This window comes from bacterium (assembly GCA_026414725.1).
Classification (GTDB): domain Bacteria; phylum Ratteibacteria; class UBA8468; order B48-G9; family JAFGKM01; genus JAAYXZ01.
The window spans coordinates 120,581-178,251 of the sequence record JAOAIL010000002.1 but is presented as its reverse complement, the minus strand read 5'-3'; the positions used below and the strand labels follow the sequence as shown (position 1 = coordinate 178,251).

General features: G+C 32.5%; 57 protein-coding genes and 2 tRNA genes (1 of these 59 cut by a window edge). 15 read left to right on the top strand and 44 right to left on the bottom strand.

Features of this window, described 5'->3' with window-relative positions:
- The 7 genes in view from plsX to hisI are tightly spaced (at most 14 nt apart) and all read right to left on the bottom strand, a layout consistent with a single transcriptional unit that may run on beyond the window.
- Nucleotides 1-958 carry the 5' portion of a phosphate acyltransferase PlsX gene (gene plsX / locus N3D17_02090; protein ID MCX8082178.1) on the bottom strand. Its footprint begins 59 nt before the window's first position, so 958 of the gene's 1,017 nt are visible here — the first part of the coding sequence; it begins with the start codon at nucleotides 956-958; its stop codon lies off the left edge, out of view.
- Between the two features lie 5 nt (nucleotides 959-963).
- Nucleotides 964-1,164 (bottom strand): 50S ribosomal protein L32, encoded by a 201-nt coding sequence (gene rpmF, locus N3D17_02085; GenBank protein MCX8082177.1) that lies wholly within the window; start codon nucleotides 1,162-1,164, stop codon nucleotides 964-966.
- Between the two features lie 14 nt (nucleotides 1,165-1,178).
- Nucleotides 1,179-1,664 carry a pantetheine-phosphate adenylyltransferase gene (gene coaD / locus N3D17_02080; GenBank protein MCX8082176.1) on the bottom strand — a complete coding sequence of 162 codons (486 nt, stop codon included), beginning with the start codon at nucleotides 1,662-1,664 and terminating at the stop codon, nucleotides 1,179-1,181.
- A complete protein-coding gene (rsmD, locus tag N3D17_02075; GenBank protein ID MCX8082175.1) occupies nucleotides 1,661-2,236 on the bottom strand; it encodes a 16S rRNA (guanine(966)-N(2))-methyltransferase RsmD in 576 nt (191 codons plus the stop codon). Before rsmD ends, coaD begins: the two co-directional genes overlap by 4 nt.
- Nucleotides 2,233-3,126 carry a protein translocase subunit SecF gene (gene secF, locus N3D17_02070; protein MCX8082174.1) on the bottom strand — a complete coding sequence of 298 codons (894 nt, stop codon included), beginning with the start codon at nucleotides 3,124-3,126 and terminating at the stop codon, nucleotides 2,233-2,235. Before secF ends, rsmD begins: the two co-directional genes overlap by 4 nt.
- Complete coding sequence (gene secD, locus N3D17_02065; GenBank protein MCX8082173.1) at nucleotides 3,126-4,445, bottom strand: protein translocase subunit SecD; 1,320 nt, start codon at nucleotides 4,443-4,445, stop codon at nucleotides 3,126-3,128. Before secD ends, secF begins: the two co-directional genes overlap by 1 nt.
- Nucleotides 4,439-4,834 (bottom strand): phosphoribosyl-AMP cyclohydrolase, encoded by a 396-nt coding sequence (gene hisI, locus N3D17_02060; GenBank protein ID MCX8082172.1) that lies wholly within the window; start codon nucleotides 4,832-4,834, stop codon nucleotides 4,439-4,441. The genes secD and hisI overlap by 7 nt, the downstream gene beginning before the upstream one ends.
- A gap of 30 nt (nucleotides 4,835-4,864) precedes the next feature.
- Here hisI and N3D17_02055 point away from each other — a divergent pair, with 30 nt between their 5' ends.
- Nucleotides 4,865-5,152: an MGMT family protein gene (locus tag N3D17_02055; GenBank protein MCX8082171.1), complete on the top strand. Its 288-nt coding sequence runs from the start codon at nucleotides 4,865-4,867 to the stop codon at nucleotides 5,150-5,152.
- Here N3D17_02055 and panC read toward each other — a convergent pair.
- From panC to miaA, 5 genes are read right to left on the bottom strand one after another with little or no spacing between them, the layout of a single operon-like run.
- Complete coding sequence (gene panC / locus N3D17_02050; GenBank protein MCX8082170.1) at nucleotides 5,136-5,981, bottom strand: pantoate--beta-alanine ligase; 846 nt, start codon at nucleotides 5,979-5,981, stop codon at nucleotides 5,136-5,138. The genes N3D17_02055 and panC overlap by 17 nt on opposite strands.
- A complete protein-coding gene (gene folK / locus N3D17_02045; GenBank protein MCX8082169.1) occupies nucleotides 5,978-6,439 on the bottom strand; it encodes a 2-amino-4-hydroxy-6-hydroxymethyldihydropteridine diphosphokinase in 462 nt (153 codons plus the stop codon). The genes panC and folK overlap by 4 nt, the downstream gene beginning before the upstream one ends.
- 1 nt (nucleotide 6,440) lies before the next feature.
- A complete protein-coding gene (locus tag N3D17_02040) occupies nucleotides 6,441-7,469 on the bottom strand; it encodes a hypothetical protein (protein MCX8082168.1) in 1,029 nt (342 codons plus the stop codon).
- Complete coding sequence (gene purB / locus N3D17_02035; GenBank protein MCX8082167.1) at nucleotides 7,466-8,755, bottom strand: adenylosuccinate lyase; 1,290 nt, start codon at nucleotides 8,753-8,755, stop codon at nucleotides 7,466-7,468. Before purB ends, N3D17_02040 begins: the two co-directional genes overlap by 4 nt.
- A complete protein-coding gene (gene miaA, locus N3D17_02030; GenBank protein ID MCX8082166.1) occupies nucleotides 8,752-9,696 on the bottom strand; it encodes a tRNA (adenosine(37)-N6)-dimethylallyltransferase MiaA in 945 nt (314 codons plus the stop codon). Before miaA ends, purB begins: the two co-directional genes overlap by 4 nt.
- Nucleotides 9,697-9,749: 53 nt before the next feature.
- On the opposite strand from miaA, the gene N3D17_02025 reads away from it, so the two are divergent.
- The 8 genes from N3D17_02025 to yidC all read left to right on the top strand — a co-directional run bounded on the left by N3D17_02025 (nucleotide 9,750) and on the right by yidC (nucleotide 15,210).
- Nucleotides 9,750-11,093 carry a UTP--glucose-1-phosphate uridylyltransferase gene (locus N3D17_02025; GenBank protein ID MCX8082165.1) on the top strand — a complete coding sequence of 448 codons (1,344 nt, stop codon included), beginning with the start codon at nucleotides 9,750-9,752 and terminating at the stop codon, nucleotides 11,091-11,093.
- Between the two features lie 105 nt (nucleotides 11,094-11,198).
- A tRNA-Ala gene (locus N3D17_02020) sits at nucleotides 11,199-11,270 on the top strand.
- A gap of 21 nt (nucleotides 11,271-11,291) precedes the next feature.
- Nucleotides 11,292-12,224: a hypothetical protein gene (locus N3D17_02015; GenBank protein ID MCX8082164.1), complete on the top strand. Its 933-nt coding sequence runs from the start codon at nucleotides 11,292-11,294 to the stop codon at nucleotides 12,222-12,224.
- 3 nt (nucleotides 12,225-12,227) lie between these two features.
- Nucleotides 12,228-12,992, top strand: a complete 765-nt coding sequence (gene surE / locus N3D17_02010; protein MCX8082163.1) for a 5'/3'-nucleotidase SurE — start codon at nucleotides 12,228-12,230, stop codon at nucleotides 12,990-12,992.
- A gap of 41 nt (nucleotides 12,993-13,033) precedes the next feature.
- Entirely contained in the window at nucleotides 13,034-13,171 is a 138-nt protein-coding gene (rpmH, locus tag N3D17_02005) for a 50S ribosomal protein L34 (protein ID MCX8082162.1), read from the top strand.
- A complete protein-coding gene (locus N3D17_02000) occupies nucleotides 13,162-13,464 on the top strand; it encodes a ribonuclease P protein component (protein ID MCX8082161.1) in 303 nt (100 codons plus the stop codon). Before rpmH ends, N3D17_02000 begins: the two co-directional genes overlap by 10 nt.
- Nucleotides 13,449-13,667: a membrane protein insertion efficiency factor YidD gene (yidD, locus tag N3D17_01995; protein MCX8082160.1), complete on the top strand. Its 219-nt coding sequence runs from the start codon at nucleotides 13,449-13,451 to the stop codon at nucleotides 13,665-13,667. Before N3D17_02000 ends, yidD begins: the two co-directional genes overlap by 16 nt.
- Nucleotides 13,660-15,210, top strand: coding sequence for a membrane protein insertase YidC (gene yidC / locus N3D17_01990; GenBank protein ID MCX8082159.1), 1,551 nt, complete (start codon nucleotides 13,660-13,662; stop codon nucleotides 15,208-15,210). The genes yidD and yidC overlap by 8 nt, the downstream gene beginning before the upstream one ends.
- A 15-nt stretch (nucleotides 15,211-15,225) precedes the next feature.
- Here the strand turns inward: yidC and rnc are convergent, their stop codons facing one another.
- The 11 genes from rnc to N3D17_01935 form a co-directional block, all read right to left on the bottom strand.
- On the bottom strand, nucleotides 15,226-15,867 hold the full coding sequence (gene rnc, locus N3D17_01985) for a ribonuclease III (protein ID MCX8082158.1): 642 nt from the start codon (nucleotides 15,865-15,867) through the stop codon (nucleotides 15,226-15,228).
- Complete coding sequence (gene lnt / locus N3D17_01980; GenBank protein ID MCX8082157.1) at nucleotides 15,852-17,306, bottom strand: apolipoprotein N-acyltransferase; 1,455 nt, start codon at nucleotides 17,304-17,306, stop codon at nucleotides 15,852-15,854. Before lnt ends, rnc begins: the two co-directional genes overlap by 16 nt.
- Nucleotides 17,303-17,659 carry an aspartate 1-decarboxylase gene (locus tag N3D17_01975; protein MCX8082156.1) on the bottom strand — a complete coding sequence of 119 codons (357 nt, stop codon included), beginning with the start codon at nucleotides 17,657-17,659 and terminating at the stop codon, nucleotides 17,303-17,305. Before N3D17_01975 ends, lnt begins: the two co-directional genes overlap by 4 nt.
- A 43-nt stretch (nucleotides 17,660-17,702) precedes the next feature.
- The gene (locus tag N3D17_01970; protein ID MCX8082155.1) at nucleotides 17,703-19,034 is read right to left on the bottom strand and encodes a DNA photolyase family protein; all 1,332 of its coding nucleotides are present in this window, start codon (nucleotides 19,032-19,034) and stop codon (nucleotides 17,703-17,705) included.
- Entirely contained in the window at nucleotides 19,027-19,941 is a 915-nt protein-coding gene (locus tag N3D17_01965; GenBank protein MCX8082154.1) for a DUF523 and DUF1722 domain-containing protein, read from the bottom strand. The genes N3D17_01970 and N3D17_01965 overlap by 8 nt, the downstream gene beginning before the upstream one ends.
- A 98-nt stretch (nucleotides 19,942-20,039) precedes the next feature.
- Nucleotides 20,040-20,114, bottom strand: a tRNA-Asn gene (locus N3D17_01960).
- Between the two features lie 26 nt (nucleotides 20,115-20,140).
- Nucleotides 20,141-20,437 carry a zinc ribbon domain-containing protein gene (locus N3D17_01955; GenBank protein ID MCX8082153.1) on the bottom strand — a complete coding sequence of 99 codons (297 nt, stop codon included), beginning with the start codon at nucleotides 20,435-20,437 and terminating at the stop codon, nucleotides 20,141-20,143.
- A 71-nt stretch (nucleotides 20,438-20,508) separates the two neighbouring features.
- Nucleotides 20,509-21,825, bottom strand: a complete 1,317-nt coding sequence (locus N3D17_01950) for a radical SAM protein (GenBank protein MCX8082152.1) — start codon at nucleotides 21,823-21,825, stop codon at nucleotides 20,509-20,511.
- 64 nt (nucleotides 21,826-21,889) lie between these two features.
- Complete coding sequence (locus N3D17_01945; protein MCX8082151.1) at nucleotides 21,890-22,975, bottom strand: mechanosensitive ion channel family protein; 1,086 nt, start codon at nucleotides 22,973-22,975, stop codon at nucleotides 21,890-21,892.
- 149 nt (nucleotides 22,976-23,124) lie between these two features.
- Nucleotides 23,125-23,904, bottom strand: a complete 780-nt coding sequence (locus N3D17_01940; protein ID MCX8082150.1) for an alpha/beta hydrolase — start codon at nucleotides 23,902-23,904, stop codon at nucleotides 23,125-23,127.
- Entirely contained in the window at nucleotides 23,889-24,812 is a 924-nt protein-coding gene (locus tag N3D17_01935; protein MCX8082149.1) for a glycosyltransferase family 9 protein, read from the bottom strand. Before N3D17_01935 ends, N3D17_01940 begins: the two co-directional genes overlap by 16 nt.
- Nucleotides 24,813-24,860: 48 nt before the next feature.
- Here N3D17_01935 and N3D17_01930 point away from each other — a divergent pair, with 48 nt between their 5' ends.
- Nucleotides 24,861-26,534: a glutamine--tRNA ligase/YqeY domain fusion protein gene (locus N3D17_01930; protein ID MCX8082148.1), complete on the top strand. Its 1,674-nt coding sequence runs from the start codon at nucleotides 24,861-24,863 to the stop codon at nucleotides 26,532-26,534.
- Between the two features lie 23 nt (nucleotides 26,535-26,557).
- Here N3D17_01930 and mgtE read toward each other — a convergent pair whose 3' ends face one another.
- The 8 genes from mgtE to N3D17_01890 all read right to left on the bottom strand — a co-directional run bounded on the left by mgtE (nucleotide 26,558) and on the right by N3D17_01890 (nucleotide 37,513).
- A complete protein-coding gene (mgtE, locus tag N3D17_01925; GenBank protein ID MCX8082147.1) occupies nucleotides 26,558-27,916 on the bottom strand; it encodes a magnesium transporter in 1,359 nt (452 codons plus the stop codon).
- A 64-nt stretch (nucleotides 27,917-27,980) separates the two neighbouring features.
- The gene (gene era, locus N3D17_01920; GenBank protein MCX8082146.1) at nucleotides 27,981-28,871 is read right to left on the bottom strand and encodes a GTPase Era; all 891 of its coding nucleotides are present in this window, start codon (nucleotides 28,869-28,871) and stop codon (nucleotides 27,981-27,983) included.
- 42 nt (nucleotides 28,872-28,913) lie between these two features.
- The gene (locus N3D17_01915) at nucleotides 28,914-29,927 is read right to left on the bottom strand and encodes a Gfo/Idh/MocA family oxidoreductase (GenBank protein MCX8082145.1); all 1,014 of its coding nucleotides are present in this window, start codon (nucleotides 29,925-29,927) and stop codon (nucleotides 28,914-28,916) included.
- A 13-nt stretch (nucleotides 29,928-29,940) separates the two neighbouring features.
- Nucleotides 29,941-31,773, bottom strand: a complete 1,833-nt coding sequence (locus tag N3D17_01910) for a hypothetical protein (protein ID MCX8082144.1) — start codon at nucleotides 31,771-31,773, stop codon at nucleotides 29,941-29,943.
- Nucleotides 31,774-31,775: 2 nt separating this feature from the next.
- Nucleotides 31,776-34,397 (bottom strand): HEAT repeat domain-containing protein, encoded by a 2,622-nt coding sequence (locus N3D17_01905; protein MCX8082143.1) that lies wholly within the window; start codon nucleotides 34,395-34,397, stop codon nucleotides 31,776-31,778.
- Entirely contained in the window at nucleotides 34,394-35,071 is a 678-nt protein-coding gene (locus N3D17_01900) for an NAD(P)H-hydrate epimerase (protein MCX8082142.1), read from the bottom strand. The genes N3D17_01905 and N3D17_01900 overlap by 4 nt, the downstream gene beginning before the upstream one ends.
- Nucleotides 35,071-36,459, bottom strand: coding sequence for a UDP-N-acetylmuramate--L-alanine ligase (gene murC / locus N3D17_01895; protein ID MCX8082141.1), 1,389 nt, complete (start codon nucleotides 36,457-36,459; stop codon nucleotides 35,071-35,073). Before murC ends, N3D17_01900 begins: the two co-directional genes overlap by 1 nt.
- Entirely contained in the window at nucleotides 36,449-37,513 is a 1,065-nt protein-coding gene (locus N3D17_01890) for a UDP-N-acetylglucosamine--N-acetylmuramyl-(pentapeptide) pyrophosphoryl-undecaprenol N-acetylglucosamine transferase (protein MCX8082140.1), read from the bottom strand. Before N3D17_01890 ends, murC begins: the two co-directional genes overlap by 11 nt.
- Before the next feature lie 142 nt (nucleotides 37,514-37,655).
- Between N3D17_01890 and topA the strand changes: the two genes are divergently transcribed.
- From topA to N3D17_01875, 3 genes are read left to right on the top strand one after another with little or no spacing between them, the layout of a single operon-like run.
- Complete coding sequence (gene topA / locus N3D17_01885; GenBank protein MCX8082139.1) at nucleotides 37,656-39,521, top strand: type I DNA topoisomerase; 1,866 nt, start codon at nucleotides 37,656-37,658, stop codon at nucleotides 39,519-39,521.
- Nucleotides 39,484-40,347: a HisA/HisF-related TIM barrel protein gene (locus tag N3D17_01880; GenBank protein ID MCX8082138.1), complete on the top strand. Its 864-nt coding sequence runs from the start codon at nucleotides 39,484-39,486 to the stop codon at nucleotides 40,345-40,347. The genes topA and N3D17_01880 overlap by 38 nt, the downstream gene beginning before the upstream one ends.
- Nucleotides 40,340-40,924 carry a phospholipase D-like domain-containing protein gene (locus N3D17_01875; GenBank protein MCX8082137.1) on the top strand — a complete coding sequence of 195 codons (585 nt, stop codon included), beginning with the start codon at nucleotides 40,340-40,342 and terminating at the stop codon, nucleotides 40,922-40,924. Before N3D17_01880 ends, N3D17_01875 begins: the two co-directional genes overlap by 8 nt.
- Before the next feature lie 33 nt (nucleotides 40,925-40,957).
- On the opposite strand, the gene cimA is transcribed toward N3D17_01875, so the two are convergent.
- Nucleotides 40,958-42,517: a citramalate synthase gene (gene cimA / locus N3D17_01870; GenBank protein ID MCX8082136.1), complete on the bottom strand. Its 1,560-nt coding sequence runs from the start codon at nucleotides 42,515-42,517 to the stop codon at nucleotides 40,958-40,960.
- Between the two features lie 108 nt (nucleotides 42,518-42,625).
- Here cimA and N3D17_01865 point away from each other — a divergent pair, with 108 nt between their 5' ends.
- Entirely contained in the window at nucleotides 42,626-43,915 is a 1,290-nt protein-coding gene (locus N3D17_01865) for a nodulation protein NfeD (GenBank protein ID MCX8082135.1), read from the top strand.
- The gene (locus N3D17_01860; protein MCX8082134.1) at nucleotides 43,905-44,561 is read left to right on the top strand and encodes a TIGR00730 family Rossman fold protein; all 657 of its coding nucleotides are present in this window, start codon (nucleotides 43,905-43,907) and stop codon (nucleotides 44,559-44,561) included. Before N3D17_01865 ends, N3D17_01860 begins: the two co-directional genes overlap by 11 nt.
- Nucleotides 44,562-44,583: 22 nt before the next feature.
- Here N3D17_01860 and glmM read toward each other — a convergent pair whose 3' ends face one another.
- The 12 genes from glmM to N3D17_01800 all read right to left on the bottom strand — a co-directional run.
- Nucleotides 44,584-45,945, bottom strand: coding sequence for a phosphoglucosamine mutase (gene glmM, locus N3D17_01855; protein MCX8082133.1), 1,362 nt, complete (start codon nucleotides 45,943-45,945; stop codon nucleotides 44,584-44,586).
- A 26-nt stretch (nucleotides 45,946-45,971) separates the two neighbouring features.
- On the bottom strand, nucleotides 45,972-46,640 hold the full coding sequence (truB, locus tag N3D17_01850) for a tRNA pseudouridine(55) synthase TruB (GenBank protein ID MCX8082132.1): 669 nt from the start codon (nucleotides 46,638-46,640) through the stop codon (nucleotides 45,972-45,974).
- Nucleotides 46,615-47,637, bottom strand: coding sequence for a bifunctional oligoribonuclease/PAP phosphatase NrnA (locus tag N3D17_01845; protein ID MCX8082131.1), 1,023 nt, complete (start codon nucleotides 47,635-47,637; stop codon nucleotides 46,615-46,617). Before N3D17_01845 ends, truB begins: the two co-directional genes overlap by 26 nt.
- Nucleotides 47,615-48,736: a GTPase HflX gene (hflX, locus tag N3D17_01840; protein MCX8082130.1), complete on the bottom strand. Its 1,122-nt coding sequence runs from the start codon at nucleotides 48,734-48,736 to the stop codon at nucleotides 47,615-47,617. The genes N3D17_01845 and hflX overlap by 23 nt, the downstream gene beginning before the upstream one ends.
- Complete coding sequence (gene rplU / locus N3D17_01835; protein ID MCX8082129.1) at nucleotides 48,733-49,047, bottom strand: 50S ribosomal protein L21; 315 nt, start codon at nucleotides 49,045-49,047, stop codon at nucleotides 48,733-48,735. Before rplU ends, hflX begins: the two co-directional genes overlap by 4 nt.
- Nucleotides 49,048-49,072: 25 nt before the next feature.
- On the bottom strand, nucleotides 49,073-51,733 hold the full coding sequence (locus N3D17_01830) for a valine--tRNA ligase (protein ID MCX8082128.1): 2,661 nt from the start codon (nucleotides 51,731-51,733) through the stop codon (nucleotides 49,073-49,075).
- Between the two features lie 5 nt (nucleotides 51,734-51,738).
- Nucleotides 51,739-52,035 (bottom strand): preprotein translocase subunit YajC, encoded by a 297-nt coding sequence (yajC, locus tag N3D17_01825; GenBank protein ID MCX8082127.1) that lies wholly within the window; start codon nucleotides 52,033-52,035, stop codon nucleotides 51,739-51,741.
- Between the two features lie 88 nt (nucleotides 52,036-52,123).
- Nucleotides 52,124-53,248 (bottom strand): tRNA guanosine(34) transglycosylase Tgt, encoded by a 1,125-nt coding sequence (gene tgt / locus N3D17_01820; protein MCX8082126.1) that lies wholly within the window; start codon nucleotides 53,246-53,248, stop codon nucleotides 52,124-52,126.
- Nucleotides 53,249-53,308: 60 nt separating this feature from the next.
- Nucleotides 53,309-54,307, bottom strand: coding sequence for a tRNA preQ1(34) S-adenosylmethionine ribosyltransferase-isomerase QueA (queA, locus tag N3D17_01815; GenBank protein ID MCX8082125.1), 999 nt, complete (start codon nucleotides 54,305-54,307; stop codon nucleotides 53,309-53,311).
- A gap of 83 nt (nucleotides 54,308-54,390) precedes the next feature.
- Nucleotides 54,391-56,037 (bottom strand): glycosyltransferase family 39 protein, encoded by a 1,647-nt coding sequence (locus N3D17_01810; GenBank protein MCX8082124.1) that lies wholly within the window; start codon nucleotides 56,035-56,037, stop codon nucleotides 54,391-54,393.
- Nucleotides 56,028-57,002: a glycosyltransferase family 2 protein gene (locus N3D17_01805; GenBank protein ID MCX8082123.1), complete on the bottom strand. Its 975-nt coding sequence runs from the start codon at nucleotides 57,000-57,002 to the stop codon at nucleotides 56,028-56,030. Before N3D17_01805 ends, N3D17_01810 begins: the two co-directional genes overlap by 10 nt.
- Before the next feature lie 9 nt (nucleotides 57,003-57,011).
- Nucleotides 57,012-57,671, bottom strand: a 660-nt coding sequence (locus tag N3D17_01800) for a class I SAM-dependent methyltransferase (GenBank protein MCX8082122.1), incomplete at its 5' end; no start/stop codon positions are given.

Sequence of the window (57,671 nt, the reverse complement as noted above, 5' to 3'; positions counted from 1 at the left end):
GAACAATCTTCTCCCCTAACTTTATTGCATTATATATAGCCCTTGGCGAGGACCTTCCATGACTGATAATAACAGGTCCGTTTACTCCAAGTAATAGTCCTCCACCATATTCTGCATAATCCGCTTTTTTTGCAAAATTTCTTAATATATTTTTAATCAGAAGTGTCCCAATTTTTCCTCTAATGTTTTTCTGTAATTCTTTCATTAATATGGTGCGAAAAGCCCTTGTTACTCCTTCAGAGACCTTCAATACTACATTACCCGTAAATCCATCTGTAATAATGACATCTGCTTTCTGTGTAAATATATTATGGCCTTCAATATTTCCTATAAAGTTTATCCGCTGGTTTCTTTGCATTAAAGTGAAACTTTCTCTTCTTAATTCATCACCCTTGGTTTCTTCTTCTCCTATATTTAAAAGGGCAATTCTCGGGTTTTTTATATCAAATACACACTCTGCATACAGTGCTCCCATAACTGCTGATTGGAGTAGATGCAGTGGTTTAGCTTTGATATTAGCACCACCATCAATAAATATAATTCCTCTTCCTGTGGTATCTGGCATAAAAAGGGCAATTGCAGGTCGGTCAATATTTTTTAATAATCCAAGTTCCGAAATACTATAAGAAACAAATGCAGCAGTGTTTCCTGCGCTTAGAGCACAATGAGCCTTCCCTTCTTTTACCAGCGAGATAGTTCTTACCATACTATTATCTCGCTCTTTAAGTAATTTAAGGTTTACTTTGTCATCCATTCTTATGTAGTTTTCACAGTGTTCAAGGATAACAAAGGGATATTTTTTAAGGTCTATCTTATCTTTTATCTGATTTTCATCACCAACAACAATAATTTTTATTCTATCTAAGGTAGAGAACATCTCACATGCCTTAATGACAGAAAATGGAGCATTATCTCCACCCATCCCATCAAGAGCAATGATAGTTTCTCTGGCAGTCATATCTTTTATTGTTCTTTTTTCTTTTTTTCTTTTATTTTTAGGACAGGAACTCCTTTGTAATATCCACATACATCACAGACAGTATGCGGTAGCTTAAAGGAGCCACAATTGGAACATACATTAAGAGAAGATATTTTTACTTTTCTATGTCCCCCTCTTCTTTTCCCTGTTCTACTATTTGAATGTCTTCTTTTAGGATTTGGCATTTTTTCTTCTCCTTTTAATAGTTAAATTTTTTCTTTAGTGCTTTAACGACTATTTCCGGAACCATTCCTGAAACATCTCCTTTTAAAAAAGCGATTTCTTTTACTATTGATGAACTTATAAAAAAGAATTCTTCTCCGGGCATAATAAATACAGTTTCTATATTTCTGTCAAGTTTCCTGTTAGCCAGAACCATTTGAAACTCATATTCAAAATCAGAGACAGCTCTCAATCCTCTTATTATTATATTAACTTTTCTTCTCTTAATATAGTCAACCAGAAGTCCTTTAAAACTATCTACCTCAATCCGTTTATTTTCTTGATAAACTGCCTTTATAAAATTCACACGTTCTTCTGCTGTAAATAAAAGATTCTTTCTCGAATAATCAGATACAGCAATAATTATCTTATCAACAAAAGTAAGAGCCCTTTTAATTACATCAATATGTCCATTTGTTATAGGGTCAAAACTTCCTGGATAAACTGCTATTTTGTCTTTCATTGTTTTATAACTTCTGAGTTATTACTTCTTCTTATGTATGATACAATACTTTTTCCATAAGTTTTTTCTTTATAGACAGTAAACCCTTTTATTTCTGGTAATAAATTCTTTCTATTATGTTCAATTAGTATAATCCCATCATCATCTAATACCTGTAATTCCATTATTTTATTTAAAATCTGTATAATCTTTCCTGATGGATAGTCATAAGGTGGGTCAGCAATTATCAAATCAAATTTCTCATCAAGAAATTCCTCAATAGAGTGTTCTACCTTCCCTTTCCTTATGGTACAGAGTTCTGAAATACCTAAATGTTCAATGTTCCTTTTTATACAGTTTATTGCTTCTCTGTCTTCTTCTAAAAAAATAACTTCTTTAGCACCATGACTTATTGCTTCAATTCCTAATGCCCCTGTACCGGCAAAAATTTCAAGAACACGCTTTTCAACTATCCATCCTCTCAAAGAGTCAAATATGGCTTCCCTGACAATATCTTTTGTTGCTCTTAATCTTTTTGTTCTCTCAGGGAAAAATAATTTTCTCCCTTTTAGATATCCGCTAATTACCCTCATACTTTAAACTTATGTGGCTTCCATCTATGCCAGTCAATAATAATAGAAGAAGCGATAAAGATAGAAGAATAAGTTCCTATTATAAATCCTACCAGTAATGAAAAGGCAAAAGTATGAAGTGTTTCTCCTCCGAGAATAAAAAGGAGGATGACTACAAATAATGTGGTAAGAACCGTAAGGACTGTTCTGCTCAGTGTTTCATTTATACTATTATTGAATAAGGTTAAATAATCATCACTTCTTGTTTTCCTTATATTTTCTCTTATCCTGTCAAATATGATTACCGTATCATTGACTGAATAACCTGCTATTGTAAGTAATGCAGCGATTACAGATGTATCTATCTGTTTTTTGGTAAGAGCAAGTATTGCAAGTACAAAGAGTATATCGTGAAAAATAGCAAGAGTGGCACCTACTGCAAATCTAAATTCAAATCTGACAGTAATATAAAATAAAATTCCTATCAATCCAATAAGAAATGCATATATCGCTTTTTTCCTGATAGATATACTCATAGATGGGGAAACTGATGATTTCCCTTTCACTGAAAAGGTATTATTTTCTGCCCAATAAGTTTTCATTGCTTCAACTATTTTATCAGAAGTATTCGGTCCACTCTTTATTATAAATTCTTTTCCATCAGTACCTAACGCCTGTACAGAATAACTTCCTATATTAAGTCCTTTTATTCTATCCCTTATTTCAGAAGTATTTACACTGTTTTTAAATTCTATATTGAGCATATCTCCACCAACAAAATCCACTCCAAAATTATCTTTTCCTCTTATTCCAAAAACAATCATACCCCAGATTATCACCGTAAGTGAAAAGAGATATGCAAATTTTCTTTTACCTATAAAGTTAAATTTAGTATTTTTAATAAATTCCATTATATCCTCACCTTTTCTATCTTCCTTGTTAACATTACCCAGTCCACAATACTTTTAGTAACAAAGACGGCAGTGAAAAGGTTGGCTACTATACCTATGCTCAATGTAAGTCCAAATCCTTTCACAGGACCTTCGCCGAGGAAAAAAAGGATAAGGCCAACTATAAGAGTAGTGATATTAGAATCAATTATAGCAGCCCATGCTCTTTTATAACCGGCATCAAGACTTGCTTTAGGACTTTTTCCTGTTTTAATTTCTTCCCTTATTCGTTCAAATATGATAATATTTGCATCCACTGCCATACCACAGGTAAGTGCAATACCTGCTATCCCTGGGAGTGTTAAAACGCCCTTAAGCAATGAAAGAACACCGAGCAGTATAAGGATGTTTAATGCAAGTGCAAAGTCAGCGAGAAGTCCAAATATAGCATAATAAATGAGCATAAATACAAGGACTAATATTCCTCCATAGATAGCGGCGCGGAACCCTTGAATAATATTTTCCCTGCCGAGAGTTGGACCAACCACTTCTTTATAAATCATATCCATCTTTGCAGGTAAAGCACCAGCCCTAAGTACTATGGCGAGAGTTCTTGCTTCTTCTGTAGAAAATTTCCCTGTTATTTGTGCTTTACCTCCTGGTATTCGTTCGTGTATTACAGGTGCAGACCGTACAACACCATCTAAAACTATTGCAAGTTGTTTATTTATATTTCTTGCGGTCACTTCCTCAAAAATTGCAGCGCCTTCTTTATTCAGTACAAGATTGACATCAGGAAATCCAGAACTATCATACCCCATATATGCATCTTCAATATATTTACCAGTAAGTTCCGGTTCTGCTTTAACAAGCAATGGGCGTGTATCTCTATAAATTCCTCTTTCATCTCTTTCTTTATAGTAAAGCAATTGATATCCATCAGGTACATTTCCTTCAAGGGCTTTTTTAATTAGTTCTGGTTCATCTGATACAAGTTTAAACTCAAGGAGTGCGGTCTGTCCTATTATTTCTATAGCTTTATCAGGGTTCTGAACACCGGGCAGGTCTATTACTATTCTTTTCATTCCCTGTTTTTGAATTACAGGTTCTGTAACTCCTAAGGCATCTATTCTATTTCTGATTACTTCAAGCGCTCTATCTGCAAGGTCTGAAATGGTTTTTTCATCCTGCGCTGTTTCTGTTACTTCCAGAACGACATGTACCCCACCCTGCAGGTCCAATCCTTTTCTGATTTTTTTATCAGGTGGATATATCTGATAGATACATATCCCTATAACTGCTGCTATCAATAAAAACCGAAAATAATATTGTTTTAGCATTTTTTATAAACCTCATCAGGATTAAAAACTTTATGCCCTGTATTTATAAAATCCTCTTTCTTATCATTCAATTTTCTAAAAAAACAGGAATAATATCCTTCATGACAGGCACCACATCTCTGTTTTACAATAAAAAGTAAAGTATCATTATCACAGTCAATATACATTTCTTTTACCTCTTGGATATTTCCTGACTCTTCACCTTTTAACCAGAGTTTTTTTCTACTTCTACTGTAATAATGCATTTTTCCTGTCTCAAGTGTTTTAGATAATGCATCTGAATTCATATAGGCAAGCATAATAACCTCTTTTGTATCCGATTGTACAATTACAGGAACTAAACCTTTTTCATCAAACTTTACTTGTGTTAAAATTTTATCAATATCCATAACCTACAAATATACTATAAAAGTATCTCTATGTCAAAAAACAGAACAAAAAATGATACTATAAAAGATAAAATAATACAAGTGGTTTCTGAAATACCATTTGGTAAAACGATTTCCTATTCCTATCTTGCAGAAAGAGTAGGAATGAAAGGAAAGGTTAGATATGTCTCTAAATTTTTAAAACAAAATCCATATCCTATTGCAATTCCCTGTCACAGGGTGATAAAAAAAGATGGAAGATATGGTAACTATTTACTTGGAGAGGAGTTCAAAAAATATCTTATTGAATGGGAGAGAAAACTTATTGAACGTCAATAATGATATTGTCTATAAGACGGACAGAAGGTAATTTTATTGCTCCTATTACAATAACCTTCCCTTCTATTGTTTCTACAGGTGAAAGGTCTTCTATACTTAATATCTCAAGGTATTGTATTTCTACATCTCTATATTTTGTTATAATGCTTTTTCCTTTATTTAATAGGATAGAAGTATCCCTTATGCCTTCTTTTAATACCATCTCTTCTATTTTTTTTAGGGTTTCATAGAGAGAAAGTGCTTCTTTTCGTTTATCTCCGATAAATATATTTCTTGAACTTGCTGCAAGTCCATCGTTTTCTCTTATCGTAGGACATCCTATAATTTCAACAGGTATATTCAGGTCCTCTACCATTTTTCTTATTATAATTAACTGCTGTGCATCCTTCCATCCAAAATATGCCTTATCCGGTTGTAGTATATTAAATAACTTACAGACCACAGTACAGACACCCTTGAAATGTCCCGGTCTTAATTTCCCTTCCAAGATATCTGATAGTCCTTTTACTTCAACAAATGTTTCTACCCTCTCTTTATACATATCCTTAATAGATGGGACAAAGGCAATGTCAACCTTTTCTTTTTTTAAAAGTTCAATATCTCTATTTATATCCCTCGGATATCTGTTATAATCTACTGGGTCATTAAATTGAATAGGATTTACAAAGATACTTACTACAGTAAAATCACATTCTGATATAGATGTTCTTATAAGTGATATATGTCCATTATGGAGTGCCCCCATTGTTGGGACAAAACCAATAATTCCTCTTCTTCTTGCTACTTTTATCTCTTTTCTTACATCATCTATTTTTTCTATTATTTTCATTTTTCTGATATCCTTTTGTATATCTCATATATACTTTCTCCTGTTTCAGGATCTTTCATATAAGGTGCTATTTCGTAAAATGGCAGTATAACAAAATATCTTTTTTTATATTTTGGATGTGGTACAGTGAAATTTTTACTTTTAATGATTTTATTCCCATAAAAAATTATATCAAGGTCTATTATTCTTTCATCCCCAGATTTATGAGGAAATTCTCTGCCCATATCTCTTTCAATATTCTGTAAAACTATCAGAAGGTTTTTAGATTCAAGGGAGGTTTCTCCTTCGATTACACCATTTAAAAAAAAACCACCGTATGCACCTTCTTCAGGAGGTGTTATAAGAAATGGTGATATCTTTTTTATAGTGATATATTTTTCCATCTTTTTTAGGGCTTTTAGAATATTTTTCTCTCTATTACCTTTATTGCTTCCTATTGCTATATATACCTTTACCATTTTATTCTAAAAATAGTTTTAATAGAGATTGACCTTTAAATTTCTTTCTGAAGCGAATTTTATCGTAATTTTCAGATATAAAGAAGAAAGGAACCCAGCAGTTTTTCAATTCAATGTCAGGTGAAATAAATCCATCAAATATAAATAATGCTCTACAGTTTCTCTTCTTATATTCCTGCACCACATACATAATAACTTCACGGTCAATCCATTCAAATTTTTTCAACCATGCAGAATAATTACTTTTCTTATCCACTGTGCTATTAATCCAGACAAAAGAATTATCAGGCAATTCTGTTATATTATCAATCCTTTTAAATCCTAAAAATTCAGGTAAATATAGGTAATCTTCTTCGCAAGAAAAATAAAAAAGTTCTTTTTTTAATGTCTCCTTCAGATTAGGTGCTTTTTTATATTTCCCCATACCCCACAACCATAAAAGATTTGCCTGCATTTCACCGAGGTCTTGTCTTACCTTATTTACGGGATGGTTTTCAAGTATATAATTAAAAGATATTATAAGGTCTTTTATCTCTTTATTTTTATAACAATTTAAGATGGCTTCCTTCCCTTTCATATTATCTGGAGGTGGAACTTTCTCGTCTGGAAAGTTCTTTTGAAATATAATGATGGGATTTCTGTTTCTTATAAAAAACTTAAATTTCTGTTTATTTTCTGAAACAGCATTGAGCAATTCTTCTATCTCTTTTTCTGAAATAGTTATATTTTCTTCTATTACTTTGCCTTCTGACTGAGCCATAAATCTACTCAAGAAAAGGGTTATACCTTCAGGAGATGTAATGTCCTGCCAGCCCCTTATAAATGCTTCCCCCGGAAAGTTTTTTTCTTCATCAAAAAGGTTATAATATCCCCTTTCAAGTGTTTCACCAAGAAAAAGATATCCCCATTTCCCTGAAGAGATAATAGAATCAAAATGTTCTTTTTTAGCATAGGAAAAAAGAGAGGTGTCTTTAAATTTTTTTTTGAACATTTCTCCATAGCCATTAAGAGAAATAAAATAATATTTCATTTAAGTCCTTCAAAAAGTTTGTCAAGGTTTTTTAACAATTGCTTAACGTCAAAGATATCTTCGAGCTCTGCATCTGTCAGATATTTCTTTATCTCCGGAGATGCCTTTATAACCCTGACAAAATCATCTTTTTTCTCTATTGTTTCAAATGCCTTCTTTTGGACAATCTCATATGCTTTCTCTCTCGGTAGTCCTTTCATTGCGAGAGAGTTAAGTAATCTTTGAGAAAAGAAAACCCTGCCCGTAAGATAAAGATTTTTTTCTATATTTGTTTCAGATATATCCAGTCCTGAAATAACTTTATTGAGCAGTGCAAGGATATAATCTAAAAGGGTAAGTGATTCAGGGAATAAAATTCTCTCAGCAGAAGAGTGGCTTATATCTCTCTCATACCAGAGTGCAACATTCTCTAATGCAGCATTTACGTTTTTCTTTATTACACGTGATAATCCGCATATTCTTTCACATAGGATTGGATTTCGTTTATGTGGCATAGCAGATGACCCCTTCTGCCCTTTCCCAAAAGGTTCTGCTGCTTCTCCAACCTCTGTCTGTTGCATCAGCCGTATCTGTAATGCAACTTTTTCGCAGGAAGATGCTACGACACCAAGAATACTTAGGAAATAACCATGTCTATCTCTTGAGATAATCTGAGTTGAAAACTTTTCCTGTTTTAAAGATAGTTTTTCACATACATATTCTTCCACTCGCGGGTCTATATTTGAGAATGTCCCTACTGCTCCAGAAAGTTTTCCTACACTTATTTCCTCTATTGCTCTCTCCATCCGCTCATAATTTCTTACAAACTCATAATACCATCCAGCAAGCTTAAAACCTAATGTTATGGGTTCTGCATGAACTCCATGAGTTCTACCCATCATTACAACATCTTTAAAGGCAATTGCTTTATCTCTAAGCGCATTTATTAGTATTTCAATATCTTTCAGTATAATTTCACCGGATTCTCTCAAAAGTAAAGCAAGAGAAGTATCCAGAATATCAGAAGAGGTGAGTCCGTAATGAATATACCTGCCGTTTTCTCCTACAGTACTGCTTACCTGTTCTACAAATGCAATCATATCATGGTTGGTTACCTTTTCTATTTCCTGTATTCTTTCTACATCAATTCTCGCTTTTTGTTTTATATCATTAACTGCTTCTTCAGGTATAACACCTATCCTGTTCCATCCCTCCAGTGCGGCTATTTCTACATCTAACCATTTCCTGAACTTATTTTCCTCACTCCATATCTCTGCCATTTCCTTTCTTGTATATCTCGGTATCATATCACCCTCCTTATCTTTTCTGTTATTTCACTGACTATTTTTTCTCCTTCCCCTTCAATTTTAATCCATATCCCATCTTCTTTTTTAAACCATGTTAATTGTCTTTTTGCCAAATTTTTTGTTTTTTTCTTTATAAGTTCTTTTAACTCATTTATATTGTATCTACCATCAAGATATTCCATAATTTCCTTATAACCTATAGGTGCTTTCTTTTTCAGATATTCCTCATAACCCTTTATCTTTAGTTCTTCTACTTCTCTAACCCAGCCATTTTCAAACATCCTTTCTACCCGCTTTTCTATTATATTATACATCTCGACTCTATCTCTTGTCAGTATATAATAATATGTGTGAATATTTTCTGGAAGTGGAGAGGTCTTTTCTTTCTGTAAAGAACTCATAGTCCTTCCTGTAAGTTGATATACCTCCAGTGCCCGTCTTATCCTTTTCCTATCATTAGGATGGAGCACTTTCACGAGTGAAGGGTCAATTTTTTGAAGCATATGATATAGTTTTTCTGTTGGTTCTCTTTCAAGATTATTTCTTATGTCTCTCTGTTTCTCTTTCATCTCGTCAGGAATATAAAAAATACCTTTCAGTAAACTTCTTAAGTATAGACCGCTACCACCTACTACTATGGGTATTCTACCTTTTTTCAATATCTCATCTATTTTTTCTGTTGCTAGTTTTATGAACTGATATACATCAAAATCATCATATATAGAGAGAAAGTCAATTAAATGATGAGACACTTTTTCTCTCATCCATAAAGGAACTTTATCTGTCCCTATATTTATTTCTCTGTAAAACTGCATACTATCTGCAGATATAATTTCTCCGTTTAGTTTTAGGGCAAGATTATATGCGATGGATGATTTCCCAATACCAGTAGGTCCACCTATTACTATCAGCAATGTTTTTGCTTTAATAAGCATACCCATAATATAATTAAGATACCATATCAAATGTTATATTAGAAAAAGGAGAAGGAGTTATGTCGGAAAGAAAAATAATTGAGTTATTGGAAGAATATGGACAGGGGCATATTATACATCATATCGGACTGCTTAATGAAAAAGAGAAAGATATTTTTATTCAAAATCTCAATACTATGAATTTTAAACTTGTCTTTCAGTTATATGAAGAATTTTCAAAAGAAAAAGAAGAAAAAAAATATAGAGAAATTAAGCCACATCCTATAATAGACATTAAACTTTATGAGAGTGAAAAAGAGGGGATACTGCCAGTAGGAGAAGAGAGTATTAGAAATGGTGAAACAGCAGTGATGATTGTAGCGGGAGGACAGGGTTCACGACTTGGTTATCCTTATCCAAAAGGGATGTACCCTATCTCTCCTATCAAGAATAAGTCCCTGTTTCAGATATTTTCTGAGAAGTTGCTTATGCTTTCCATGAAATATAATGTAAAAATTCCGTTGCTTATAATGACAAATCCTGAAACTTATGGTCTTATACAGGAATTTTTCAGAGAAAATAAATTTTTTGGTCTTGATGGGAAAAACGTTTACTTTTTCAATCAGGATATCCTGCCTTCTTTAACACCTGATAGAAAACTTATAATAAAGGATAAAACTTCTATATTTGCAAATCCAGATGGACATGGTGGTTCGCTTAAAGCAGTATATCAATCAGGATTTATAGAGAGAATGGAAAAACAGGGGGTAAAGAGAATTTTTTACTGTCATATAGATAATCCTCTGGTGAATGTTAATGACCCTGTTTTTCTTGGATGGCATATAAAACAGGGTGCAGAGTTTTCACTTAAAGTAGTGAAAAAAAGGAATCCTGAAGAAAAGGTAGGACATTTTGTTATGGCTGATGGTAAACCACGAATTATTGAATATATAGAATTTCCTGATGAATTAAGAAATCAGAAAGATATTAATGGCAACCTTATATTCTGGGCAGGAAGTATTGGAATACACTTCATAGAGACATCTTTTATTAGAAAACTCAACCTGGGTGGTTTTATCCTGCCCTATCACAGACAGATAAAAAAAGCAAAGATAGGTAATGAAGAAAAAGAGATATGGAAGTTTGAAACATTTGTTTTTGATGCGATCCCCTTTGCAAATAAGGTATGTTGTGTAGAAACACTTAGAGAAGATGAGTTTGCTCCTCTTAAAAATAAAGAGGGTGAGGATTCCCCAGAAGAAGTAAAAAAAGCGATGTTGAACTTTTACAGAAAGAAATTGCAAGAAACAGGAATAAAAGTATCTCCTGATGTGAATGTGGAAATAAGTTCCTTATGTGATATAGATACTATAAAAGAAAAAATCAAGTGTAAAGAAATTACCGAAGATAGATATATAGAATAATTTAAAAGAATTTTATATTCTTCCCTCTCTTTGTTTCTACTTTGATCATAATAGATATGCAATTGCAGATTATGTATCCTGCATAGTATAATACTTAAAACAATAGGGGCAGTGGCTCAATGGGAGAGCGTCCGCTTCGCATGCGGAAGGTTGCCGGTTCAAGTCCGGTCTGCTCCACTTTGCATAATAGGAGTTAAAATGAACCACTGGCTGGTAATAGGTATCAAAAAAAACTGGATAACTGCCCTTTCCCAACCTGTACCTATATGGGGATTGAAACAACAGTATACTCTTCCATTTCAATCTGTGAAAGAAGGAGATAATTTATGGTTGTATGTTACCTCTCCCGTTAAGGGAATAATTGGAATCGGTAAGGTAAAAGATAGATATGTTGATACAAAAACTCTTATATGGCCTGAAGAATTAGAGAAAAAGTATGTAGTTTGGCCTTTGCGTTTTAGAATTCATATATTGAAAATATTGCCTATTGAAGAATGGGAAAGGAGTTCTATACGGATTAATGATTTTAATCTCTTCTGGCAACAAGGATTCCAGAATGTACCTTCCAATTTACTACCAGAATTATTAAAACGTGCAGAGAAAGTATTTGGTTCTTTTGAATCTTTATATGAGGGATCTTCTATCATACAAACTCCAGAGATGGTTCCATCAATAGGAATAAAAGAATCTGATTCTAAAACTGTACCTGTGGTAACAACACCTATTGTTTCCCCTCATCTAGAATTACAGAACTACCTTGCTGAGGTAGGAAAACTACAAAATTATTATTCTGAATTAGAGTATCCATTAGAACTTGAATTAGAAAGAAAGAGTATTGATGTTGTATGGAAGAGAGAAATTAATGGTGCCCCTACTTTTGCTTTTGAAATAGAATTTTCAAATAACATAGAAAAAGCAGTAGAAAGGTTGAAATTTGCTTTTAGAAAATGGAATTCACGCCCCAGAATAATAATTCCAGAAACAGCTCTTTCCAGGTTACATAATATCCTTTCTAATTCTGAAAGGGATTTCAGTACACAGTTCCGCAATTACAGGCCGGAACAGATTAAAGAATTACTTAACAAAAAACGAGATTTGAAAGCGATGGAACAGGATTTGGGCCTTTATTAAGAAATGAAAACCGTACTACTTACAAATGATGATGGGGTTTACTCAGAGGGGTTGAAGGTTCTCTGGAAATATCTGAAGACGAGATACAATGTATATGTTGTTGTTCCTGAAACAGAAAAAAGTGCTATCGCCCATGCTATTAATCTTTTTGTACCACTCAAAATAAAAAAGGTAGCAGTAGAAAAAGGATATAAGGGGTGGATAGTAAATGGAACTCCTGTTGATTGTGTTAAAATTGGAGTGAGTTCAATACTGAAGAAAAAGCCAGATATGGTGGTGTCTGGTATAAATCCTCAGTCAAATATGGGAATGGATATACTCTATTCAGGTACTGTTTCTGCTGCTGCAGAGGGTGCTATATTAGGTATCCCCTCTTTTGCTGTTTCTCTTGATTGTGGAAAAAGTTACTGTTTTGATACAGCGGCAAAGATGGCATTAAAAATAATAAAGGACATGGAAGATATTAAAATTCCACCGGATACAATTATTAATATCAATGTTCCTGATAGACCTCTTTCAAAAATAAAGGGTATATGTGTTACTTATCAGAGTAAAGCAAGATATGAGGAAGAGTATGAGGAACGCAAGGACCCCCGTGGTAATTCATATTACTGGCTTAAAGGTATATTTAGAAGATTAGATAATGAAAAAGAAAGTGATGTAGAAAAAGTTAAGGAAGGATATGTATCTGTGACTCCTTTACATCTTGATTTGACCAATTACAGATTTTTTTTATATCTACAGAAAAGTTTGAAGATATCTCTTTAAAAGAGTATAATTAAAACCTAAGTTCTAAAAAAGGAGAGGATATGTCTGTAACATATAAACCACATAAACTGAAGAAAAAGAGAAAAGTGGGGTTTTTGGCAAGGATGCGTACGAAAAGCGGTAGAAAGGTTATAAATAACAGGAGGAGAAAAGGAAGAGCACGACTTGCATGCGAATAAAAAGAAAAATACTTCTCCTGAAAGAAAAAAGTAAACATTACAAAACGTCATGGTTTAAAATCTGTATACTTCCTTTAGAACACTATAAAATAGGATTTCTTACAAGTAGTAAAATAGGCAAAGCATCACAGAGAAATTATACCAAGCGGATTATAAGAGAATTCTGGCGAAAACAGTTTAAAAAAGGGGATTATTTATTTATTCTATATAAAGTTATTAATAGAAAAGAGATAGGGGCTTTTCTTACAGAACTTGAAAGAGTGGCGAAGAAAATAAAATGCGACAGATATTAATCTTTTTTATAAAGGGTTATAAAATTTTTATTGCAACATTTTTGGGAAGAAGATGTAGATTTTATCCAAGTTGCTCTGCCTTTACAATAGAAGCGATAGAAAAATTTGGTGCTGTAAAAGGAACTGTTTTAGGTATAAAAAGAATATTGAAATGCCATCCTTTTAATGAAGGGGGATATGACCCTGTGGAGAGATATGGATAAGATAAGAGAAGAAGTTCGGCTAATTATTGCTGTTGCTCTTGCACTCATTATAATTATTGTTTTCGGGAGAATAAAAGCACCACGGCAAGAAACTTCTCAAAACCCAGTACCACAATCAACAATATCAGTTAAAGAAACACCTTCAGAAAGAGATGTTTTATTGCCGACACCCTCTGAAAAAACAGGAGAGGAGAAGATATATGAAGATTCTCTTTACATCATAAAATATACTCTTAATGGCGGAATAATCAATAATATCGGTATTAAGAAATATAGAAAAGAGAAAGAAAAAGCTCTTACCATTTTTGATGGGACAGATATTTTACTCTTATCTTCTCTTGATGAACCAGATGATGCATATCAACCATATTCTTCAACCATATCAGAAAACACATTGTGTTTTCAATCTTTTAAAGAAGATGTCCTGATAGAAAAGATTATAAATGTTCCTTCCGAACTTCATACTTTCAGGACTACAATAAATATCTCTAACAAAGGGAAGGATACAAAATATCTTAAAAATTATATACTCTCAACAGGTACATTTAATATCTCTACTCCATATATGAAAACTCGTACTGATAGAGAATATACACCACCTGAAATTCTCATAAAGGATAATGGAAAAGTTCAAAAGATTAATATCGCAAGAATTAAGAAAAGTTCTGTATATGAAAATACTGAGTGGATTGCATTGAAACAGAGATATGGACTACTTTTTATCAAACCATTGCACCCTCAGAAATGTTTTATATCTATCTCAACAGATAATTTCATAAGAACTGGTTTTCTTTATGATAATTTGGAAGTGCTTTCAGGAGAGACAAAAAATATAGGACTTTCCATTTATGCAGGTCCTTCTGACTATTTTGTGGCTAAAAATGAAGTAAAAGAAAAGGAAATATTCGGAACAGGTTTTTTCTCATTAATGGGAAGGTTTTTATTTACTATCCTTTCTTATATACACCGCGTTATTCCTAACTGGGGTTGGGCTATAATAATTCTTACATTGATTATAAAAATTGTATTCTTCCCGCTTACTCAAAAAAGTTTAAGGTCAATGAAGGCACTTCAGAAGTTAAGACCATATCTTCAGGATATCCAGAAAAAATATAAAGATAATCCTCAGCAGATGCAGAAAGAACTTATGAATCTTTACAGAGAATATAAGATAAATCCTTTTGGGGGATGCCTTCCTATGTTTGTACAATTTCCCATATTTATTGGTTTCTTTATAGCCCTGCGGAATTCTGTATTTTTAAGAGGAGCGCCGTTTATCCTCTGGATAAAAGACCTATCTGTACCTGATACCATCATAAAAATATCTGGTTTCCCATTAAATCTTTTACCTTTAATAATGGCTGCTACTTCATTCTATCAACAGAAACTTACACCACAAGAGCCATCACAGAAAGCACTTACTTATATGATGCCTGTTATGTTCCTGGTGCTATTTTATAACTTTTCATCAGGACTTCTTCTATACTGGACGACTATGAATTTAGCAGGAGTTATAGAACAGTATTATGTGCATAAGAAATAAGTCAAAAGTATAAAGTTATATAAAACCTAATTTCTCTAAAAGTTGTTTTGCTGCTAACATTCCTGCTTCTTTCTTATTCCCTGCAATACCTTTACCTACGTATTTTTTCCCTTTTATTTTAACCTTCACTGTATATACCTTTTTATGTGGAGGTCCCTTCTCTGATATAAGTTCATATATCGGTTCTGTTTTAAAATTTCTTCTTGCAATAGAAGATAGGATATTTTTATAATTCTGTATCGGTTCTATTTTTTTATTGAGTATGAATTTCTTTACAAACGTTTCTGCTTTCTTCCATCCGCTGTCAATATATATCGCACCTATAATTGCTTCAATAAAGTTATCTAATGAAGGGATTCCGGATGTTCTGTGCTGTATAAACCTTTGTAGTTTTATATTCTCTCCAGTATTATGTAGATATTTCTTATTCACATATGCCGCTTTGAGGTCTGTTAAAAAGGATTCAGGTGCAGATGGAAATTCTTTAAAAAGATGTATTCCTACAATGGCATCAAGTACAATATCTCCTAAAAATTCAAGCCGTTCATAAGATATATTATTTTCACAGGAAGGATGTGTAAGAGCTTCCTCTACAAGATGTTTCCTTTTAAATCTATATTCTATAACGGCTTCCAGTTCCTCTATTTTTTTCTGCATATGGATAATCCTGTAATAAGAACAGACAGAACAAATAATGGAATATCTCTGAAACTTGAGTATAATGTTTTACCCTGTACTACTGGTATATTCTGGATGATAACTCCATCTATGAATAAGTAACTACCACTTCTACTTAAAATATTTTCAACAGACCCATTCTTAGAAATAATTCCGCTTATACCTGTAAGTGAACTCTGAATAAAATATCTTCCTGTTTCTACTGCTCTGATGGGATTGTGTATAAAATGTTGATAAGGACCTGTAGAGATTTTAGACCATCCATCATTTGTAATCACAACAAATAATTCTGCTTCATTTTCAGTGAGTGTAGCAGTAATATAAGGAAATATATTCTCAAAACATATCAAAACGCCTATCTTTCTATCTCTAAAAGATAAAGGTACTAATTCACTGCCTTGTTTGATATATGGGATATATCCAGCCATTTTTTCAAATATTCTGGTTATTACTTTCATCCTGCCACCAGGGATAAATTCTCCATAGGGGACAAGATGTGTTTTATTATATATCTGTATATTTTCTCCTTCAATAAGTAAAGCAGAGTTAAATATCTCTTTATCATTTCCTGTAAAAGTTCCGAGTATAATTCCCACATTATATTTTTTCGTAATTTTTTTCAGGTCATTAATAATATCTATATTCTGGATAATAATATCGGGATATATACCTTCAGGCCAGACAATGACATCCACCTTTTCTTTTTTTAAATATTCAATAGTCATTGTCTTCGCTTTTTCAATATCTTTTTCTGGATTTCTATGGAAACTATCTATATTTGGCTGTACAACCATTACTTTTAAGGTTTCTCCTTTGTTTTTTGTAGAGAGAGATTGTGGAAAATGTGAGAAAAATAAGGTTACAAAAATGATAACAGAGATAGACCATGATACAAAGTGGCGTTTTTGGAAGGAATAAAATATTGTAAAATTGCCTGAGATAACTATAAAAGAAAGTCCATATATGCCAAATATACCTGCTAATTTGATTAGATATGAATTATTCCATTGAGAAAGTCCGGCAAGAAGCCATGGAAAGCCAGTTAAAAGATAGGAAATAATAATCTCTAAAAAGAACCAGAGAGCCCCTGCAGTAAATATTCTTCCTGTTGCAGGTAATACAAAAATAAGATAAAGGAAAAGCCCCCAGTATATAGAAAGATATAGAGCAAGGAAAAGATACACAGGACCTGCTAATTTATATAACCAGAAAAAAGAGATGGAGTAAAAGGTGAATCCGCCAATAAGTCCGATTAAAAAATTTTTACTATCTTTTTCTCTACTCGCTATCAAAAGTGGAATTAGAGAAAAGAATGCTATTTGCCATAGATTGAAAGGGGGGAAAGCAAAAATAAACAAAATGCCACTTGTTAAACTGAGTATTAAACGGAGAGAAAACCCGGTGCTTTTGTTTTTCAATCTCTCTTTATCCTGTTATTCTCTACAAGTTCTATTATTTTAAGATTCCATCCCTTCTTTAATTCTTCTTCATTGACAAAAGATACAGCAAGTATAATAATCTCATCTTCTTTTTCAAAATATCTTGCAGAAGGGCCATTAAGGCAAATAATTCCAGAGCCACTTTCTCCTTCTATTGTGTAGGTTGAAATTCTTGCTCCATTGTTTATATTAAGGACATATACCATTTCCCCAGGGAGTATTCCTGAAGTATTAAGAATATCTTTATCAATAGTAATACTTCCCTCATAATAGATATTTTTATCTGTTACTTTTCCACCTTTTATTTTACATCTACACATACATCTAAACATTATTTCTCCTTTTTATTTTCATATTTTTTTACCATTTTATTCGCTATCCTGTCAAATCTGTAATTCTATAAAACTTTTTCACAAGCATACTTCTCTCAAAGTGATTTACTACTGGTTTATAATAAGGCAGATTAAATTTTATGGGGTCATGTAACATATAAGAAGGAATGTTTTTAAGTTCAGGTAAATATTTTTTTATAAATATAGCATCAGGGTCAAATTTTTGAGCCTGAATGATAGGATTAAATATTCTTAATGGTTTTGGGTCAGGCCCAACTGAGGCGCTCCACTGCCAGTTACCAACATTTACAACTTCATCATAATCCAGGAGGTATTCCATAAAAAATTTCTCACCAATTCTCCAGTCCACCATTAAATCTTTTGTCAGGAAATTGGCAACAATCATCCTTGAACGGTTATGCATCCACCCTTCCTTTTTAAATTGAATTATAGATGCATCTATAATGGGATATCCTGTTTTAGCATCCATAAAAGCATTTATAAGTTTTTCATCATTCTGCCATTTTATATTTCTTCTTTTTTCCTGAAACTCTAAATTATTAAAATCCTGAAAATTTATTTTTATATGGTACCAGAATTCTCGCCATGCCAGTTCTTTAATAAACTGGCAGTTTTCACCTGTCTTTTTTAAGATATTTCTGTATATCCTTCTGAGAGAAAGTGTCCCAAACCTTATATAAGGAGAGAGTTTAGATGTCCCATCTAAATCAATTCTATTTCTGGTATTTTCGTAATCAGTAAAATTGAATATTTCTAATTTTTTAAATCCAGATTTTACATTCCAGTAAGTGTTATTATTGAATTTTAAGTTAGATATACAGTTATAAATATCAGGTTCTTTTATTAAAGGTGTTTTTATAATTACAGGCGCGGAGGAAATAACAGTATTAAGAATATTCTTCCATTTTTCATAGAATTTTGAATAAACTTTTGTATAAGGAATCTCGTTTATTGAAGAAAGGAAATTATCAGAAACTGGATGGAAGGAAATGCCTTTTTTCTTACTAAAAATCTCTACTTCTTTTTCAATCTTTTCCCCCGACCATGAAAATGCCTTGTTGGTAAATATACCATCAGGTTTATATCTGGATATAATATAATCAAAGATATTTACTGGAGAGTCATAATAACAGAAAAGATTACCTCCCCTGCTTCTTATTATCTCTGATAAATTTTTCAAACAACCTATAATAAATCCCAATCTACTATCATATGCCTTAAATTTTTCAAGTAGTTCAGGAGTGAATATAAATACAGGGATTACTTCTTTAGATTGTTTACAACATTCAAGAAATGCTTTGTTATCTTCAATACGCAAATCTCTCTTAAACCAGTATATAGCCCTTTTATACATTTAATTCTTCAGGATAGGGATGGAGATATTTCTGATAAAGAAGATATTCATTTCCAAATCTGTAAACAAAACTTTTTAGCAGTTCAGTTATTACATTCAGTGGTAATCTACCTTTAATATATCTTTCTATTAAACTGTGCAGATGTTTTTTTTCTTCTGGGTTTAAATTTTTTGAAATATATCCAGTTATATGCATCAGGGTATTGATATGTCTTTTAGGAGATGGCTTTCTCAAAAAACTTTCATAAAATTTCTGTCTGTATCTGATAATTTTTTCTTCAAATGGTATACTATTATCTGCTACAATCTGTCCAATCTCTTTCAAATATCTCTGGCTGTATGTCATAAGGAGATATTTATATCTTGTATGAAAATCAACCAGATTTTTTGGGGTTGGATTGTTAAGTAATGCTCTTAATTCAGCAAATGCAAAAATCCTTATGAGGAAGTGTTCTCTTATACTTTCATCCCTTAGTCTGTTTTCATCTTCAACAGGCAGGTAATAAAAATGGTTTTTAATTTTTTCTGCAAAAAATCCGGATGTTTTACCTATAAAGGAATTATTTCTATATAATCTGGCTGACCCCACACCGCAGGAAGGTGATTTTGCTTTCAGAATAAATCCATCAATTTCTTTTAAAGAATTTATAACTTTTTGACTGTATTCTGTAATTATATCTGTTAAATCTTTTCCTGTTTCGGTCTGAATTAGTTTCTTGAGACCATCTATCTCTATAATAGAAACTCTTTTTCTCGGTACTCCAAGTCCTGTGTCAACTTCAGGACAGAAGTCAATAAAGTCAACAAATTCTTTTAATCTATTCACAAAATTATTATTAACCCTCTCTCCATTATATCTCACTGGCTCAGAAAAACACCTACTTAAAACAATTTTAGGTTTTTGCATAACATTATAATTTTACTACGAAAGGAAAGAATATACTATAAACTGTAAACTATGTGCCCGGAATATTGTGTTAAGGATGTGCCCGAAATATACCAAAATGGCTCCGGCGGTAGGATTCGAACCTACAGCCTTGCGGTTAACAGCCGCTTGCTCCACCGTTGAGCTACGCCGGAATTATTTTTATTATACCACAAAATAGTTATTTTTTACAGGTTGAACAGGAACTTGCTGAACAACTGGAACATGAAGAAGAACTGCTACCTGTACTGCTAGCAACACCTGTCTTTTCTTCTCTTTCTCTTCTTTTATAATTCTCACTTCTGTATTCTGTTGTGTAAAAACCAGGTCCCTTAAATATTACTCCTCCACCCAGTCCAATAAGACGTTTTACTTTACCCTTGCATTCCGGACATTTTGATACCGGTTGTTCTGTCATTTTCTGGAATTTTTCAAATTTATATCCGCATTTTGTGCATTCATATTCATAGGTTGGCATACTACCCTCCTTCTTTTAGAATATAAAATATACCCTGAAAGTGGAAGATGGTCAAGATTTGTTATAGATGTTTAAACTCCTTTTAAAGAGAGTTTTATCTCATTGAGGTCATCATAAGTAAATCCATTCCATCTACAGGGTAGTATTGTATTGTTTTGAAAAAGTGGTTCTTCAAGATTGAAAGGGGAACATTTCTTTGCTTCTTCAAACATTTTTGTCCCAGGGACAGGAGAATATTCAGCAATTTTTGGCATTGCCCCTGTATCAAGAACAAATTTTATTGTGTTTATAACATCTTCTTTTTTCTGGAATGGTAGTCCAGCCATAATATATACACCTATATTTTCTGGTTTAAATCCCGCACAGTGAAGATTCTTTACTGCCTTTACAAAATCTTTAGAAGAGACCTTACCTCCTGATATTACTTGGAAATTCTCATTAGAGGTTTCCAAGCCCAGCCGTAGAGTATGGAACCCTGCTTTTTTCATGAGGTCTGCCATTTCCATGTCAATATATCGGGGATGTAGTGCGTTAGGAGTATGAATGCGAAATATATTTCCTGAATTTATAAGGAGGGTGAGTAATTTTTTAACATTTTCTGTGTTTACAAGGAAAGCGTCATCAAATATAGTTATATTTTTTACATTATATTTTTCATACCAGATGAGTAATTGCTGGAAAACTTTTTCTGGATTAAAGCAAATGAAGGATGAAAATAGTTTATGGGAAGCACAATAGGTACATCTAAACGGACATCCGATAGTAGAAATTAGTGGTAGAAAATTCACTTTTAGTAGTAAATTGAGTTCTATCTCATAATGATCAGGAGTAATAGGATTGCTGAATATTTTAACTTTTTTATTAAGTATATTACTTAAAATAGTATCATTATCAGGCGCTTCATTTGAGATAACAACATCTGCTCCTGAAAATTTTTTTGCATGTTCAGGAAGGAGTTTTGCATATGTCCCTCCAAGAATTATTTTTGTTTCAGGGAAAATTTTTCTGAGTACTTCAATGGTTTTAAATATTCCTGGATACCAATAGGTCATTTTAGAGGTTATGAAGATTGCTTCTAATTTTTCTGGTAACTTTTCCAGTTCTTTTATAAATATCTCTTCAGGGATACCATATCTTTTATATCGCCTTGGAATATCTTTTAGTATTTTGGGGCGCTCTATTTCTTGATATGGAAGGTTCCCCTCCCCTGTTTTTTTTCGCTTCACTCCAAAGTAGTTTGTATCATAATTTACATCAAGCAGGTCAATAAATTTTACTTCAAATCCCTGTTTTTTAAGTAGTGCTCCTATATGAAGTAATCCGAGAGACATCATCCACATATCATATGCAGCAAAGTCATATATCCATGGATTTATTAGAAGAATCATAGATATAATGAGTAAAAACTTAAAATCATTATTGATACATTTTTCTATTTATTGTTTAATGTTTCTAAAATGGAAGGTCTTCACCCTCTTTTTCTTTTTTGTTTTTTTTCTCTGTTTTTAATGAGTTTATAGATTTTTTAGCACTATTTTCTATAAGAGATGTTGATTGAAATGCAATAGGAATACCAATCTCTTCTAATCGTTTCATAATAGCAAGGTTAATTCTTTCTTTAACAGCAAGGTATTCTTTATAGTCAGTGCCTTTTATGAAATAGGTTACTGTAATTTCTAAACTGTAATTACCAAAGTTAGAAAAGTTTACAATAATGTTTTCAGTTTCAACATTAGCATCACTCCGAATGATTGTTCTTATTGATGAAACGACTTCTTTTATTTGTTCTGTAGTTGTATTATAAGGTATACCTATGGTTTGAAATACTTTCACTTTTTCTCTTTTTGAAAGGTTTTCTATCATAGAATTAGCAATAGTTTTGTTAGGTATGGAAACGAGAGTTGCTTCAAGTGTTCTTATACGGGTTGAACGAAATCCAATTTCTTCTACAGTTCCCTGAAAGTCCCCTATTTTTACTATGTCCCCTATTCCGAATGGTTTGTCAGCAAATATGGCAACAGAACCAAAAAAATTAGAAAGGGTGTCCTGTAAAGCTAGTGCAACAGCAAGACCTCCTATACCAAGTCCTGCAAGTAAACTGGATATATTATATCCAGCGAGTTGTAATATCCAGAGTAGGAGCAAGATAGTTATAACAATTTTCACGGACTTGCTTATAAAAGGAATCATCTGCTCGTCAAGTTTTGATTCGTTTCTACTGACAATTTTAGTAAGGGATTGTATACCAATATCAACAATTCTGAATAGAAACCAGAGAAAAATAAATGCCAGTATAACCTTAAGGAAGTTCATTACAAAACCGTTTATATCTGGCTGTGTAGGTAATGGAAGTACTGCAATAGTAGACGAGATACCGGCAAGTAAGAAGAGAAATCCTAATGGTCTGCTCAATGCTTCAATAAACAGATGGTCTAAATCGGGTCGGGTTCTTTTGAAAAATGGAATAAGATGTTTCTCAAAGATATGGTCTGATAGTTTTTTAAGAAAAAAACCTGAAAAAATAAAAATCACAGACATTAATATCTGCAATAAGGTAATTCCTATAATTTTTTTCTGTATCCATACAGGGAGTTGTAATGAAATGTTTGTAATATTTTGTCCATAAAATAATATAGAGAATTTATTCATAATGATAGATTATAAAACAGATACTAAATATAGACAAGTTATAACAATGTTTCCTGAAGGAAATCAGATGTTTTTTCTATAACTGTTTTTTCTGAATACTCAGTTGTAAATGTGTGTCCTCCTTCTGCAATTATAACAAACCGTGGCATAATTGCTCTATTGTGTAATTTTTCAAAATAAGAGAATGCATGGTCAATAGGTACTGTAGAATCGTCCTTCGTATGTATAATAAGTGCATTCCCAGAGTATAGTTCTGTCATCTCAAGTGGCTTTATATGTTTTATTGATTCAAAAAAACCTTTTCCTAGGTAATGTCCCATTCCAGGTGGATATATCTTCCCTTGTGTTTTTAACTTTTTTACCAGTGCTCTTGTAAGGATTCTTTTATTAATCAATTCAGGGTATGCTAATGGAGACCACAATACCAATGCCCTTGTTTTATAATCTGTCGCTACATAACTTGCTGTGATAGCACCCATTGATAGTCCTATAATACCAATCCTCCTTTCATCAAATGTTTTATCATTCATAATGTATTTTATTGCATTCTTGCCATCTTGTATTTCTGTGAATAATGTCATGTTTTCAAATTTCCCCTCGCTATCTCCGGAACCCATAAAATCAAATCGTAACGCAGCAATATTTTTAGAAGTAAGATATCGTGCTATTTTTGTGAATAGAAAGTGTGTCTCTGCTTTATGTCCTGTAAATCCGTGGAACATTATTACTACAGGATATGGTTTTTCCCCTTTATCAGGTATATGTAGAACTCCAAAAAGTTTATATCTACCACTTTTGAAATTTATGGCTTTTTCCATAACATCTCTAGTTCATTTAGTACATCTTCAACACTTATAGATTTCAGACAGATTTTATCATTACATAATTTTCTCTTTGCTGGAATACAGGGACTACAAGCAATATTACTGTATATTATTCTAACATTTTTACCTGAAGGAGACCATATATATGGAGAAGTGGGCCCGAAGATAACAACCGATGGAATATCTGCAGCAGAAAATAGGTGCGAGATACCAGAGTCATTACCAATATAAAAAGATGTCTTTTCTACATAAGATAATACTTTCTCTATATTTTCAGATTCCACTATATTGGAGGAAGGGATGTTGTTATACCAGAACTCCCGCTGTTCTTTTTCAGCATATCCCAAAAGAATAAGACCTCTTATGTTGATAGATAACTTCTTATATACTTCTAAAAATTTGTCCTTTCCCCAGTTTTTATAAGGGCTACCACTTCCTGGATGAATAATAAAAAATTCTTTTTCAGATAAGGGATTTACCTTTAGTAAAGGTAATTCCGATATGGTAATGTTGAGGTTCTTAATAGGTTCAAGTAAGTACTTTATTATGTGTTGTTTTATCTTTTCAGGAGTGACTGGATGAAAGAATATTCTCCCTTTGAATATATCCTTAAGAGTTTTTGAAAAAACTTCTTTTTCATCTGTATAAGATATAATAATGTCAAACTGTTTAAGAAAATTAATAAGATTTGTTTCTTTTTCTCCTGAAAAGAGAGGAAGCAAAAAAGTACTATCAACAGAGATAAAACCATCAATATTCATATGTTTCAAACAGAGTTTTTTATAACGGTTATTGGATGCTATAATAACTAAATATCTATTATTTTTGAGTGATTGTATAACAGGTAAAGTTGTTATAATATCTCCTAATCCACCGTATCTTATTATAAGAACTTTTTCCATTTTTAGACATATGTTTTATAATGTTATATTAACAGAAAAGAGGTTAGAATGAAAAGAGAAAGAATAGATTTCATAAGAGAAATTATAAAAAACGATTTAAAAGAAGGTAGATATAAAAAGGTAAATACAAGATTTCCTCCTGAACCTAATGGTTATCTACATATAGGGCATGCAAAAGCAATATGTCTAAATTTTGAAATTGCAAAAGAATATGGGGGTAAGTGTAATCTTAGATTTGATGATACTAATCCTACAAAGGAAGAGGAGGAATATGTAAATGCAATAAAAGAAGATATCAAGTGGCTTGGATATGACTGGGAAGATAGAGAATATTATGCATCTGACTATTTTGAAAAACTTTATGATATGGCAATAGAATTGATAAAAAAAGATAAGGCATATGTGTGTGAATTAACCCCTGACCAAATAAGAGAATACAGGGGAACACTGACAGAACCAGGGAAAGAAAGTCCTTATAGAAACCGTCCTGTAGAAGAAAATCTAAGATTATTCAAAGAAATGCGAGAAGGTAAATATCCGGATGGTTCAATGGTTTTAAGAGCAAAAATAGATATGTCTTCTCCAAATCTTAATATGAGAGACCCTGTTATGTACAGAATTATGCATGTGAATCATCATAGAACAAAAGATAAATGGTGTATATATCCTACCTACGACTGGGCACATGGACAGAGTGATTCACTTGAAGGAATTACACATTCCATATGTACACTGGAGTTTCAAGACCACAGGCCTTTATATGACTGGTTTATAGAACAGTTAGGAATACATCATCCAAGACAGATAGAATTTGCACGCCTTAACCTTACCTATACAGTAATGAGCAAGAGGATGCTTCTTGAACTGGTCACGGATGGTTATGTTAGTGGATGGAATGACCCAAGAATGCCGACACTTTCAGGGATGAGAAGAAGGGGGTATCCACCTTCAGCGATAAGGAAGTTCTGTAGCAGTATAGGAGTAGCAAAAACAGAAAGTGTTGTAGATATAGAACTTTTAGAACATTTTGTCCGGGAAGAACTTAATAGAATAGCAATAAGAAGAATGGCTGTTTTAAATCCACTGAAAGTTGTAATAGTGAATTATCCAGAGGATAGAACAGAAGAAGTTGAAGCAATAAATAATCCTGAAGATGCTTCTGCTGGAACAAGAAAAATCCCTTTTTCAAAGGTAATATACATTGAAAAAGATGATTTTATGGAAGAACCAGTACCTAAGTTTTATCGGCTCTCTCCTGGAAGAGAAATTCGTCTTAGATATGCGTATTTTATAAAGTGCGTGAATGTAATAAAAGATAAGAATGGGGATATTATTGAGATTCACTGTACCTATGATCCTTCTACAAAAGGAGGTAATGCCCCTGATGGAAGAAAGATAAAGGCAACATTACACTGGGTATCCCAAAAGAACTGTATAGATGGAGAGATAAGGCTATATGAACGACTTTTCATTAAAGAAAACCCTCTGGATGTTCCTGAAGGGAGTAGTTTTAAAGTGAATCTTAACCCTGATTCTTTGAAGGTATTAAAGCACTGTAAATTAGAACCATCACTTAGAGATGTTAAAACTGGAGATATATTTCAGTTTGAACGACTCGGATATTTCTGTGTTGACCCTGATACACAACCTGCCTATCCAATTTTTAATAGAACAGTAACACTTAAAGATGAATGGGAAAAAGTGAAAAAGAAGATAAAATGAATTTTTGTATAGGAACAGAGAGATTATTTAAGCATAAACATTGCTATTGTAAAGTATATTCCTGTGCCCATAATATCAGCGAGTGTTGTAATTAAAGGGGCGCTTGCTGTTGCAGGGTCCTGTCTGAATTTAGTGAATATAAATGGTAAAGTCATCCCCATTAAACATCCTGCTACGACATTTAGAATCATTGCTGTAACAACAATTTTACAGATATCAAAACCACCCCTTATTATTCCCATGAAAGATATACCAAATCCCATTGTCAGTCCAAGAAGTAGAGCAATGAAAATTTCTTTCCCGAACATTTTAAGCCAATCTTTCATTTTTATTTTTCCGAGAGCCATTGACCGTATTACCAGAGTTGCTGATTGACTTCCTGCATTCCCTGCTGTATCTACAAGTACAGGTAGAAAAGTTACGAGGACAACATATTTTGCAATCATCTCGTTAAATCTATTTATGATGCTTCCTGTAAATAAATCCATAAACAATAAGAAAGCAAGCCATGTTATCCTGCTTCTATAAAGATTTTTAACAGGTGTTCCTAAAAGGTCTGTTATCATTTCAACACCTGCTGTTTCCGGAGTTATAGCAAACATTTTAGTAACATCTTCTGTATGTTCTTGCTCAACAACATTTAATACATCATCAACAGTAACTATTCCAAGTAAAATCCCATCTTTGTCAGTGACCGGTAAAACAATCAGGTCATATTTCCTCATTAAGTTTGCTGCTTCTTCCTGGTCTTTATTAACTTCAATTGCTACAAAATGAAAGTCCATTAGATTGCTTATTGGCTCATTTGGTTCTGAAAGAATCAACGTGCTTAAGAAGACATCATCAAGCAACTTTCCTTTTTCGTCAATTACATAAACTACGTTGATTGTTTCAGCTTCTTTACCAAATTTCCTTATATGCTGTAATGCTTTTTCTACTGTCCATGTCTGTTTTATTGCCACATAGTCAGGGGTCATTAACCTTCCAACACTGTCTTCAGGATAACCTAAAAGTTGCATCGCTTCTTTTCTCTCCTCAGGAGGAAGAAGATTAAGAAGCCGTTTTGTTACTTTTGCTGGTAGTTCTTCAAATATATCGGTTCTATCATCAGGGGGAAGTTCAAGGAATATCTCTTTTATATGGTCATTACTCATCTGCCTTAGTAATTTTTTCTGTTCACCGGAGTCAAGTTCACTGAAAACATCTGCTGCAAGGTCACGGGGGAGAAGGCGAAAAATAATAATACCCTCATCTTCACTAACATTGTGTATAAGGTCTGCTATATCCTGGGCTGTCCATTCAGAAAGAATATCTTTAAGGATTCTCCAGTTTTTAGTCTCAATAAGTTCTTTTATTTCCGGGCTTAATAATTCGCGCAACATAATATCAATTTTACCACTTACAGGTTTGATTGTCTATCTTTTATGTGGAAGGATTAAGAAAAAATTATATATCTCCGTAGCCAAATTTTCTAAATATATCAGGTCTTTCTCTCCAGTGCTCTATAACCTTTACCCATAATTCAAGATATACTTTTTTCCCTGTTATAATTTCTATTTCTTTTCTTGATGTTTGACCTATTTCTTTCAGTTTAGAACCATTTTTACCGATAATTATGTGTTTGAGATTCTCTCTATCAACAATAATATTTGCTTTTATGACTATCATATCTTTATTTTTGTTCCCCTGTTTCATATCTTCCACCTCTACGGCTATTGATTGAGGAACTTCTTGGTATGTTTTATTAACTGCTTTTTCCCTTATTATTTCAGCGATTGTGTACTGCAATGGTATATTGGTTTCCATATCTTCAGGGAATAATTTCTCTCCTTCAGGAAGATGAGAGAAAATACATCTACGTAAGGCATCTATATTTTTGTTTTTTAAGGCAGAAACAGGAACTATATCAAGAAATTCATATTTTTCATTACTATCCCTGATAAGAGGTAATAACATTTCTTTATGTGGTAACAGGTCTATTTTATTTATTACAAGAATACTTTTTTTGTTAAATTTATTTAACACTTCCATTATTCTTTCATCTTCTTTTCCCCATCCACGAGATTCTATTACTGGCATAACTATGTCTGATTCTTCAATAGAATTAATTATAGTTTTTTGCATCGTCCTGCCGAGTTCATTATGGACCTCTTCAAAACCCGGAGTATCAAGGATAGCAATCTGTCCTTCTTCAGAATTGTATATTCCTAACACCCGTATTCTCGTAATGGCAGGTCTTGGTGAAACAATGGAAACTTTACGGTTGAGTAATGAATTTATAAGAGTTGATTTTCCAACATTTGGTTTCCCGATGATTGAGACATATCCTGATTTCATAGGTATAGTTTCACTACTCAGTGTGCTATTAAAACGATAGGTTTATAGTGAGACCTCAACTCCTTTATCCGCGGATTCTTTTTCCTTTAGTGCCACTGCAAGGGAGTCCCTCGCTTCTTCTGGTGTTATAACATTAAAAGGTTTGTTATGGATTATGTGGTCAACGAAGTATCTAAGTTCATAAAAATATCCACCGAGGTCGTCAATATTACCACCCACTCCTTCTGCTTTTACCTTCTCAAATACAGGTCTTTCTATTTTACCTGTAGATTCATATACAACAAGAGATGGAGTATTTCTTGAATTAAACTCAACTACTGCTTTTTCAAATTTAGCGAGGTAACTCATTTCAAATGGGAAGTTAGAAGGATAGTCCCATCCTGCTTCAGCAGTTATTATGAGGTCATTATCAAATGTAAAAGTTGTATATATATGAGCATAAGGTCGTTCCCTATTAATAGTCCTGGAGTATATTTTTTTGGGTTTTTTCCCTAAGAGATAACAGATGAAATCTGTATCATGAATATGAAGGTCTATCAGTGCACCTCCAGATTTATCGCTATCCAGTAACCAGTCCTGCCATCCCCATGTAGGTAATGGAGATATTCTTTTGCAAGAAAGGGTAAGAAGTTCACCATATTTTTTCCTATCGTAAACTTCTTTAAGGAATTTATACTCTGCCCAGAATCTTATAACCTGCGCTACCATAAATCTTACTTTATATTTTTTACAAGTATTTATCATTTCATCTGCATCTTCAATTGTGAGTGCAATGGGTTTTTCACAAATGATATCTTTGCTCCTTTCAGCTGATTTGATTACAAATTCCTTATGGAGGAAAGTGGGAAGGCATATATCAATAACTGTAATATCTTCTCTATCAAGAAGTTGTTGTGGATCAAAATAAGCGATTGATTTGAATTTTGTAGCAAGTGATTTTGCTTTTTCTCCCCTGATATCTGCAATACCCATAATTTTAACATCGGGAAGTTGACTATAAACAGTTGCATGCATACCTCCCATAAATCCTGCTCCTATAATTCCTACTCTTAACATATCTTACCTCCTGTTATCTCCAGATTATCCTGAAAATAAATATATTTTTGCTTTCTATACTTACTATAATGCTGCCGTCATAAAGTGCATCTATGAAATCAACTTTTTCTCTAATATTATATTCCCATAACTGATTTTTATCGTTAGAGAGGAAATAAAAATATCTTCCTCGTTTACCACTCATTAATTTTATTATTTCTGGGTTATAAGCAGAATACTGAACATCCTGTCCTGCTTCAAAATTAAAAATTTCATTTCCATTATTGTCTAATATAAATGTTTTGTCCTTCTCTGTTACTGCAACATTATAATTTTCGGTAGTTCTTATACCGGTAATTCTGTTATTGAAATTTTTCTTCCACAGGACATTACCTTCGTCTGAAAAACACCAGTATTCTCCATTTTCCATCCCTATAAATATTGTATGAGAGTCCTCTGTAATTTTTATCTTTGTTATCCATTGAGGTAAGTTTTCTTTCCAGAATGTTTCTCCCTTTATATCCTTGAATAATGCTATATCATTAATTCCTATAACTGCAAATCGTCCATCTTCAGAAATGTCCATATCTCTTATATAGTTTCCTGTTTTTTCTGTCCATATTATGCCTTTTGTATCAGCGAAGTATACTATACCGTTAAGCGAAGACCACATATAGTAATTACCGCAGGGAGAAATTGCTACCTTTAGAATTTTTTCAGATGATTTGAATTGTTTCAGGACAGTCCCTCCTGATGTAAGAATATAAACCCTTCCACTTTCACATCCTACGATTATCCTTTTTCCATTTTCAGAAAGTTTCATATCTGTTGCAGGACTATCCATTTCATATTCCCAGAGAAATTCAGTTTCAGGAAGTAATAGATTCTCGGATATATCGGTTCCTTTGAACTGAGATGTAAATCTCTGAATAAGATTTGAAAGATATAAAGTAGATTCTGTTTTATACTCATAACTGTCAATCCACGATTTCTTGTAAGTGTCAAAGATGTCAACATGGAAGATATAATATGTCTCTATTTTAGCTAAAGAAGGTCGTAGTATATAATCAATATTCAATATCTTCCCTATAGTAGATAATTCATCGGGATACTGTAAATCACTCTCTGTTAATTGTTCTTCTGCCATTATCTTTTCAAAAGCATTTTTAGGTATAATAGAAAAATTTTCTATTTTGTTTATCTCATCAATGAAAATTTTCTGGAAGTCGCTTTTTATAAAATCAGGTATATTGCTAAAATAAACATCTAAAGGAAAGATAGATGCTCTTTTCATTTTTATATCCAGATTTTTTATCTTCCTGGAGATATAGTTAATACTGAATGAAGCACTATGAAAATTTTTGTTTTCCATAGCCCTTAATATACTTTCATACATTATCCTTGCATCTTTTAACATCCCTTCTTTTTCATATATTTCAGCCACTTGATTCATATACGATATATCAGGGATAATGGAATGAATGATGTATTTGTTGTAGTAGTTAAGAGATTCTTTTATTTTTTTATGTGCATAGGCAAAATCTCCTATAATTCTGTATAGATAAGCATCAGGCGTAGCATATTTAAGAAAAGCAAGTGCTTTTGTATCATATGGCCAACCAGAAGGCCAGCTACCTGTAATAAAGGGTCTTGTTTCTTCTATCTTTTTTTCTGCTTTTGAAAGCCACATATCTGCTTCTTTTACTCTACCAGCATTATCTGCTTTATTTGCATTTTCAATATATAGCCATACATTTTTATGAAAGACCACAGAAAGTTCTTTGTTTTTTTCAAACCAATTACTGGAATGGCAATAACCTGTGATAAGAGAGATGAAAAAAACCGATAATATAAGTTTTCTAAACATTTTTATTGCTCCTTAAAGTAAAGAATTCCGAACTGTGCAGGATTGTCTATCCTTCCACTCCACGATGTGGAAGGTATATGTTGTGATTCTCTTTGAAAATTTATACTCCATATATCCTCCGGAGAAACCCTTTCTACTTTCAAATCTGCAAATGGAATTGCTATTTCCATAAGCCATCTTCTATTTTCGATATTCGTTTTTACCTTCCATTTAGATGTCCATAATCTTTCTGATTCATTATTCCTGTACAGTTTCCATATATAAGAATATTTAATATGTTCCAGAGGATGTACTACGAATTGATACCATTCCTTTGCTGAATTCAGAGGGTTTATTGATATTGTTATGATATCTCTTGAATTAAAATCAATTTTTGAAGTATCTGGGTCTTCAGAGATAAAAAGAAAATAGATATTATCTGTGTCATATACAACCTTTACTGTTGTAGCAATAGAGGTTTTGATTTTATCTTCTTCTAATTCAATAAACATTTCTGCTTTTTCACTGGACGCCCAGAAATTTTCTTTATCAAGTCCATCTATTTCCACAGGTGACGATATAAAGGTAGCAGTTAATCTTTTTGGAGAGACCTCTCTGATACCTAACTTTTCAATATAGATTTTTTCTCTTAACAGGGGTATTTTATTTCTTATTGGAGATGGTATCTCTGGATCAATTAAATATCTGTTTGCGGTAGTTCTGATAGGTTCAAGTGCTTCTTCTGATAATCTTACAAGGACATCTAAACCCTTTTCTTCCCCCATCCTTGCTAATGCCCATGCAATAACTACTTTAACATCAAGTTCTGAATTAGCGAGATTTCTCAACAGAAGAGAAGATGCTTTTTTATCCTTTAAAAGAGCAAGTGTTTCAGCAGATATTCTTTGAAGAACTGATTCATCACTATTTAGATACTTAACTGCTACAGGAAATCCGTCTGATATTTTCATATTTGCCAGAGACCTCGCACATATGAGTTGCAATTCAGGGTCAGTACTTTTAAGTCCTGTTCTTAAAAGAGGTATTGATTGCTTATCTTTTATTTCGCCAACAGCAATGGCTGCTAATTTTTTTATAGAAATGTTTTTGTCCTGTAACATTATTATTACCTCTGCTCCGAAGATTTTATCAGGATTCTCTTTAACTATCGTTAACATTTTTTCTCTTACTTCAGGGTATTTTGAGTGAGCCATATTAAGGAGAAGTTCTTTTAAACTACTTGATCCTATAAGAGATTCTATTTTTTTAAGGGCAAACTGCCGTTCATTTTCTGTGGGAGCTGCTAATTTTATCTGCATCTGTCTGGTAATATTCTGAGTTATATTTGTAGATTCTTTTCTTACCCGAGGAGAACCATCGTAATTTTCAAGATAAGCCAGTATTTTTAGATATTTTTCATCAAATCTATCAATGTTATAAAGTGCTTTGATTGCTGAATATCTGATGTCAGAATTAGAATTATTTACCAGTCCTATTAAGAAATCCTTTACTGTTTCATCACCTATTTTACCGAGTATAGAAATCGCATTAGTTCTAACATCAACAGGATTATTTACATCTTCAATGAATCTTTCAAGCACAGGATAAAAAAGAGGGTCTTTCATCTGTTCTATTAATCTCGTAGCATATTCTCTTACCCTTTCAGAATTGTCTGAAAGACACTCAGTAATGTAAGGATAAGAAGCCGGCTCTCTAAACTTTTCAAGCGCCCATAAGGAATATATCCTTACTGACTCATTTTTATCTGAAAGTCCTTTTATTAACCCGGCAGTTCCTTCCTGCATTTTAAGATTTACAAGTGTTTTTATCGCTTCTATCTTAATTTTTGTAGATTCATCTATAAGAAGTCCTTCTATTTCTTTTCCACCATCTTCACTTTTAAACTTTTCAAGTGCCCAGAGAGCATGAATTTTTACCTCATCGTTTTTGTCAGACAATAATTCTATAAAATAAGGAATTGCCCTTTTATCTCCTGTGGCTTCTAATAACCATAAACTTCTCAATTTAAGTTCAATATTATTGCTTTTTAATATGGTAAATATGGGATTAACTTTACTTTCAGGGAATTTTTTAAACATTGCTCTCGCTTCATCTCTACCCATCAGTGTTAGTATTGCCCATAGAACTTCTCCCTTAACCATTTCATTGTTATCTAGTGAATAATCTAAAAGGTCTGATAGAATTTTTTCGTCTCCATATTTACCAAGTCCTATGGCAGCGTAATATCTAACCTGCCAGTAACTATCTTTCATCGCTCGTTTAAGATCAGGGATGATAGTATCATCTGTACCATACTTTACCAGTCCTTTAATGCCATAAAGACGAACCTGCCAGTAGTCATCAGCAATTGCATTTCTGAAATAGGGAATACAGGTAGAATCACCTATATTCAAAAGAGCGAGAGTTGCTCTACTTCTTATTTCTTCATTTTTATCGGAGGTTATTATTTCACCAAGGTTAGGGAGGTATATCTTATCTTTTGATCTTTCAATTCTCTCAATAAGGTCGATTTTTTTCTGAAAAGTACCTGACTTCAATCCTTCTGTTACTTCAATATCTGTCTTTCCCAGAATTATGGCGCTATAAATTATGAATATAACAAGACCGGTTTTTAATTTTTTCATTTTTTACCTTCCCTTTTATAAAAGAAACGTGGAAATCCTATATCTGTAACAATTATTTCTCCACAGTATTCAGGTCCATTGTTTATATAAAATCCCTTTTTTGCAAATCCAAAACTTACAGTAATATTTCCTTTGACACACTCTCCCATTACAATTCCTGTATCTGCATCCAGACCTGAAGGAATATCAGCACATACAACAAACTTCTTGCTTTCATTTATTAAAGATATTACCTCTGCTGATGTTCCTGTAACATTTCCTTTTATCCCTGTTCCCAAAACTGCATCTATAATAACATCTGATTTTTCTAAAATTTTTAAAATGTCTAAATCCCTTTTAAATATAAAATTATCAATTCCCATTTTACACAAAATTTGATAGTTTGTAAAGCATAAAGATGAAAATTTTTCGGGAGGGTCAGTATAGATAACTTTTACATTCATTCCACTGTTAAAAAGATATCTTCCTGCTACAAATCCATCTCCACCATTATTTCCCTTACCTGCTACTATACATATTTGTTTATCTGTAGGAAATCTATTTCTAATGACCTCTGCAAGGGTTCTTCCAGCATTTTCCATAAGAATTAAACGGCTTATGCCATATACCTCTTCTGTTTCTCTCTCAATAATTGCTATTTCTTCACGAGTCATAACTTCATATTCTTTTAACATTATTTATATTGTTTAAGTTTTTTAAAGATACTCCGGGCTACTTTATCCACAGGACCTGCCCCTATCGTCAGTATAACATCGCCCTTTTTAGTTATCTCATACAGATATTCTACAATTTCGTCAAAAGTTGGAAGATATAATGCTTCTTTCCCATTTTTTCTTATTTTTTCTACAAGCATCCTGGCATTAACAAGTTTCTGTTCTATTACAGAATCTCTTACAAAATATATATCTGGGACTACGACTTTATCTGCATCTGAAAAAGACATTGCAAATTCTTTAAGGAGAAATCTAGTTCTGCTATATTGATGTGGTTGAAAAACTACTATGAGACGGTTATGAGGAAACATATTTCTTATGCACTTAAGGGTATATCTTATTTCTGTAGGATGATGTCCATAATCGTCCAGTATGGTCACACCCCCTGCTCTTCCGATTATTTCACATCTTCTGTGTACACCATTAAAATTTTTCAATCCATTTTTTATACTTTTCCATGGGACATCTAAATATCTTGCGACAGCAATTGCTGCAAGTGCATTTCTAATGTTATGGATACCTGAAATAGCAAGTTTTATATGGGTTTCTTTTTTCCCTTTAAAGATACAATCAAATTCTGAAAATTTTTTAGAAAATTTTATATTATTTGCCTTCCAACTACCATTTCCAAGTCCATAAGAGCCCATGTCCTTATTCGTAATAGTTTTTATAACATCAGTAACATTTCTATCATCAGCACAATATACAATCAATCCCTTAATATTGTTAAGAAAATCTCTGAAAGCACTTTTTATTTCCTCTATATCTTTATAATAATCCAGATGGTCCTCTTCTATTGCTGTAACTACTCCTATTTCAGGTTTGTAATTAAGGAAGGACCTTTTATATTCACATGCCTCAACTATTAACAAGTCACTTTTTCCTGCTTCTGAATTACCAACATTTTTAATCTCCCCTCCGATAAGAAAAGAAGGGGAAAATCCTGATGTTTTTAATATAGAAACAATAAGAGAAGATGTGGTTGTTTTTCCATGAGTTCCAGCAATAGCAATGCCTCTTTTTTTATCCATAATATAGCCAATTGCTTCAGGATAACTTAAAAGAGGTATATTATATTCAATCGCTTTTTTATATTCTGGATTGTCAGGTAATATAGCATGTGAATAAACAACCAGTTCTATATCTTGACGTATGTTTTCTTCTTTTTGAGGGTAAAAAATCTTTATCCCTTTTCTTTTGAGTTGCTCAAGAGTTCTTGAAAGATTATTATCAGAACCGGATATTTTTTTGTTCATTGTGGAGAGGAGTTTTGCAAGTCCACTCATTCCGGTTCCTCCTATCCCGATAAGATGTATCCTTTTTGCTTTTTCAAGTATATTACTTTCCATTTTTCAATAACTCCATTATTGCATTTATATTTTTGTTATTATTATCTACAATTGATATTTTTTTAATCTGTTCTTTAATAATATCCATTTCTTGTAATGTTTTTTCAAAGACATAAGGAAATAATTTTATAGAGTCCTGGCTTTGTTCCAGTATATTACAACCACCTTGTTTTGCAAAGTAAATCGCATTATATCTTTGATGTCCTCCAGCATAAGGATAAGGAATGACAATCGCAGGAATTTTCCACTCACAAATTTCTGCAAGTGTTCCTGCTCCAGCACGGCATATTACTATATCTGTTATGCTATAAAGATTAGCCATATCAAAGTAAAAATCAAAAACATGAAATTTTACTCCATGTTTCTGATATGCTGATGATATCTGTTTTTTATCTTTACCACCTGCGAGATGGATAAATTGAAGATTTTTTTTACTTAAATATTCCATATTTTCAATTATCAGTGTATTTAAGAAAGATGCCCCTTGACTCCCTCCAAGAATAAGAACTGTTTTGTTCTCTTCACTGAAATTAAACTGCAAGAGGACATCTTTTTTTTGATATTTCTTTTTAAAATCCTCAGGGACAGGAAAACCAGTAATTATAACTTTCTTTTTATTAATTATGGTGGTAGGGAAAGATAGAGCTATTCTGTCTGCTATAAAAAGAGAAAGTTTTGTAATTTTTCCTGGAATAACGTTCTGTTCATGAACAAAAATTTTTTTATTGCAGAAGAATGATGCTAATAAAAAAGGTAAGGTTGTATAACTTCCTGTAATTACCACTATATCAAATTTCCCCTTTAAGAGAATATTATAGGTGCGAAATATGAGATAGAGAAGTTTTAAAAAAGAAGAGGGTTTTTTTATACTGATTTTAACATCTTCTATGATATTGTAATTAAACTCTTTTTGTTTCAACCAACGTACAATATAATCTTTCCCAGGTATAAAAAAAGAAATTTCAATATTCTTTTTATTCCTTAACTGTTCAGCAATAGCAAGTCCTGGGAAGAAATGTCCTCCAGTCGGTCCTGTAACAATGGCTATTTTCATAGTTCTGGCATCCACAAAAGATATTATAACAAGTCAAAAGTAAAAAACAAAATTAGAACTAAATTTATCTATTTTACTCTTTCTCTTGTTTGTCCAGGAAATAAAAAGTAATATAATAGAATAAATAAAAAAGAGGTGTTTTGTGAATAAAGGACTTGTAATAGTAGAATCGCCTACAAAAGCAAGAACGATTGGGAGTATTTTAGGTAGGGATTATAGAATTATGGCAACAATGGGACATATTAGAGACTTGCCAGAAGGTGAGATGGGGGTGGATATTGCAAATAATTTTAAGCCGAAATATGTGCTTATACCTGGTAAAAAAAAGATAGTGGCAAATCTTAAAAAGGCAGCTGAACAATATAAAGATATTTTTCTCGCTACAGATGAAGATAGAGAAGGAGAAGCGATTGCATGGCATATAGCAAATATTATAGGGAAAGATCCTTCTGATGTGAAAAGGGTTGTCTTTCACGAAATTATCCCTGAATCTGTAAAAAAAGCATTTGATTCTCCACGTTCTATATATATTGACCTTGTAAATTCTCAACAGGCAAGGAGAATTCTTGACCGTATCGTTGGATATACATTAAGTCCGTTCCTTGGGAAAGGTCTTTCTGCGGGACGTGTTCAGTCAGTAGCTTTGAAATTGATAGTAGAAAGAGAAAGAGCAATTGAAAATTTTATTCCACAGATATACTGGATTATAAAAGTAAATGGGATAAAAAACGGAAGAGATTTTTTTATGACTCTTATAGAAATAGGAGAAAAGAAGATAGAAAAGTACGGACTTAAAGATGAAAATGAGGTTGATAATATATTAGAGGATTTGAAAAAAGGAGTATTAATTGTTGTAGATAAAAAAGAAGAAGATAAAAAGATTAAACCGTATCCACCTTTTATTACCAGTACTCTTCAGCAGGAGGCATCTATAAAACTAGGTTTTTCCTCTTCAAAAACAATGGTAATAGCCCAACAGTTATATGAAGGTATCAAAACAGACGAAGGAGATATAGGTCTTATTACATATATGAGAACCGATTCTCCTGCTATAGCAAAGCAGGCGAGAGACCAAGCATTGAAGTATATAAAAGGAATGTTTGGTAATGAATACATTCCTGAAAAACCACATATATATAAAGGTAAAGCATCTGCTCAAGAAGCACATGAAGCTATAAGACCTACATCTGTATTTAGAACACCTGATAGGATGAAGCAATTTTTGAATGAGCAACAGTATAAACTATACAATTTGATATGGAAAAGATTTGTTGCTAGCCAGATGAAAGAGGCAGTTGTAAAAAATGTAAAATTGATTGCAAAAAATGGAGGATATGGATTTATTGCAGAAAGCAATGAAATTGTTTTTGATGGTTTTACAAAATTATGGAATATAAAGGTGGATGAAGGAGAAAGTGTTATTTGTGATATTCAAAAAGGCGAATTATTAGAGGTCAAAGAATATTTTAAAGAACAGCATAAGACAAATCCACCACCAAGATACACAGAAGCGAGTTTAATAAAGGCACTTGAGAAAAATGGTATAGGAAGGCCTTCTACCTATGCTCCTACAATTTCAATTCTTTTCAATAGAGGATATATAAAGAAGGAGAAAAACACATTGGTGCCTTTAAAAATAGGAAAAGCTGTCTGTGAGATTCTTGAGAGATTCTTCCCTGAAATAATCAAAATAGATTTTACTGCAGAGATGGAAGAGTCTCTCGACAAAATTGCAGAAGGTGACAAACAATGGACAGATATATTACAGGAATTTTACAGTAAATATAAAGTTATGTTAGAAAATGCAAAAGAGAAAGTATCTGAATACAATGAGATATTTAATCGTGTTTTAGCAGAAAATAGGGTATGTCCTAAATGTAAAGCATCTCTTGTAGTGAAAAATGGACGTTATGGTGTATTTTTGGGATGTAGTAATTTCCCTAGGTGTACGTTTACAGAAAGGATTGTAGATGCTTATAATTCCAGCAATAGACCTAAAAAGAAGTGAAGTAGTAAGATTATACAAAGGGGATTTCAATAAAATTTCACATTATAATGTGAAACCAGATGAAGTTGTCCGTAGATTCCTTACTGCTGGGGTGAAAAGATTACATATTATATTTTTATGGGGTGCACATACAGGACAATTGTTAGAAGAAAAAGATGTACTGCAAAAGATAGTGAAAATAAGAGATATTTATGATAATACCTGTGAAATTCAAGTTGGTGGAGGATTAAGGAGATATTCTCAGATCAGATATTTTATTGAAGAAGGAGTTGACTATACAATACTGGGGACATCTATTCTAATACCTGTAGCAATGGAAGAGGGATTTCTTAAAAATGAGATTAAACTTTTTTATCAACAGTCAGGTAAGGTATTTAATGAAGAGAAAGAAATTCCTGAAATAGACCTTATTGACAAAATAGATAATAAATTGAAAGAAAAAATTATAGTTTCTGTTGATTACATTAAAGATGAAATAGCCCTGAGTGGGTGGGAAGTTACTCTCCCCTTAACTCCTTATTATGTGATTACAAAATTGTTAAAAAAGGGTTTTAGAAGATTTATTATTACCAATGTTGAGAAAGATGGAACACTCAATGGAATGGATAAAAATTCTGTGGAAGATATCTTAAATAAAATTTATAATTTTTCTGAAAAACCCGATGAAATTATTATTTCGGGGGGAATTACCAGTGAATTAGATATAGAGATTCTTCAAAAAATGAAATATAAGCCCGATGGAGTTATTATAGGAAAAGCTATTTATCAAAACAAATTGGATATTCATACCCTTATAAGAAAGTTTCAGGATAAAAAAAATGCGTAAATTAACAATAGCCTTTATATGTATTTTTTTCTTCTTTCAAACTTTAGCAGTTCCATCAGATATCTTTGAAGGGAGGATTTTTCCCGCGAATAATCGTGATTATCAGAGATTACTTTTACCACGGTTAAAAGAAGCACGTTATTCAGTATATATAATAATGTTTCTTGCAAGTTATTATCCTGAATACTCTGATAGTCCAACAAATATCTTTTTGAAGGAATTAATAGAAGCAAAGAAGAGAGGTGTTAAAATAGAGATTATATTTAACCAGTCAGATAAGGACTATTCTTCTCATGCAACTGTTGAGAATTTGAAAACAGCAAGATATCTTTCCAATAATGGTATATCCGTATATTTTTCTCCACCTGATAGGACTACACATTCAAAAATGCTTGTTATAGACAGAAAATATGTTATAGTAGGAAGTGCGAATTGGTCATATTCGGCAATGGAAAAGAATAATGAAACATCTGTGATTATATATTCGCCAAAACTGGCAGAATATTACATAAAATATTTTGAAAATATCAGAAGAGAATGTTCATTGTTTCTAAAACCCACAGTTGAAGAAGAATGATATATATAGTGATTAGAAAAATCTATAAGATGGTTATTTTACTCTTGTTTTATGTAATTTATATTCAATACTATCAAGCAATGCTAGTAAAGATGCTTCAATAATGTTTTCTGAGACTCCTATTGTTCCCCAAGAACCAGTTTCATCTGCACTTTCTATTATTACTCTTGTTATCGCCGCTGTAGCATCTTCAGGATGCAGTATTCTTACTCTATAATCAGTAAGTTTTATTTTTTCAATTTCAGGATAAAACTTAACCAGTGCTTTTCTCAGGGCATTATCAAGAGCATTGACAGGTCCATTGCCTTCACTGGCAGTATGTTCAACATATTTATCTACTTTAACTTTTACTGTGGCTTCTGATACAACTTTATTACCACGCTTTTCTACAATAACTCTAAATCCTTCCACAGTGAAAAGTTTTTTATACTCACCTATAGTTTTTCTCACTATAATGTCAAAGGAGGCATCTGCTGCTTCAAATTGATAGCCATTATTTTCCATATTTACAATTTTATCTAAAATTTTTTTAATAAGTTCAGGTTTCTTTGTAAGATTATACGTTTTTGTTTTCTGCAATATCGTACTTTTGCCTGAAAGTTCTGAAATAAGAATTCTTCTTTCATTTCCAACTTTAGCGGGGTCTATATGTTCATATGTTTCAGGATTTTTATTAACAGCATCTACATGGACTCCACCTTTATGTGCAAACGCACTCATACCTACAAAAGGTTGAGAATTTGGAGGTATGATATTGGCAACCTCATATATAAAACGGGATACTTCTGTAAGATGAACAAGTTTATCTGTATCCACACATCTGTATCCCATTTTTAACTGTAGTATTGGTATAATTACGGAAAGATCAGCATTTCCACATCTTTCTCCAATTCCATTCATAGTCCCTTGTACATGATTTGCACCCATTTTTACTGCTGCGATAGAGTTTGCAATACCTACTCCTGAGTCGTTATGAGCATGAATACCTATCGGTATTTTAATTTTCAAGGAAATATTCTTTACTATATCTTCTATTTCAAAAGGTAAAGAACCACCGTTTGTATCACATAGAATTATCTTATCCGCACCTGCATCTTCAGCAACTATAAGTGTTTTAAAAGCATATGCAGGATTCTTTTTATATCCATCAAAAAAATGTTCTGCATCAAAGAAAACATATCTTCCTTTTGACTTAAGAAATTTTATAGAGTCCTCTATAAGTTTCAAGTTTTCGTCAAGTGAGATTTTTAAAACATCTTTTACATGAAGGTCCCATGATTTGCCAAATATAGTGATATATTCTGTTCCACTCTCAATGAGTTGTTTAAGAAATGGGTCTTTATCTGCAGTAAGGTTTTTTCTCCTTGTACTGCCAAATGCAACAATTTTTACATTTTTAAATTTTTTATGGCGGACCTTTTTAAAAAAAGCAATATCTTTTGGATTTGAACCTGGCCATCCACCTTCAATAAAGTCAATACCAAACTCATCTAATTTTTCAGCGATTTTCAGTTTATCATTAAGAGTAAAATAAACAGATTCTCCCTGTGCTCCGTCACGAAGAGTTGTATCATATATTTCAACTTTTTTCATATACTCCCCCTCAACGTATAAATATACGTGTTTACAATTTTACTATTATGTATTCTCACTGTCAAAACAGAGATTACATTTATATTGAGAATGTGGTATTATAAAAGTATGAGGAAGATATTATTATTACTTTTTTGTATAACGGGATTTTTATCAGCCGAGAAGATTGCATATAAACTTAATATAGATAGTGCTATAGGTCCTATTACTTACTATCAGATAAAGAATACCCTTAACCTTGCTGAGAGGAATAATGCAGATTTTGTTTTATTGATAGTTGATACTCCAGGTGGACTTCTTTCTTCTACAAGAAAAATTGTTCAGGAGATACTTTCCTCCAATATTCCTGTTATTGCCTATGTCTATCCTAAAGGAGCACAGTGTGCTTCAGCAGGGGTTTTTATTGTACTTTCCTGTCATGTTGTAGCTATGTCCCCTGCAACAAATATAGGTGCTGCTCATCCTGTAACAATTACAGGACAACAGGAAGATAAGATGGAAGAAAAGGTAGTAAATGACACAGTTAGTTTTATTAAAAGTATTGCTGCCTACCGTGGAAGAAATCTTAAGTGGGTAGAGAAAGCAGTAAGAGAGAGTATTTCTTCTACAGCAGAAGAAGCACTTAAAGATAATGTTATAGATATAGTTGCTAATGATATAGAAGAACTTCTGGTATCTGTTGATGGAAAAATTATAAAGGTTAATGAGTTCAAAGAGGTAGTTTTATCAACAAAGGATATTCGGCTACTGACACCAGAAGAGACATTTAAAGAACGTATTCTTAAAACTATTTCTGACCCAAATATTGCTTATCTTTTGTTAACAATAGGAATGTTAGGAATTTTGATTGAACTTTATCATCCTGGTGTTGGTCTTCCGGGTATTGTTGGTACAGTTTCTCTTATACTTGCCTTTTTTGCTCTTCATACCTTACCTATTAATATTGCAGGATTATTACTTATTGTAGTAAGTTTTATTCTATTCGTTATAGAGGCAATTACTCCTTCTTTCGGATTGTTTATAATATCCGGTACCATAACATTGTTTTTAGGTTCATTTTTCCTTTTCAGACCAGAAGGAGAATCCGGTATATCAATTTTCCTAATAATCGGCTTGACAATAATAATACCTCTTATACTATCGTTTGCTATATGGTTCATGTTAAAAACAAAGAATAGGAAAATCGTTACAGGTAAAGAAGGACTTATTGGAGAAATTGGAAGGGTTGTAAAGGCATTAAAACCGGAAGGACTTATTTTTATTCAGGGAGAATACTGGAGAGCGAGGAGTACTTTCGGAGAAATTCCTGAAGGTAAAGAGGTTATAGTACGAAGATATGAGGATTTGTTTTTAATAGTTGACCCTGTTAAAGAAGCAGGGAGGAAAAATGAGGAATAAAGGATATGAATCAGATGCGTGGAGAATATTCAGAATAATGTCAGAGTTCGTAGATGGATTTGAAACACTTGAAAAGATAGAAAATGCTGTAACTATATGGGGTTCTGCTAATGTTGGGAAAGACGATAGATATTATAAAAAGGCAGTGGAGACAGCGAGATTACTTGCAGAAAAAGGATATGCTGTTATTACGGGAGGTGGTCCCGGGATTATGGAAGCAGCAAATTTAGGTGCAGTACTTGGTAAAGGTGAATCAATAGGAATAAATATTGAACTTCCACATGAACAAAAGCCCAACCCATATATAAAAACATTGATATCATGTAGATATTTTTTTACAAGAAAGGTTATGTTTGTAAAATATGCAAAAGGTTTTATTATTTTTCCAGGTGGGTTTGGAACACTGGATGAATTTTCAGAAACAATAACACTTATTCAGACAGAAAGAATTCATAGGTTCCCTGTGGTACTTATAGGTATTGAATACTGGAAAGGACTTATTGAATGGATGGATGAAGTACTTGTAAGTAAGGGATATATAGACCGTATGGATATGGATATTTTCAGAGTTGTGGAAGAGCCTAAAGAAGCAGTAAGATGTATAGAAGATTTTTATAAAAGGAGAGATAACACAAGGAAGAGATAGTCCTATTGTTATTTTTTGTGGTTTATGTATCTACTTTTTGAGCGAATTCCGATAAATATTTTTCTGCAATATTTTTACTTCTGGCTTCAACATAAATTCGTATAACTGGTTCTGTTCCTGATGGCCTTATGTGAATCCATCCATCATTTCTTATTATTTTTATTCCATCCTCCATATTTATGTTTTCTTTATCTATTATCTGTTTCCTAATCCTGTTTAATATCTCTTCTACTTTTTTTCTATCCGAAATGTTTATCTTCTTTTTTATCATAAAGTATTTTGGCATTTCATATATTATTTTAGAGATATTTTTCTCTCTATAGGATAGATATTCTAAAATTAAAGCCATGCCGACAAAACTATCTCTTCCGTAATGTACATCAGGAAAAATGACCCCACCATTTCCTTCTCCCCCTATGACAGCATGAGTTTCCTTCATTTTTTCAACAACATTTATCTCACCTATCTTTGTTCTATAAACAGAAATTCCTGAATCCTTAACTACATCATCTATAAGTGATGTAGTAGAAAGATTAACAACAATATTTCCTTTCCTATGATATTCAAGAATATCTCTGGTACAAAGAACAATAACTATTTCTTCTCCAGGGATAACCCCGTCTTCGCAAACAATAGCCAGACGGTCACAATCAGGGTCCTGAGCAAATCCAATATCTGCCTTCTCTTTTATAACTTGTTCAGAAAGAGTAAGAAGATTTTCTGGTAGTGGTTCAGGATTATGGGCAAAAATACCTATGGGGTCCTTATTTATTATTTTTACATCGCAACCGAGTCCTCTCAAAAATTCTTCTGTGATGATTGCACCTACTCCCTGACATACATCAACCACAACCTTAAATTTTTTCTTTCTTATTCTTTCAGCATCTACTACTTTATATATGCTTTTGAAATAATTGTCAGTATATTCTTCTGAAGAAAGAAATCCTGGTTCCTTTGATACAATAACAGACCTTTTATAATAGATATCTAGAAGTTTTTTCATCTCCACTTCATTCAAAAATGTCCCTTTTTCAGAGAAGAATTTTATACCATTATATTCTTGAGGATTATGACTTGCTGTAATTACTATTCCTGTAGATCTACCCCCCAATTCTTTTTCTATTATGTATCCCATTTCAGGTGTAGGTGCGATTCCGAGGTCAACAACATCTTTGCCTGTACATAAAATACCTGTGATTATAGCATCCTTTAATGACCTACCACTTTTTCTTGTATCACAACATACAAGAACTTTTTTTGTTTTTACATAACTTCCAAATACTACCCCAAAGTTAAAGACAATTTCAGAGGTGAGAAAGTCAGGGTATATTCCTCTTATACCTGCAACACTTATCTGTAATTCATTTTTTATTCTATCGCTCATATTACATTTTAAAGTTTAAAAAACTACTAAACAGTAATAATATATCGCTCCAGTCCGTTTTTCTCTAATTCTTCCAATGTAACTGTATCTTCTATTTTAAAATCCCCTACCCTTATTCTTTTCAGACCTGTCTGTGTTCCTCCACAACCAAGTTTGTTGCCAATATCTCTACATAATGCTCTTATATAAGTACCCTTTGAACAAATAACCCTGAATTTCACATAAGGGAGAGAGATATTTATTATATCAATCTTTTTTATAAAAACCTTTCTTACAGGCGGAGATAAAGATATTCCCCTTCTGTGTAGTTTGTAGAAAGGTGTCCCTTCTTTTTTTATTGCAGAAACAATAGGAGGAATCTGTTCAATTTCACCTTCAAAACTTTTTATAATATTTTTAATCTCTTTCTCATCAACATTAACCTCATTTTCTTTTATAACTTTTCCATTGATATCATCTGTGTCTGTTATAACTCCAAGTAGTAATTTTGCTTCATATTCTTTTTCCATATTCATAAATTTTGTGCTCATTTTAGTAGCTTTTCCCACACAGATAATAAGAATTCCTGAAGCAAGGGGATCAAGTGTTCCTGCGTGTCCTATCTTATCTCTTAATCTAAAAGTCCTTTTTATAAATCGTATTACATCATAGGAAGTAATACCTTCTGGTTTATTTACAGGGATTATCCCGTTCATAATTTCTTAAAGATTTTATTTTATCAATTTCGTTAAGTATTTTTTCTTCTACTTCATCCAATGATGTGCCTGTAAAATAACAACCCGCTGCTTTTTTATGTCCTCCTCCACCAAATTTTGCAGCTATTCTTTCAACATCAAATCTTCCCTTACTTCTTAAACTTACTTTTATTACATTATGTGTCTCTTTAATCAGGAATACTATATTCGCCTCTTTTATCTTTACCAGCAAATCAATAAAATTTTCTGTATCTTCCTCTTTTGTTCTGGTATTTCTGTACATATCCTGACTTATCTTCATCCAGCAGACCTTTTTCCTTCTTTCAAATTTTAAGTTTCTTAGTGCGAGGGAAAGTAGTTTAATAGACCTAAAAGGCCTTTCTAAATATACCTTTCTCGCAATTTTTACAGGAGAAATACCTTTGTTTATTAAATTCTGTATAACTTCCATAGTAAATGGGCTTATATTATAAATGAAATTTCCTGTATCTGTAAGTATTGCTGTGTAAAGACACTCTGCTTCTTTTCTAGAAATATCTTTATTAAAACAAGATATTAAAAAGTAGACCATCTCACCTGTTGCTGAGAAATGGTGATTTATCCAATTTATATTTGCAAATCCGGGATTAGAAAAATGGTGGTCTATATTTACAATAATTTTTGCTCTTTTTACAAGTTTGAAAACACTTCCTGTTCTATCGGCGGAGCCACAGTCAATAACTATGGCAATATCCGGTACTATTAAAGTATCTGATATATATGTCTGAATTTTTCTTGTATAGGGTAAAAATTTATATATAGCAGGTATACTGTCCTGGTTTATAATAATTGCTTCTTTTCCTGCTCTTTTTAATGCACTGTAAAGTGCAAGTTCACTTCCTATAGCATCTCCATCTATATTACGATGAGTTGTGAGTAGAAAATATCTTCCCTTTTCTATCACTTCTACTATCTCTGAAATTTTTTTTGTGTCATTAAGTCCTAACGGGATTCCCATATAGAACCTCTTTTATCCTATCTTTTAAAGTATCAATACCCTCACCTGTATATGTAGAGATGAAAACAGCCTCAGGATATCTATCCTTGATGATATGCAGGTCCTCTATATTTAAAAGGTCTATCTTATTATACACATCAATTTTAGGTTTATCCTCACAGGAAAGTAGTTTAAGAACGTCTATAACAGTCCTGTATTGCTTTTCCATATTTGGTAAAGAGCAGTCATATACACAGAGGATAAGGTCTGCAAAACTGACTTCTTCAAGAGTGGATTTAAATGCTTCTATCATATGGTGAGGTATATTATGAAGAAGTCCTACAGTATCTGTTATAAGACATATTCTGTTTTCTCCCAGATAGACTCCCCTTGTTGCAGGGTCCAGTGTAGAAAATAGTTTATTGGCTACATAAAGTTCTGAGGAACTCATTTTGTTTATTATGCTTGTCTTCCCTACATTAGTATAACCAATTATAGAAACCAGAGGGAAATTTTTTCTTTTTCTTGACCTTCGGATAATTTCTCTATGTTGTTCTATCTCTTTTATCTCCTCTTTTAGACGATGCATTCTTTCTTTAATTCGTCTTCTATATACTTCAAGTTTCATTTCTCCGGGACCTCTTGTTCCGAAGCCTCCTCCTGTTCTTGAAAGAGATATACCATAACCAGTTAATCTCGGAAGTATATAGGAAAGTTGGGCGAGCTCAACCTGGATTTTACCTTCTCTTGATTTTGCATGTTCTCCGAATATATGAAGTATAAGTTCTGTCCGATCAATTACTCTTATTTTTATATAGTCCTCTAAATTTCTCTGTTGGACAGGTGTAAGTTCAGTGCCGAATATAAGAAAATCAATTTTCTCTCTGTCTGTATATGCTTTTATTTCTTCAAGACGTCCTTTACCAATATAGGTAGCAGGATGGACAGTATCTTGCCTGTAGATAAATTCTTTTATAACTTTAAGACGTAATGTTGCTGATAAAAATTCCAATTCTTTAACCGCTTCTTCTGTCTCATATTCTTTATGTTCTCTAAATGCAACAAGAACTGCTTTCCTTCCTGCGAAGGTACCAGAAATTATCTCTTTAGAGGTCTTCACTTTTTTTCTATCGTTGATACTTTGATTACCATCAACTTATCTCTATGCCCATATCCTCTCTTATATCCAGTTTTGGATTTTTTCTTGAAGGAATAGACCTTTTTGCCCTTTTTTTCTTCAACAATATCACATATGACCTTTATATTTTTAAGTTTTCTGGCATCGGTGACTATTCCCTGTTCATCTATACAGCACACAGGGATAAGTTGTATCTGATCTCCAACTTTTTTGTCTTTGATTCTAAAGGTTGAAAACAACATCCCCTCTTTTACTCTTACCTGTTTCCCATTGATATTAACAAAAACATCCATATTTCTCCTTTCTTTTATCTTGTTTTTACTTTCCCACTATAAAATTTATGTCTTTCCTTATATTTTCCAGAGCTTCTTCTAACTGTTGTTTTTTCTCTTTTTCCTTCTGTTGAACCTCTTCCGGTGCTTTTGATATAAAATCAGGACTATTTAACTTTTTTTCTATCTTTACAAGATGACTGTTTAACTTAAACTCTTCTCTGTATAGTTTATCAAGCTCTTTCGGGATATCTATTATACCCTCAAAAGATATTCCAATTCTACCCTCTCTTAAATTTTTTATCAATAGATTTTCTTTTTTACCTTCTGGAAAACTAGAAATTTTATCTACCCCAGCCAGTTTTGATATTATTCTAAGAGATAATTCTTCCGGAATATGGTCAAAATAACAACTAATCTGTCTTGAGATAGGAATACCAAAACGCATTTTAAGATTTCGTATACTCGTTATTATTTCCATAATATCTTCCATATTTTCTATAATTGTTTCTTCTCTGATAATGCCACGTCTTTCAGGCCACGAACTTATCATTATACTGTTTTGTTCTAAATTGCAATAGTTTATAAAAATCTGCCATAATTTTTCTGTTATAAATGGTATGAAAGGATGTAACATTTTTAAAAGGGTTATATGTATATGAAATAGTATAGGTATAACTTTTTCTTTAAAATAATCTTCTTCATATCCCGTATATACCTTAGATATTTCAAGATACCAGTCACAAAAAGTATGCCAGAAAAAGTCATAAAGTGTGTTTATGGCTTCGTTAAGTCTAAAATCATTCAAAGCATTAGTTGTTTTTTCAATACACTCATCAAGGACTGTAATAATCCACTTTTCAGGGAATTTTATCCCTTCAAATCCTTCTGGTAATATAATTTTGTCTTTAGACTTCTCTGCAGTACTGATAATAAATCTGGATGCATTCCATAGTTTGTTTGTGAAATTCCTCCCCTTAATATAAAATGTCGGGGAAAGGAATACATCCTGACCTGCTGATGTCATAGAGATTAGCCCAAATCTTAAACTATCTGCTCCATAGTTTTCAATAATATCAAGAGGGTCTATTATATTACCAAGTGATTTACTCATTTTTCTTCCAGTTTTATCTCTTACTGTTCCATGTATTACAATATTTGTAAATGGTTGTTTTCCCATAAATTCATAACCAGCCATTACCATTCTTGCAACCCAGAAGAAAAGAATTTCTTGAGCGGTTACAAGGGTATCTGTAGGATAATAAATTTCAAGGTCTTGTGTTTGTTCAGGCCAGCCAAATACGGAAAATGGCCATAACCATGAAGAAAACCATGTATCAAGTACATCCGGGTCCTGATAGATATTAGACCCTCCGCAAGATGGACAATTAACAGGAATATCTATAGAAACAAAAATACCTTTTTCTGAGTTATTTTCATAACATTCCTTACAATACCATACAGGTATTCTGTGTCCCCACCATATCTGTCTGCTGATACACCAGTCCTTGATATTATATAACCAATTAAGATAAACCTTTTTCCATCGTTCAGGATGAAATTTCAAAATATTTTTTTCCGCTGCTTCTATTGCTGGTTCTGCAAGAGGTTTCATCCTTACAAACCACTGTGAGGAAAGATAAGGTTCTATTACAGTATCACATCTGTAGCATATCCCTATCCTTGTAGTATATGATTCCCTTTTTGTTAGAAGTTTCATTTCATCTAATGCTTTGACTATTTCTTCTCTACATTTAAACCTATCCATCCCTTTGAATCTTCCTGCAAAGTCATTCATTATTCCTTCTTCATTAATAACAATAACAAAAGGTAGATTATGGCTTGTCCCTATTTCAAAATCCACAGGGTCATGGGCAGGGGTAACTTTTACTGCTCCAGTACCAAATTCTAACTCTACTTTTTCATCCTGTATAATCGGTATAATTCTATCTACGAAAGGTAGTTTTATCTGTTTTCCTATAAATCTTTTGTATCTTTCATCTATTGGATTAACTGCAACAGCAGTATCTCCCAACATTGTTTCTGGCCTTGTTGTAGCGACCTCAATAAAACCTCCATCTATAAGAGGATATTTTATATAGTAAAGAAAAGTATCTTCATCTCTATAATTTACTTCTTCATCAGAGAGTGCTGTTCCACATCTACAACACCAATGGATTATACGTTTTCCTTTATAAATAAGTCCCTTGTTATAAAGATGGATAAAAGCTTCTCTAACAGCATGAGATAGCTCTTTATCCATAGTGAATCTTTCTCTTGTCCAATCACAGGAAGCACCCAATTTTTTTAATTGAAATATAATAGTTGAGCCATATTTTTCTTTCCATTTCCAGACTTCTTCAATAAATTTCTCTCTACCGAGCGTTTTTCTGTCTAAATTTTTCTCCCTCAGCATCTTTTCAACAACATTCTGTGTGGCTATCCCTGCATGGTCTGTTCCTGGAATCCATAATGCGTTGAATCCTGACATTCTCTTCCACCTGATTAAAATATCTTGTATAGTATTATTAAGAGCATGTCCCATATGAAGAACACCTGTTATATTAGGAGGAGGTATTACTATTACATAATATTTTCTTTCTTTCCTATGATAAAAAGTGGAAAAGTAACCACTCTGTTCCCAGAACTTATATAGTTCTGTTTCTATTCCTTCAGGATTATATTGCGGAGGGAATTTTGCTTCCATCATTTTTATGTCTGTGGTTTAATTACCTGAGATATAGCATTTTTTATAAAATCAATTTTAACTCCATCTTTAAACTCAATAGTTATTATATTATCTTTGATTTTGCTTACAGTTCCAATCGCACCACCTATTGTAATAACTCTATCTCCTTCTTTAAGTTCATCCAGCATTTTTTTATGTGCTTTCTGCTTTTTCTGTTGAGGTAAAATTAAAAGGAAATAAAAAACGAAGAATATCAATATAAGTGGGAATAAAGCACCTAATGGATTTGTTTGTACTGGTTGTGTTTGTGCAAATATCATTTTTTATCCTCCTCTTTTTTTTATTCCGTTTTGCTTCTTTCTCTCCTTTTTTATATGATGGGAGAGTAATAGATAAAAAAAATGAATTTCAGATATTATTATACTTCTTTTCAAAGTTTTTGCGAAATTTTCTGAAAGACCCTTCTTTTATGCTTCTTCTAATGTCTTCCATAAATTTTATTATGAAATAGATATTATGATAAGAGTTTAATCTTAAACCCAAAATTTCATTTGTATTAATAAGATGTCTTATATATGCTTTTGTATAATTTTTACAGACAAGGCAATTACACTCTTCATCCAGAGGAGAAAGGTCATTTTTATATCTGCCTGCCTTTATATTTATCTTTCCTTTTGAGGTAAGTGTGGAGCCAGTTCGTGCTATATGTGTGGGCATACCACAATCAAAAAGGTCTATACCCATCTCTACCATATCCAGAATCTGTAAAGGCATCCCGAGTCCCATAAAATATCTTACTTTCTCTGAAGGGAGTTGTCTAACTGTAAATGAGATAGTTTCAGTTGTTTTTTCAAAGGGTTCTCCTATACTTAAGCCACCTATTGCAAAACCGTCAAAGTTCATATATAACATTGTTTCAAGACATCTTTCTCGCAGTTCATTATATATTCCACCCTGTATAATACTAAAGAGTTGTTGCCCTTCTATTTTTTTGGCATTGAAAAAGTCAAGGCATCTTTTAGCCCATTTTATCGTAATCTCTACACTTCTTTCTACTTCTCTATAGTCATCCCATAATTTAGGGCAATAGTCAAAAGCCATTATAATATCTGCTGCAATTTTATTCTGGATTTCAATTGACTTTTCAGGTGTTATAAAGTGTAGTGAACCATCTAACTTTGACCTGAAATAAACACCATCTTCTTCTATCTTAACATTTTCTAAACTGAATATCTGAAACCCCCCGCTATCTGTTACAATAGGTCTGTACCAGTTCATAAATTTATGGAGGGTACCTGCTCTGGTTATAATATCTATACCTGGTTTTAAATAAAGATGGTAAGCATTGGAGATAAGCATCTCTACTCCTATTTCTAAAAGGTCTTCCGAGGAAAGTGTTTTAACTGTCCCGAGTGTAGCAACAGGCATAAAACATGGTGTTTGAACAATCCCATGGGATGTATATATCTCGCCTATCCTTGCATCTGTCCCTTCATCTTTTTTAAGTACCTTAAATATACATTTCTCCATCATTTACTTCCTTTTCACAACTTCCTATTTCTAAAGAAGAAAAACTCAGATTAATGTTAATTTTTACACAATTAACATTGCATCTCCATATGAATAGAACCTGTATTTTTTTTCAATAGCAATTTTATATGCTTTTTCTATAAAGTGGGTTCCTCCAAAGGCACATACGAGTAAAAGATGGGTTGAACCCGGTAAGTGAAAATTTGTAATAAGAGCATCTACGATTTTAAACTTGAAACCGGGTTTTATAAATAGGTCTGTATATCCACAGGAAGGAATAATTCTACCTTCTTTTACAGAACTCTCAAGTGTCCTTACTGTACTTGTTCCTACAGCAATCACTCTCCTTTTTTCTTTTTTTGTTTTATTTATTATTTTAGATGCTTCTTCTGAAATCTCTATAAACTCTTCTCCTACTTCTTTTTCTGTATCTCTTAATATCTTGAACGAAGCCCATCCAATATGTAGAGTTATATAAGTAATATTAATCCCCTTATTTTCAATTTTCCCCAGTAGTGGATTAGTAAAATGCAATCCTGCTGTTGGTGCTGCGACTGAACCTTCTTTTTTACCATATACTGTCTGATAAAATATATCATCCTCTTTTTCAGGCTTTCTCTTTATATAAGGAGGAAGAGGTATCTCTCCAAAATTAAAAATTTCCGATTCTTTATCTGTAGGGAATTCTATTATATAACTTCCCGTTGCGGTTCTTTCCAGAATCTTTAAGGATAGTTTTCTATTTTCTTTTATTACTTCGCATTCCTGTTTTTGTTTTATATTCCCTCTGATTAAAACTTCCCATATATATGGTTGTGTTTTTCTTAATAGAAAAATTTCAATTTTCCCTCCTGTATTTTTTTTACCTCTTAAACGAGCAGGTATTACTTTTGAATCATTTAATACCAATGTGTCTCCTTCCTCAAAATATTCTGTAATCTCATTAAATATATTTTCTTTTATCTCTCCTTTATTTCTATTCAACACCATTAACCGTGCTTTATCCCTTTTCTTAAAGGGATACTGTGCTATTAATTCTTTTGGTAAATGGTAATCAAACATTTCTTTTTCCCTTTATGTTCGCATCTTTCTCTTCTTATAATCCTATCTGATAAAAAGAGTTGGAGAGAAGAGAAAAGATGTAGTTAATTATTATAAATGACTTTTCTGTAAATCACAATAGAAGGATTCAGATATATTAAATCCTCAGGCAGGGTTTTAAATCTGAAAGATATAAATCCCAAAGATGGATATTTTTCAAATCGCATTTCTTCTGTATACATCCCTGTAGCAATAAACTCTTTATAAAAATTAATTCTTTCTTTCTGTAATTTAAGAGGGTAAGGAGGAATTGGTGCCTGAAATGAAGAAAGAATAAAGTAGTCAGGTTGTGTTTCTTTTAACGATTCAATATCATATCCTGTGACCTCTACCTTATAGACATAATAATCAAAAGGTGGCATCTGAAACTGCCATGGTACTTCTGTAACGCCTATACTACTACCTGCAGGGATATTTTCTTTAATCCATACACCCGCTTCTGTGCGTATATTTTCTTTTATAAATAGCATTTCAAATGCCATTCCATATATAAAAGTACTTATTAATACGAGCGATAATATCCCTTTTTTTAAAAATTTTACAAGATTTATCTTAGAATAAGAGAACCAGAAATCAATACCTAATATTATAAATAGTGGCACAATTGGAAGGATATAACGGGCAAATTTCCCACTACATGAAGAGAGAACAAAAAAGAAGAATAATCCCCAAAGCAATATTAAAATTCTCTCACGTTCAAAAATTTTCTGTCCTGAAAAGATAATTCCAATAAAGAGAAAAACAAATAACAATAATCCTAATCCATATTTCAATGAAAGAATGTAAAACAAAGGAGTAAAAGAAAAAGCAACACTACCCTGTCCTGTTCCAAAGAATAATTCTTTTAAAGCAAAAAAGCAGAAAGGATTAAACAAAACAAAAGAAAATAGAAATCCACAGAAGGTCAATGTAAACTGTTTAAACAAATCTTGTATTTTCTTCTCTGTTAATAGTATGGCTAAAATAGATATGAAAAATGAGAGGATGAAAGTAATCTTTGTTCCTGCTGCAAGTCCTGTAAAGAGTCCGATTATTAAAGGACCTGATTTCCACTTATCCTGACAATATCTTATGGAAAGATATAGTGAGAGCATTATCCAGAAAGTTCCTGGAATATCTACATACATATAGTGAGAATTTAAGAGGAATAAAGGAGAAAAAATTAATATAATAGAAGCGATAAAAGGAGCAGTTCTATTTTTTGAAATTTTTCTCGTGATAATATAAGTGAGTAAAACTATTCCAAGACCGTAAATGAGACATATTATCCTGCCAGTTAAATAGAATTTTGCAATTTCTTCAGGATGTAAGAAATAATATGTAATATCTTTGTTTAGATGGACAAGACCAGTAAAAGAAAGAATGAATAACAGAAAACCATACATATAAAGATAAACACCGCCTATTGAAAACTGCCCTATGGAAAATTTTAACGAAGGGAGATTGATAGATTGAAGTGTTTTTATAATAAAATACTCATCAGGGTGATAACTTCTTATCGGATTATAAGTATAACGTGGTAATTTACCATGAGAAAATTCTATATCGTTTAAATTTTGTTCAAGAGAAGATGACTGGTAAAAATAAATTTTATTAAGATATGATGAGGGTAGTCCCCATTTTATACCTGAAATACCTGTAATTAGGTATATCAAGGCGAGAATTACAATAATTTTTTTTTCTATAGCCATTTTTTATTTAAAGTAGATTTTACATATGCAGAAAAATATGCTCCCGTTGTAAGAAAAACCATAAGAGGATGTAGCAACCATGCTGGTTCTTTATCAATTATCCACATTTTTATACCTGTAAGAAGTTCCGGAATAAATAATAGATTTTTTATAGTCCTCATACCCAACCATATCTTTTCTTTTTTTGTAGTAGGCATCCAAGTAAAGTCCCTGCCTTCTTTTTGAATACTGAAATATACAGTTGCCCACCAGAACTTTTTTCTTGTGAATTGTACTATACTATCTGAGATAAGATGGTGAAGATGAGCGTTTTTAGGGATTGCAACCGTAGATATATTATTTTTAGCAAGGTTATAGACAACATCAGTATCATGGGTATATCCTCCTATTATATCAAGTGTTTTTTTCCAGATAGTAAAGTAATAGCCTCCTGTTATAATGAAATTGTCTAAAGTAATTTTATAAACCCAGTAGTCACCTCTATCAATGAGTTTTAGTTTTCTCAGTGCTAAGAGAGAGTCAATGGACTTATATGAAACAAATGGGTCAGTTCCAATCAAACTTAGATATCTATTTACCGCTTTATCTGTTTTTACTACAGCCATTCTACATATACAGAAATTGATATATGGGTCATTTATCAATGGTTTAACCATTTCCATTAACCATGTATCTTCAACAAGTGCATTATCAGAGTCAATAAAGATTAATATATCTCCAGAACTATGTATATATCCAAGCCATTTTCCCCTGCCTTTACCTTCTGGATATTTTTCTTTGTTATAAAAAACTTTGATACCCATATTTTGAAGAAGTTCAACAGTTCCATCGGCAGACCCACCATCAGATGCAATCAATTCTATCTCCCCAGGGTATTTCTGTTTTTTTATACTGGTAAAACATCTTTCTGCATTGTTTTTACAGTTGTAGGTACATACAATAAAAGAAATTTTAGGCCAGTTCATTTTACACTTCTATATTTCTGGTTTTTTAGCTATTAAGTAAATACTCCAATGTTTTATTGCTACTCCTGAGGCAAGAATTATAAAACCTTTGTTTTTAAATAATTCTTCTAAATTTTCCAAAGTGAAACTCACTTTATGTGTAGGGTCTAATCCAGTAGAATCCACATATCTATCGTCAGGAACAATAACTCCTATCTTACCCCCTTTTTTTAACACTCTCTTCCATTCCATCAGAGTTTTATCTGGATGTGAATAATGCTCTAAATTATGTTTTGCTACAATAAAGTCAAATTCCTCATCTTTAAAAATATGGAGATTGTCTCCAGAAATAACATAATCTGCTACTGAGATTTTTCCTTTTTGAGAACCAAATCTACCTTTCTCCCCAGGCGCGATAATATCTATTCCTATGCAAGAAGGAGAAACTTTTTCAGCACCACATCCAATATCTAATCCCCTCCCTTGGATAATTGAAAGAAGAAGATTCTTTTCTCGGTGTTGATAATGAGGGAAGAGTAATCTTATATGTAGTTCTATCTTCCTTATGAAATTATTTCTATTTAAACTTTCTATAGCCCCACATAAAAAGCCAATTCCATAACCGGTATGTATTATAAAGAAAATAGCGGGGATAAGCAATAAATATTTAATATTTTTATTTTGAACTGC

Coding starts and splice junctions, on each gene's coding strand:
- rpmF (MCX8082177.1), bottom strand. CDS start 1,164: ATGCCAAATCCTAAAAGAAGACATTCAAATAGTAGAACAGGGAAAAGA.
- coaD (MCX8082176.1), bottom strand. CDS start 1,664: ATGAAAGACAAAATAGCAGTTTATCCAGGAAGTTTTGACCCTATAACA.
- rsmD (MCX8082175.1), bottom strand. CDS start 2,236: ATGAGGGTAATTAGCGGATATCTAAAAGGGAGAAAATTATTTTTCCCT.
- secF (MCX8082174.1), bottom strand. CDS start 3,126: ATGGAATTTATTAAAAATACTAAATTTAACTTTATAGGTAAAAGAAAA.
- secD (MCX8082173.1), bottom strand. CDS start 4,445: ATGCTAAAACAATATTATTTTCGGTTTTTATTGATAGCAGCAGTTATA.
- hisI (MCX8082172.1), bottom strand. CDS start 4,834: ATGGATATTGATAAAATTTTAACACAAGTAAAGTTTGATGAAAAAGGT.
- N3D17_02055 (MCX8082171.1), top strand. CDS start 4,865: ATGTCAAAAAACAGAACAAAAAATGATACTATAAAAGATAAAATAATA.
- panC (MCX8082170.1), bottom strand. CDS start 5,981: ATGAAAATAATAGAAAAAATAGATGATGTAAGAAAAGAGATAAAAGTA.
- folK (MCX8082169.1), bottom strand. CDS start 6,439: ATGGTAAAGGTATATATAGCAATAGGAAGCAATAAAGGTAATAGAGAG.
- N3D17_02040 (MCX8082168.1), bottom strand. CDS start 7,469: ATGAAATATTATTTTATTTCTCTTAATGGCTATGGAGAAATGTTCAAA.
- purB (MCX8082167.1), bottom strand. CDS start 8,755: ATGATACCGAGATATACAAGAAAGGAAATGGCAGAGATATGGAGTGAG.
- miaA (MCX8082166.1), bottom strand. CDS start 9,696: ATGGGTATGCTTATTAAAGCAAAAACATTGCTGATAGTAATAGGTGGA.
- N3D17_02025 (MCX8082165.1), top strand. CDS start 9,750: ATGTCGGAAAGAAAAATAATTGAGTTATTGGAAGAATATGGACAGGGG.
- N3D17_02015 (MCX8082164.1), top strand. CDS start 11,292: ATGAACCACTGGCTGGTAATAGGTATCAAAAAAAACTGGATAACTGCC.
- surE (MCX8082163.1), top strand. CDS start 12,228: ATGAAAACCGTACTACTTACAAATGATGATGGGGTTTACTCAGAGGGG.
- rpmH (MCX8082162.1), top strand. CDS start 13,034: ATGTCTGTAACATATAAACCACATAAACTGAAGAAAAAGAGAAAAGTG.
- N3D17_02000 (MCX8082161.1), top strand. CDS start 13,162: ATGCGAATAAAAAGAAAAATACTTCTCCTGAAAGAAAAAAGTAAACAT.
- yidD (MCX8082160.1), top strand. CDS start 13,449: ATGCGACAGATATTAATCTTTTTTATAAAGGGTTATAAAATTTTTATT.
- yidC (MCX8082159.1), top strand. CDS start 13,660: ATGGATAAGATAAGAGAAGAAGTTCGGCTAATTATTGCTGTTGCTCTT.
- rnc (MCX8082158.1), bottom strand. CDS start 15,867: ATGCAGAAAAAAATAGAGGAACTGGAAGCCGTTATAGAATATAGATTT.
- N3D17_01975 (MCX8082156.1), bottom strand. CDS start 17,659: ATGTTTAGATGTATGTGTAGATGTAAAATAAAAGGTGGAAAAGTAACA.
- N3D17_01970 (MCX8082155.1), bottom strand. CDS start 19,034: ATGTATAAAAGGGCTATATACTGGTTTAAGAGAGATTTGCGTATTGAA.
- N3D17_01965 (MCX8082154.1), bottom strand. CDS start 19,941: ATGCAAAAACCTAAAATTGTTTTAAGTAGGTGTTTTTCTGAGCCAGTG.
- N3D17_01955 (MCX8082153.1), bottom strand. CDS start 20,437: ATGCCAACCTATGAATATGAATGCACAAAATGCGGATATAAATTTGAA.
- N3D17_01950 (MCX8082152.1), bottom strand. CDS start 21,825: ATGATTCTTCTAATAAATCCATGGATATATGACTTTGCTGCATATGAT.
- N3D17_01945 (MCX8082151.1), bottom strand. CDS start 22,975: ATGTCTGTGATTTTTATTTTTTCAGGTTTTTTTCTTAAAAAACTATCA.
- N3D17_01940 (MCX8082150.1), bottom strand. CDS start 23,904: ATGGAAAAAGCCATAAATTTCAAAAGTGGTAGATATAAACTTTTTGGA.
- N3D17_01935 (MCX8082149.1), bottom strand. CDS start 24,812: ATGGAAAAAGTTCTTATAATAAGATACGGTGGATTAGGAGATATTATA.
- N3D17_01930 (MCX8082148.1), top strand. CDS start 24,861: ATGAAAAGAGAAAGAATAGATTTCATAAGAGAAATTATAAAAAACGAT.
- mgtE (MCX8082147.1), bottom strand. CDS start 27,916: ATGTTGCGCGAATTATTAAGCCCGGAAATAAAAGAACTTATTGAGACT.
- era (MCX8082146.1), bottom strand. CDS start 28,871: ATGAAATCAGGATATGTCTCAATCATCGGGAAACCAAATGTTGGAAAA.
- N3D17_01915 (MCX8082145.1), bottom strand. CDS start 29,927: ATGTTAAGAGTAGGAATTATAGGAGCAGGATTTATGGGAGGTATGCAT.
- N3D17_01910 (MCX8082144.1), bottom strand. CDS start 31,773: ATGTTTAGAAAACTTATATTATCGGTTTTTTTCATCTCTCTTATCACA.
- N3D17_01905 (MCX8082143.1), bottom strand. CDS start 34,397: ATGAAAAAATTAAAAACCGGTCTTGTTATATTCATAATTTATAGCGCC.
- N3D17_01900 (MCX8082142.1), bottom strand. CDS start 35,071: ATGTTAAAAGAATATGAAGTTATGACTCGTGAAGAAATAGCAATTATT.
- murC (MCX8082141.1), bottom strand. CDS start 36,459: ATGGAAAGTAATATACTTGAAAAAGCAAAAAGGATACATCTTATCGGG.
- N3D17_01890 (MCX8082140.1), bottom strand. CDS start 37,513: ATGAAAATAGCCATTGTTACAGGACCGACTGGAGGACATTTCTTCCCA.
- N3D17_01880 (MCX8082138.1), top strand. CDS start 39,484: ATGCTTATAATTCCAGCAATAGACCTAAAAAGAAGTGAAGTAGTAAGA.
- N3D17_01875 (MCX8082137.1), top strand. CDS start 40,340: ATGCGTAAATTAACAATAGCCTTTATATGTATTTTTTTCTTCTTTCAA.
- cimA (MCX8082136.1), bottom strand. CDS start 42,517: ATGAAAAAAGTTGAAATATATGATACAACTCTTCGTGACGGAGCACAG.
- N3D17_01865 (MCX8082135.1), top strand. CDS start 42,626: ATGAGGAAGATATTATTATTACTTTTTTGTATAACGGGATTTTTATCA.
- N3D17_01860 (MCX8082134.1), top strand. CDS start 43,905: ATGAGGAATAAAGGATATGAATCAGATGCGTGGAGAATATTCAGAATA.
- glmM (MCX8082133.1), bottom strand. CDS start 45,945: ATGAGCGATAGAATAAAAAATGAATTACAGATAAGTGTTGCAGGTATA.
- truB (MCX8082132.1), bottom strand. CDS start 46,640: ATGAACGGGATAATCCCTGTAAATAAACCAGAAGGTATTACTTCCTAT.
- N3D17_01845 (MCX8082131.1), bottom strand. CDS start 47,637: ATGGGAATCCCGTTAGGACTTAATGACACAAAAAAAATTTCAGAGATA.
- rplU (MCX8082129.1), bottom strand. CDS start 49,047: ATGGATGTTTTTGTTAATATCAATGGGAAACAGGTAAGAGTAAAAGAG.
- N3D17_01830 (MCX8082128.1), bottom strand. CDS start 51,733: ATGGAAGCAAAATTCCCTCCGCAATATAATCCTGAAGGAATAGAAACA.
- yajC (MCX8082127.1), bottom strand. CDS start 52,035: ATGATATTTGCACAAACACAACCAGTACAAACAAATCCATTAGGTGCT.
- tgt (MCX8082126.1), bottom strand. CDS start 53,248: ATGATGGAGAAATGTATATTTAAGGTACTTAAAAAAGATGAAGGGACA.
- queA (MCX8082125.1), bottom strand. CDS start 54,307: ATGTTTGATTACCATTTACCAAAAGAATTAATAGCACAGTATCCCTTT.
- N3D17_01810 (MCX8082124.1), bottom strand. CDS start 56,037: ATGGCTATAGAAAAAAAAATTATTGTAATTCTCGCCTTGATATACCTA.
- N3D17_01805 (MCX8082123.1), bottom strand. CDS start 57,002: ATGAACTGGCCTAAAATTTCTTTTATTGTATGTACCTACAACTGTAAA.